We start from the raw sequence: 40427 nt of genomic DNA, 5'->3' as shown, positions 1-40427 counted from the left end.
TCTTTGGATTACGCATGACCGGAGGATTGGCCGCATTGGGTTGGAGACATCAACGCTCCATACCCCAGTTTCTCAGATCAGACGTCGCATTTCGAGGCGTCGCGATCGCGTGAATGGTGGTTTCATACGAAACAACGTGTTGCAGTGCAGCATCAGTCACCAACAAACTGCGATGCATTTGCGGATATCGGTGGTGTCTCATCCGCACAGCAGTAAGTGCTGCAGCGCGACCCGATGAAGGGGCTCCTTCATCACAAACTTGGCGGCCTTTCAGGCCGCCTTTTTGTTTGGCGGCTCTGCGCCTCATATCGGTCGTAGCTGGCCGCGATATCGCGGCCCGAAACCAGGCGCTCGCGACCGTTACAACACCGTGTCAGCAAAGCGCCTAATCTAAGCCGTAGGCTGCTCACCACTGCCAGCGTTGATCCAGTGCTGTGGAATCAGCCAGTCGCTATCGTTGCGCCAAGTCTCAATGCCCTTCACATTGTCGAGATCGCCCCATGCATTTTGGTCGGCATGGTCAAGAACAATAATCTGTAGAGCGCCGTTCAACTTCTTCTGCGCGCGCGCCAGCGCGCGGAATATCTGCTTAGTGCTGTCGAGATCATTGAGTCGCCTACTCCGCCGACCCGTTCCGTCAGCCGCCGATCGCCCTTCTACAACCCGTTCGAACGTGTCACTGGGGAAGTATACTTGGCTTGGCTGGTCGATAACTAGAAAAGTGGGAACTGGGTTTGCACTGCCGCGCCGCAAAAACACGCTTTGTAATGCGAGAAGCGCTGCCAGATGATAAGCCATCCAGTTCTCGCCGCTACCGATCTCCCATAGATAGTCTGGCTTTGCGTCAGGCCCTCGGTTGAACCTTAGGCTCAGCTCTTTCTGATCTAGAACCGGCACACCATCGGCGCCATCGATGCCAAGGTATTTAATGAAGCGCTCGATATAGGTAGTGACGTGCTTGGCGACATCCATTTCCCTGATCGCGCGCTGCGCTGGATTGGACTGGCTTTCAAGGTTGGCGATGCGCTTGGCGAGTTCCGCTGCCTGGGCGGCAAGGCCCCCATCCCCCTCGACATCTGCGAACATGCGTAGCGCTTGCTCCGTGCTTCCGATAAAGCGAAATACCGCCTCAAGACTCTGGCTCACGTGCCGTTCCTTGTCAGCCTCACGTTCAAGTTCGAAGCGCGTCCGGCGACCGGCGATTAGGGCTCGTTCATCCTCAAGGAGAGTCCTCTGAATCTTCGCGATGTCAGCATCGACCATTGGCGCCGCCGTCGCAGCACCGACACCTAGTTCTTCAAGCTCAGTAATTGGTTCCTCGAGTTGTTCCAGTTGGAGGCGTGCCACATCGGTATCTGAGCCACATAACGCACACTGTTCATGACTCAGGTGCGCCTGGAACCAGCCCACGCCATGTACTGCGGCGCGCTGCTCCTCCAGCACCTCATCGAAATCGCCGACGGATTTACGAAGTGCCTTAAGACGCCGAAGACGCCTCTTGTCATCGTTCATTTTACGGTCAAGCTGCTGTTCTTGAGCTTTCAATTCTTCTAGTCGTTGCACCGCTTTCGAAATGCGCCCAGGCACCTGTACGCTGCGCCCGCCAGCTTCGACAACCGTACGTAAGATACCAATCAGATCGGGCAGGCTTGCGGGCGGTTCACCGGCCGGAAGTAAGCTGAGTTCCTGCGCCCGATAAAAGGCGCCGGTCGCATTTGACCGCCATGAATCGAGCCCATTACGCCGTAGCTTCAATTCTCCTTCGATTTTGCGCAACATGTCACGGAGCTGGCTTAGTTCGTGAATGCGAGCGAGATCGCCATTGTTAATTACCCCCATTGCCAGGGGCAACACGTTGCGCAGTTTTTCACGATGTGTGTGCGAGTCCGCTTTGAAGAAAAGCGTGTTTGGATTGGCGACGATATGCTGAGGTAAGAAGTTGAAGCTCGCCAAGTCACGAAAGGACGCGCGTTGATTCCAACCCTTGTCCTGCTGGGGGTCCAATCGCAGGTCGGACAACCCGCTCAGCGTGTCCATCATCAGCTTAAAGCTATCTACGTTGCCAGTGATCATCGGCTGGCGAGGCAACGGTGCCAGTGCATCGTCCCCGCGCTGCACCGACATATCGCGCGATCCTGATCGTCCGTCCGGTTTCCGCCTCGCAACACGCATCGGGCCCGCGTCGGTTTCGATCTCAAGCCCATACCAAGAAGCGAAGTCCCGAATCTCGCCGACTGGTATATGACAGGTTTCAGCGCCGAACACATAGTCTATGATACTAATGATGGAAGATTTTCCAGTACCGCTCCACCCCGTGATTACGCTGATTTTGTCCAGATCGAAGCGAACCGCGCGCGGCTCAAGCTCCACATCTTGTGGCCAGATGACCAATCGCTTGATGTGCAGTTTCATAGCTCAGAACTCGATCATCAAATGTCGTGAGAGCAGCGGGAGTGGATCCGCAGCGAAGAAGGCGCCAAGGCGGCGTGCAGCGCCGTAAATGCGCGACGTTCCACCTTCAGCTTGGCGTATCGGTGAGGGGAGCGCGGCGCCGACAGCGCGGTAGCTTGGAAAACCTGGTCCACCCTCTCGAAGAAGCAATCCGCTCGACGTGCCGAGCTGGAGCGCAGAAAGCGCCAGCGGAGCGTGCGCCTCGAGCCGCTGCTGGAGGCCAGCAATAATATGAGGTTGGTCAGCAACTGCCTTCATGATGCCGCTATCGAATTGCATGCGGTGGAGCTTATCGACCGAAGCGCGATGGTGAAGGATTGCCATCGCGATATAGAAGTGCGGAAGCACCGGTGGCGCTCCTCTCGCATGCTCGCCAAACTGGCCGGAAAAATGCCAGAACGCTGTCGCGCCGAGCGCTGGGTTCCGCAGCACTAGTTCCTCATGGTCCTGCCGCACAGCGCTACTTATCCTTCTTAAAAGCTGGGTCCCACCAGACCAAGTCTTCGTCGGCCAATCGGTGGTAGTGACCGGCGGTCATATAGAGTTCATCACACGCGTGGCCGCCGAGCGGTTCGTGATGGTCAGTTGTCGAGCGAGCGAGGATGTGTTGGCCACGCGCCATGTCGTCTGCTTCCGGTAAGTCGAGCTTCACGCGCCGCACTACTCCGCGCCAACGCGCTGCGAGCCGGTCACTGCGATCTGCCCACTCCCGATCCGGGATCTCGCCTTGGGTGGTCAGCCGATGCTTCTCGATATTGAACTGAAGAAAATGATCGATCGCTTCAAACACGACATCGTCCTCGCTCTTGATGCGACCGAGATGAGCGACAAACGGCCGCGCCTTTACACGCTCGCGGTCTGTATCCTCCAGCATCACTTCGCGCGACGGCCTAGGTAATAAGCGTTGCCGAATTAGCGATTGTTCTGTGCGGCGACACTGTCGAACACAGGCACTCCGCTCGATCATTCCGATCTCACGTGCCTGCCATCGGTCCCGCAGTAAACGAGTCACCCAACCGAGCAAATTATCGACGACCATATCGGCATCGACTCCGGGGTCGATAGCCAGCGCGGTGGCGAGCATTCCCCGGCTCTCCCCCAGTGAACTGCTCTCGATAATCTCGACCTTGGCTAAAAGCGTCGCGAGCATGTCGTCGGACCGAGCAAGTACATCATCAATGATTTTTTGAATCTTAGAGTTCGACTTCGGACCGCTGTCCGAGCGGAGCTTGGCGACCGCCACGGCAGCGTCAATTTCCTTCGCCTGATATTGTTTCAGCGCGGAGACAATGGAGTCGCTCGAGACCGTGTTCGTAACGAGCAGATAACGGACGCAGCTTGGTCCATCGGGTCCTTCGTGAAGGGCTAGCCATAATTGTAAGGTCCGCCAGAGATCCTTGCTGCGATTCCTAAGGATATCTCGTCCAGCCTGGACGCTATTCTTGTCTTGCTCGACGAGCGTCGGCTTGCCGCCGCGAAAAACTGCAACATCGTCAGGATGTTCCACGGCAACTACGGCGCCTTCGCCGGCAGTGGCGAGGTGGAACAGCGCGCGCTCCAGCTGAAAGATATAGCCGGAAAATGCCGGAGCGGCTGTCGCCGAACGTTTTGCGGTCGCCACTATTCCTCCCGATTCCCAAAGCACTTACTACCTAGCCTAAGAGGGCAAGCTGCGGAAAGGAAGGGGATTGATGTCCTGCGCCGGGACACTGCTACTTTGAGTGAGAAGTAGGCGCAAAAAATGTGACACCGCTGCCCAGAAACTATCGGTCAACTAAAGACTGGGACTATATGGTATCTTCTGGCGCGATCCGACGCGCGCGTGCCGATGATCGGTTGCGCGAAACTATAGATGAGATGGATCTGGCCCATCACCAAGAAGCCCTGCTGCAATCACTCCGGTGCTATCATTCAGAACTGATAATTCCCCCCACTGTATCATTCAGAACGGCGCTAAGCGGCCGCCAGTTGAGATTGCCGGTCACTTGTCCCAGTCTTGGCGAGTGGATCCGTAAATGCCACCAGCAGTCTCGATCTATTACAATGCGCTTATAACGTCATAAAATCGATTGCTACGCGAGATGAATTTCCTAGCATTTCCGGCCATCCGACCGCAGATGGAGACGGCGTCGTACGGACTACTGGGGGAAGAGATTTGGCTCGGATTAGGCGGATCATCATCAAGAACTTCCGGAGTATCAGGAAACTGGACTGGGTCCCAACCTCGGGGCTGAACTGCATCGTAGGGCCAGGCGATACCGGCAAGACCACAATTCTGGATGCGATTGATCTGTGTCTCGGTGCCCGCCGCAATGTGCAATTCTCTGACGCTGACTTCCACGCGCTCGACGTGAGTCAGCCGATTGAAATCGTTATATCGATCGGTGAACTTGATGAGCCGTTGAAGATGATGGACGCTTACGGGCAGTATCTTCGCGGCTTCAACCTTACGACAGGACAGATCGAGGATGAGCCAGCGGTGGAGCTGGACACGATCTTGACCGTGGGGTTGACGGTCGCCGACGATCTGGAGCCGGCGTGGTCGCTTTATTCCGATCGCGCCGCTGCGGCAGGTCAGTCTCGAAACCTGATCTGGGCCGACCGACAGCGGCTGGCCCCTAGCCGTATTGGCGAGCTCGCGGTGCAGAATTTGGGGTGGCGTCGCGGAAGCGTGCTAACCAAGCTTTCTGAAGAGAAGCCAGAGTTCGGCGCCTTCATGACAAAGGCTGCTCGCGACGCGCGCGAAGCGTTCGGCGACGAGGTGAAAGATCAGCTCAAGGACGTACTAGAAATCGTGACCCGCACGGCCGGCGAGCTCGGCATATCTGTCGGCTCGGCAGCGAAAGCGATGCTTGAAGCCCAGAGTGTATCCCTAACCGGCGGCGCAATAAGTCTGCACGACGAAGGCGGCGTTCCCTTACGAAGCTTGGGTGTCGGATCCAGTCGCTTGCTCCTCGCCGGCTTGCAACGTGAGGCATCGAAGCAGTCGACGATGCTACTCATCGACGAAATGGAGCATGGACTGGAACCCCATCGTATCGCCCGACTTTTGGAGTCTTTGGAGGTGAAGGCTGATCAGCCTAAGGTACAAACCTTTACCACCACGCATTCGCCGGTTGTCGTCCGCGAAATCTCGGGGGCGCAGCTGTGGATTATGCGCCGTAGCGACGGCGATCACGACATACAGCTCGCGGGAACGGATGGCCCGATCCAAGGTGCGCTGAGGCTGTTTCCCGAAGCGTTTCTCGCTCGCTCCGTCATTGTGTGCGAGGGAGCGAGCGAAGTGGGGCTTCTCCGTGGCCTGAGCCAGTACGGGGCCGCGAACGGCAGTAAGAGCATCGAAACACTTGGTGGCGCTCTCGTGGATTCCGGTGGCGTATCCAAGATATATGGAAGAGCGACAGCGTTTCTGGCACTTGGCTATCGAACGATGGTGCTCCGTGATGACGACGAGCAACCGGATCCGCTCGTCGAAGCTGATTTCCTGATAAAGGGCGGAAAGCTTGTAAAGTGGCGCCCTGGATACGCCCTTGAGGACGAACTGTTTCAAGCCATTCGAGCACCCGACATCGACCGATTGCTCGATTATGCCGTTGATATTCACGGCGACGAACATGTGAGCAGCAAGATCTCGACGATCTCGCAGGGTGCCAAGAATCTGGCCAGTGCACGCGGAGATATATCGACGGAGAACAGGGCGCTGCTTGGGACGGCATCTCGCGCGAAGAAGTCCGGGTGGTTCAAGCAGGTCGGTTGGATGGAGCATGTAGGTAGAGAAATCCTCGGCCCTGGGCTGGCTGAACTGCAGCAACCCTTTCAGGACCAGATCCGAGGAATATACGACTGGCTTGCGGAAGGCCTGTGATGGTTGACCTTTTAACCGTAAATCGTGGCGCTGTGACTGCGCCAGCCGGGTGCGGAAAGACTTACCTCATCGCTGACGCTCTCAAACGCCATCGTGAGCGGAAGCCGATACTTGTCCTGACGCACACTAATGCTGGGGTGGCGGCGTTACGCGCCAGACTGGACGCTTTCGGGGTCCCATTCACGCGCTATCGTCTGGCGACACTTGATGGATGGGCGATGCGCTTAGCGTCAACCTTTCCCTCTAGAAGCTCGATCAATCCAGTTGCACTGTCGCTTGGCAATCCCGGAAACGACTATCCGGCGATCCGAAACGCCGCGGCGTCACTTCTGGCCGCTGGTCACGTCACGGATGTCATACGGGCAAGTTACGCACGCCTGATTGTCGACGAGTATCAGGACTGTTCGGAAAGGCAGCATGCCATGGTCACATGGCTAGCACAGGCGGTTCCGACCTGCGTGCTTGGCGACCCCCTACAGGCGATCTTCGGTTTCGGCGGCGATAATCTTCCTAGTTGGGATACCGAAGTGTGTGCCTATTTCCCCGTCGTGGCCCAGCTCACTGAGCCTTGGCGGTGGATCAACGCCGGGGCTGCTGATCTCGGTAATTGGCTTCTCCAGGCGCGGGACTCGATGGTGGCAGGGCATCAGGTCGATGTACGGTCGGCACCAGCAGGCCGGTTGGACTGGGTACAGCTGACCGGAGCAAATGACCTCGCTTCCAGAGTTGCCGCAGCGTCGGTCCCCGCCTCGTCCGACCAGAAAGTCCTAATCATCGGATTCGCGACATCGCCGGCGCAGCAGCGAGCCATTGCCAGCCGGGTGGCAGGGGCAATCGTAGTCGAAGCTGTCGATCTGAAGGATCTCGTCGCGTTTGGTCAAAACTTCCTGCCAACATCTGCAATGGCGCTCGAACAGATGGCGGCTTTCGCCGACGAGCTTATGTCCGGTGCAGGCGCGGTACAGGTGGCGGCCTCGATTAGAGCAAAGATCGGGCTCGGCTTTCCACCACAGGGCCACTTGGAGTCCGCTGGCTATGCCCTAGTCAACGATCGCAGCTATTCTGCGGCGCTTGATTTTCTGGTTGAACTGGGCCGGCAGGCGACCGGTGGGATTCATCGTGACGCCGTGATGCGCGCTTGCATCCGTGCCTTGCGCAGCTGCCTAGGTCCTAATCCATCATTTCAAGATTCGACCGTCCAAGTGCGGGAGCAGAGCCGCCTGATTGGCCGTCCGCTAGCTGCGAGGTCGGTTGGCAGCACGCTGCTAATGAAGGGGTTGGAAGGCGACGTTGCGGTGATTTTGGACGGCGACGATCTAAATTTCCACCACCTCTACGTCGCAATGACCCGTGGAGCGAAGAAGCTAATCGTTTGTTCGGCCTCACCGACCCTCGGTTGGTGACGGAACAGGCTCAGCATGGCTGAAACGCGAGACGATGTTGGACGGGGCCCCGCTACGGCGCGAGCCTAGTTTTGTACAAATAAATGCTTCGGAGCGCTCAACCTCAGGGGCGTTGGAGAGCCGTTGTTCTTTGCGTACGAGGGACCTCCCAAGCTTTCCAAATGACAGATATGGCGGTTAGTTATCCAGAAGCGGACGGTCAGCAAACGGCCATCGGCGGCCTAAAAGCTGATCGTGACATTGGCCGAGTTATAAAGGGTAGTGCCTCTTGCAGGTGCGTTTGGCGCATCGCGGAGGAAACGGCCCTTGGCGAGCAGAAGACCGTTCCATTCGAGGCGGAGGCGCTTCGGGATGAGCCAGTAGCGGACGCGCGCCTCGATCTGGTGGCCAGCGAAGCGCCCCGAATTGCCGGAAGCGTCTCGAACGCCCGTCGTCGAGAAGCTGTCATAGCGCGACGCGAGCCAAAGCGGACGGTAGGCGGCGAAGGCATCGAGTCGTTTCGACGGGGCCGCTTCGACGCGCAGGCCCGTTGCTATGATGTTTGCACGACCGGCCGCGTTATAAAGACCGGCAGGCGCGAGATCGGCGCGCCGCATGCCGAACAGTGTGTCGAAGCGGGTGAACTTGCCGCCGCGACCATCGCCGCTCGCATAGTCGAACTCGAGCGCGATACGCGGTGACCACGGATGCTTGAAAGTGTACCCCGCCTCAAGATGGGTGAACCAAGCCGAAACATCGAGCCTCGATGCCGCCGGAGCGAGCGAGGCGCTCACCGAACCGGACTGGTAGAAGGTTTCGCTCTCGAAGTCGGCTCGACCGGCAGCGGGGTCCCGATAGAGGCGAAGGCCGAACGTATCGAGCGAACGGTCGCGGGTCGCGAGATGGGGGGAGTCGCGCTCTCCCAGATGAAAGTAGGAGAGCTCAGCGGCGCTGCGCTTGCCAGATAGCTTCTTCGCGGCAAGACCGCCCCACAGGACAAGGTCGAAACTCTCGCGATCGAACTTGACGCGGTTGTCGACGAGGTCGGGGCGATTGTCCGGGAGGCGGACTTGCGGCAGCGTGTAGATCAGCGTCGCCGACAGGTCGTCGGGCAACCCGAGATCGGCGCGGATGCCGGTGTAGCCGTTGGTCGTGTTGCGATAGTCGTCGGCGGCGACGAGGCGGCGCGATCCGAGATTCAGGGTGAAACGGCCTGCCTGCAGGCCGAGCTTCGTGCCCGGCCCGAAAGCGTCCGGCATCTCATAGCCGACGTAAGCCTGCACCAGTTCGAGCGTGTTGACCTCACCCGTGGTGATCGGTGTCCCGGCGTCGCCGCCATAAACCCGGCTGTCGTAGAGCTCGGCGCCGAGCCTCAGCCGTCCGGTGCGATACTCGGCCGTCACGATCGTACGGATGTTGAAGAGATCGTCGGATTCGTTGAAGCCCGCACGGGGCTGCCCCTCGATCGTCTCATAGCGGAGGCGCGTGTTGGCGCTCAGTGTCAGACCGTCCTCGGCATAGGCAGGGGTGGCGACGAGCAGCAGGATCGAAAAAGAAAAGCGCTTCAAACAAACCTCCTCGTCCCCGCGCGCGCAGGGACCAAAAGGCAACGCTTGAGCGCACGCTGCGCTTGTCCGGGAGGTTGCTTCGCCCCGGCGAGTTTGGGTCTAGATCGGACAGAGCGGAGCAGCAAGAAAGATGGGATACTAAGCAAGCAACGGCAGCTTTTATATGGTCGCTTCCTGAAGCGGACCGTCAGCCACCGGCCAGCACTGATTGCTCGGAAGGACGAGGGGACGTAGTTGCTGCGAAGCTTGCACGGGCTGCATCAAGCTACCTTGACGTGGAGGATTTGCCGTTGCTTTCTCATCTCCTGAAGCAGGAGGGAAAGGTGCTGGAACGTCATACAATATATCTGCTGCTGCTTTGGGGAATCGGGGTACCGATGGGACAGGCGGCGACTGCAGCGGAGGCAGAACCCCCATATTGGATGCTTTGCACCATGGAAACGTCAGGCGGGGCGGGGACGCCGGTGGCCATGCTGGTCGTCGAACCGTTTCCGGCGAAACGGGAAAAGGGGCCCGGGCTCGGGACGGGTATCGGATCGTTGTTCGACAAGGCGGTCGGGACCGGCACGATAATTCCGGGATACCGGATGTTCGCCAGCTTCAGTTCGGACACCTGTCGTGCCTTTCTGACAGAGGCCGATGCGCTCGCGAAGCGCGACCAATGGAAAAGCAGTGCGAACTACCGGATCGTCAAGTTTGTTGAATGGCGCCCGGGCGCCGAGTGGACCGGCATTGCGGGTGGCGCCTCAAATATTCGGGTCACCGGGAGCGCCGGTGGCCCCGGAAATCCCGCTGACAAGAGCGGAGCGACGGTCGAGGCTATCAAATCGCCGCTCGATCCTGCCTGGAACGAACAAATCCTCGCGGAGCAGCGCCGACAAGCGGCGAATGCTGCGCGCGCCGCCGCGTTGGCACTTCGCAATCAGGTCAAGGAACAGGCGGAGACCGCGCGGTTGTTCGACGAGATGCGCAAGCGGGGGCGGGCACAATGAAATATTTCGTCCTGCTCGCCGCCGTCATGAGCCTCCCCCTCCCAGCGGCCGCACAGGGATCTGGAGGGGGACCCGCTCCGCGGATGCTACCCGAAGCCTCGCTCATCAATGGCGCCTCGGGCAAGCGCGGAAGCATCGACATCTATTCTTTCGTGACGCTGCCGGGCGAGACAAATCGCACGGTGGTGAACATGAAGAGCAAGACTCCCGTCGAGGTTCGACTGCTTGATCCTGCCGGAAATGTCATCGTGCAGCAAAATGGCGTCGGGACGGTCGCGCTTGAGGCTGTGTCGTCCTGGGGCGATGTATACTCGGTCGCGGTTATCCGTGCCGATAGCACTGCGCCCTACACGATCGAGCGAGAAAGAACGCCCGCTTCGCTCGAGCGTTTCATCGTTGCACACATGGCCGGGTACCGGCGTGACGAGGCGGGTGCGTCGACGAGTTGCTGGATTGTGCCCGGCGAAACGCTGCGCACCGACTATGGAGACCATGTCACCGAACGCTCGATGCGCGAGGATATGGTGAGAATGCGAATTCTGCGGAAGGATCGTCCCGTCTCGATCGTTCCCGTTCGCATGGCGATCGAAGGGGAAGTCGTTGCGATCACCGAAGTCGAGGAAGGCGAAACCTATCGACGGACGTTGAGCCTCGATCCAGCGCGTGTGCGCTTCGATCCCCATTACAAATTCGTCAGCTACACCTGCTGATCTTCAGGCCACTGACCCGGATGCGTTCGCCGGCGGCCATCCGACTGAGACATGGCGTCGGACAGCCGCGCGGCGATACGCTTAGAAGTGCACATGGCGGCGGCAGACCGATCGATCGCCGTTGACATCTGTGCTCATTCCAAATGCCTCTGGCGAGAAATGGTTTCATCCTGCAACAGCCGAGAAAGGGGGGGCGGCCGTTTTGGCCGGCCCCCTTCGGAGCAGGGTTTAGCGCAGAGCTGCCAGAACGGCCTCGGCCAGTGGCAAGCTGGAGGCCGGGTTCTGGCCGGTCAGCAGATTGCCGGCGCGCACGACATGGGCGCCCCAAAGGGTGGCTATGTTATAGATCGGCGGGCGCCTACCCATCGGCGGTTGGTGACCTACGACGGGAAAACCGTCATGAACGAGGCGGGCAGTTGTCGTCTTTACGTCCCTCCCCCGGACGTGTCAGAATGGATGCGACGCGCCAGACCTCCCCAAAATTAGACTTTTTTGACGTTGTGCGCGTTCGCACGAGGATGGTGCAATGTCCGCTTCCTTTGATCCGCGCCCTAAAGCTGTCCGGCCGTAATCGGCCATGAGTCGCCTTCTACCCCTGGCTCTTAAGCGTCGAAACTCCGGATGCTGCGCGGCGCATGCGGCCGGACGTCCATCAAGGGAATCGATGGCGAAGCGAGCGTAAGCAGCCTTACCGCTTCGACCATGGTGCGCACGCCGAGGCGCCGGACGGCGCGCTCGCGATGGACCTCGATCGTTCGGACGCTGAGACCAAGCTCGAACGCAATGCCTTTTGTCATGATCCCATCGGCGACGAGCAGGAGTACCTGCCGTTCGCGGGGAGACAGGGATGCGACCCGGCTAGCGGCATCCAAAGCGCCGGGACTGTCATCGGTCAGGTGGCTTTCGAGTTCGCGAAGTCGATGGCGGCATCGAAGTCGACGCGGAACTGCCGGGCGTGGATGGGCAGAATATCGAGGTGCTGGTCGACAACGATGAACTCGTCATCGCCGGTGAAACGCGCCGCGAAAACCAGGTCGAAAGGGGCGGCTATCGGATCGCCGAACGTCAGGTGGGGCAATTCCGCCGCGTGATCCGGTTGCCGTTCGAACCGGACCCGGAAAGGATCGAAGCCGAGGTAAAGAACGGCATTTTGAACCTGAAGATCGCGCAGCCTGCCGAGACGGATCGCACAAAACGCATCGCGGTGAAGTCGGGCGCTGCCGATACGGCCTCTGCCGGGAAGTCGGAAGACCGGAGCGAAGCGGCTGCTTAGGGAGCGGTCGCGACTCTCGGGGCGGCGGACAATTCCAATGTCATGACCGACCCCGAAGCGTTGCTGCGCTGAACGGAAATATGACCCCCATGGGCTTCTACGATGGTGCGGCAAATCGTCAGTCCGACACCCAGCCCCCCGGCTTTTGTCGAACCGAACGACGTGAACAGGCCTTCGCGGACCTGGCTTGCGAATCCCGGGCCATTGTCTTCGACATCGATCGCGACGCCGTTGCCGCTCTGTCTGGCTGTGATCGTCAATCTTCGCTCGTCCTGCCCCTCCATCGCCTCGACGGCATTGCGGAAGAGGTTGAAGAACACCTGCTGAATCTGAACGGGGTCGGCCATCGCCTCCACATCGCCGAGATCGCGCTCGACACGCACGGCCGCCAACGCTTCGTTGGGGATCGCCAGGGCGAGCGCATCGTCGACAAGGCCTGCCAGCCGAACGGGCTGCAACTGGGCCTTGCCGCGACTTACCATGCGCCGCAAACGTCGGATGATCTCGCCGACATGCTGCGAGGCCGCCCCAGCCTCGTCTATCGCGGCGGCGACTTCGGGTATGGCCGCGGCGCCTCGCTCGCGCAGCATCCGCCGCGCGCCGCCCATATAGTTGGAAATTCCGGTGAGCGGCTGGTTGATTTCATGCGCCAGCGCCGACGCCATGGTGCCCATCGCACTCAGCCGCGACACGTGAATCAACTCGTTTTGCAGTTCGTTCAGCCGTTGCTGCGCCTCGAGCCGCTCGCTGAGATCGGACATCGCGCCGATCATCCGAATGGCCTTTCCGTCGTCGTCGCGAATAACATAGCCGCGATCGAGAACTTGCGCATAGCTGCCATCCACGCGGCGGAAACGATATTCGCATTGCCAGCGATCCCTGCCGTCATCGACGAAGCCGTGAATGTCCTCGACGACCGATTCGCGATCCTGATCGTGAATCCGCTCCTTCCACCAGTCGACATGGGGGCCGGGCAACTCGCCCGCGAGCTGTTCGACCGCCTCGTTCCAGGTAAGCTCGCCGGTGAGAAGATCCCAGTCCCACACCGCATCGTTCGTCGCCCGGGCGGCCAGCCGGTAGCGCTCGTCGCTGCGCCGGATCCGCGTCTCGGTCTCGAGCCGGCGCGTGATGTCGCGCGACATGCCGATCAGACCGCGGAGTTCTCCCTCGACGATCCAAGGCACCTTGATGGTGTGAAAGGTCCGCGGTACGCCGCGGATCGGGACGTTCTCCTCGACGATCGAACTCGTACCCGTCTCCAGGACGTGACGGTCGGCAGCGGCAAAGTCTTCGGCGATTTCGGGCGAAAATACGTCTTCGACCCTGCGACCGAGCAGATTCAGCCCGGATTGCTCGAGCGCGCGATTGACCAGAACGAAACGGCGGTCGAGGTCCTTGACGAAAATGGAGTCCTGGGCGCTGTCGATGATGGCGGCAAGCAACGTCGCCGTCTCGGCCGCCTTTGCGCTCGCCGCCCGCCTCTCGGTTATGTCCTCGGCGACAATGACCGTCGATGGCGCCTCCGCCTCGTGCCGCATGAAGGATATGTTCACCGAGCACCACCGCGCGGTGCCGTCGGCGCGAAGGAAGCGCAGCTCGGCGGCCATCGGTTCGCCCGACCGCCGATGCGTGCGAACGATCGCGTGATAATCGCTCAGATCGTCGGGATGAATCAGTTCGCTGATCGTGAGGGCGGACAGTTCGGTTTCCGACCGGCCCACGATGCGGCAAAAATGGTCGTTGGCGAGCGCCGGTCTCTCCGCCCCGTCGAACTGGCCGATACCGATGAACGCTTGGCGGAACAGCGCATCGAGGGCGCGGCGGCGCGACCGAGCGGCCTCGAGTTCCTCGCGACGCTCGGTGATGTCACGAAAGAACACCGTCAGCTGTGTCCCCGACGGGACGGCATGCACTTCGTACCATGTATTCAGCGGTGCAAAGAAGGTTTCGAACCTTTCGCTCGCCTGATTGGCGACGGCGAACCGATATCGCTCGTCGAAGATCGAGCCGACCGCTTCGGGGAAACACTCCCAGATATTGCGGCCCACCAGCTCGCCCGCACCAAGTTCGCGCACAGCATTTCGGTTACCGAAGACGAAGCGCCAGTCGGGATCAAGGACGAAGACGCAGTCGGTCGTTCGCTCGAAAAAATCTGCGGCGGAGAGGTCCAGCATCGCTGCTCCACAGGTTTCAAACATCATGTGCCTTCCCTTACCGGTCCCGGGGGGCGAGGCCAATGCGGAGCAGCGTCGCAAGACGCGGCTTTGTTCTTTCGCAACTCAAGTCTATGAAATGAAACCAACGACAGGAGATGGGAGACAGGATATGGACTCCACTGCGGACCCAGCCGCCTCCTCGCCGATCGGCACGCGCCGCGTGTATATCGTCGATGACGACCAGATGGTGCGACGTTCAACGTCGTTTCTCCTGAACAGTGCCGGCTATTTGGTGAGAGCCTTTCTCTCGGGCCGGGATTTTCTCGGCGAGCTGGCGGGGCTTCAGCCCGGTATCACGCTGCTCGACGTGCGAATGCCCGATATCGACGGGCTGGCCGTGCTTGAGCATATGCCAAGTGACTTGCGCCAGATTTTCCCGGTCGTCGTCGTTACAGGACATGGCGACCTGCCGACTGCTGTCCGGGCCATGAAGCTCGGCGCCAAGGATTTTCTGGAGAAGCCGTTTTCAGAGGATGCGTTGTTCGAGATACTCGAAACCATCTTTGGCCAGCTTGCCGACGAGGTCGACCATATATCGCGGCGCGACCATGCCCGAGCGTTGATCGGCCGTTTGTCGCCGCGCGAGCTCGACGTACTTCGGGGCCTGATCGGGGGCGAGCCCAACAAACTGGTGGCCCACAATCTTGGTCTCAGCGTCCGGACCGTCGAGATGCATCGCGCGAAGATGCTTGACCGTCTCCAGGTCCGGACGCTGCCTGACGCCATCCGAACGCTGTTCGTCGCCGACCTGAAATTGTAACGCTTATATCGATGTCAAAAATCGGCGCCGGACAAGGCCCTGAGTGACCCGAGATCGGCAACGCTGAGATTCTCGGTAAGCCAGATTCCGGCAACCCCGTCACGCGACCACCGAACAATGCCGCGCCGCTCGAGTTCGCCCGCGAGAAGGATCTTGATCGGCAGGCCGGGGGTGAACCCTCCGCTGTGCACAATTTTCATACCCGACTGAGAAATGTCGCGAAGCCGGACGAACTGGGTGCCATCTTCGCAGGTGATCGCGACGGTCTTGCCGAAAGGGAGGCGCAACGGACGGTAATCTCCGGCATATCGCTCTTGATAGAGCCGCTTCAACGTCTTCGCGCTGTCGATGGGATCGCCCAGCTTGACCCCGCAATAGTCGCCGTCTCGCCAAACGATCGTCCCCTGAAGGCTGCAACCTTCCGCCAATTCGATAACAATTGGCGTACCCGGGCAGGCGGGAAGCGAGAGCGAAAGCATGATGCCTCCATCCGAAAGATTCCGCACCTTGGCGAGCCCTTGGTCGCCGTTCGCCGTCACCCGCGCGACGCGGTACACTGTGCGGAGGCGCTGCTGGTCACGCCGCTCGGGTTGCGAAAGCATGGCAACCGGGAAATCGGTAATTTTCGATTCAGTTGAAACAGGCAGATTGTGCATGCGTAACCCTCCTTGCGGCGGGAATTGCGATGCTTTCCGGGAATGTTATAGATCGGAAAAATACGGGCGGGGCGTTTATCATTTGGTAACCAGGTGCGTCTTTTAGGGCGTGCGAACCCGGTTGTTGCAGTGCACCATAGTGGATGGAGGATATGAGTAATCTCGCCTGCTGGATGTATGTAAGCAGAGCGCATGTTCCTCGCGAATGCGCTGATGAGGTAATCGACGCGATCGTTGCCGTGTCACGGCCCCGCAATGCGGCGCTCCAAGTCACAGGCGCGCTTGTGTTTAGCGGTGACAGCTTCGCCCAGATCATCGAGGGACCGGCCGAGGCGGTGGCCGAGCTGCGCGCGTGCATTTCGCGCGATTCGCGCCACCGGGAGCTGTTGACGCTGGTCGATGGAGAACGAAGCAGCCGGGATTTTGCAGATTGGTCGCTCGCTTATTCCGGCACTGCCCTGTTCGTCGCACGCGAGCTCGAGCGGATACGGGCTGATATGCATTCCGAGCCCCATCAGTCCCAGCGCGATCTTCGGCGGTTGTTGGGAGAGCTTTCGTCTTAGAGAGCGAAACGGCCGTAAATCATTATACTGGCGGCTACCGATATGGTCCCATTCTCCGGTTACGGGAAATTTCGCGCACCAACCGGGTGGGGGCGGCAAGTTTCCCCGCCGCCCCCCGATGATCAGAAGTCCATCGCCGGCATCGGCGCGGCCTTCTCTTCCTTCGGCAGCTCGGCGACGAGCGCCTCCGTGGTGATCAGCAGCGACGCAACCGACGCGGCATCCTGAAGCGCGGTGCGCACGACCTTCGCGGGATCGATCACGCCGGCCTTGACGAGGTCCTGATATTCGCCGGTCGCGGCGTTGAAGCCCCAGCTATACTCCTCGCTTTCGAGCAGCTTGCCGACGATCCATGCGCCGTCCTCGCCGGCATTGTCGGCGATCTGGCGCGCCGGGGCGCGGAGTGCGCGGCGGACGATGTCGATGCCCGACTGCTGGTCGTCGTTTGCGGCCTTGAGGCCTTCGAGCGCCTTCAGCGAGCGCAGCAGCGCGATGCCGCCGCCGGGCAGGATGCCTTCCTCGACCGCCGCGCGGGTCGCGTGGAGCGCGTCGTCGACGCGGTCCTTCTTCTCCTTGACCTCAACCTCGGTGGCGCCGCCGACGTGGATCACCGCGACGCCGCCCGCGAGCTTGGCAAGCCGCTCCTGCAGCTTCTCGCGATCATAATCGCTGGTCGTCGTCTCGATCTGCTGGCGGATCTGCGCGACACGCCCGTCGATGTCGGACTTGGTGCCGACGCCGTCGACGATCGTCGTATTATCCTTGTTGATGACGACCTTTTTGGCGCGTCCGAGCATGTTGATTGTGACGCTCTCGAGCGTGATGCCGAGTTCTTCGCTGACGACATTGCCGCCGGTGAGTACCGCGATATCCTCGAGCATCGCCTTGCGGCGGTCGCCGAAGCCCGGCGCCTTGACCGCCGCGACCTTGAGCCCGCCGCGCAGGCGATTGACGACGAGCGTCGCGAGCGCATCGCCCTCGACATCCTCGGCGATGATCAGCAGCGGCCGGCCCGACTGCACGACGCTCTCGAGCAGCGGCAGCATCGCCTGCAGGTTCGACAGCTTCTTCTCGTGGATGAGGATATAGGGGTCTTCGAGTTCGACCTTCAGCTTCTCGGCATTGGTGATGAAATAGGGGCTGAGGTAGCCGCGATCGAACTGCATCCCCTCGACCGTCTCGAGTTCGGTCGCGAGGCTTTTCGCTTCCTCGACGGTGATCACGCCTTCGTTGCCGACCTTCTCCATCGCTTCCGCGAGGATGCGGCCGACTTCTTCATCGCCATTGGCCGAGATGGTCGCGACCTGCGCGATCTCGCTGTTCGCCTCGACCGACTTCGCATGCGCCTTGAGGTCTTCGACGACCTTGGTCACGGCAAGATCGATGCCGCGCTTGACGTCCATCGGGTTCATCCCGGCGGCGACCGCCTTCGATCCTTCGCGGACGATCGCCTGCGCGAGCACGGTCGCAGTGGTCGTGCCGTCGCCAGCCTTGTCGTTCTGTTTGCTCGCGACTTCGCGCAGCATCTGCGCGCCCATATTCTCGAACTTGTCGGCAAGCTCGATTTCCTTGGCGACGGTGACGCCGTCCTTGGTGATGCGCGGTGCGCCGAAGCTTTTGTCGATCACGACGTTGCGGCCCTTGGGACCCAGCGTGACCTTCACCGCATTCGCAAGCGTATCCACGCCGCGCAGCATGCGATCACGCGCGTCCGATGAAAACTTCACTTCCTTGGCAGCCATTGGTGCAACTCCTTTCCTGTTACTGGCTGAATTTAGAAATGGCGGCCGATCAAGCCGCCTGCTTGAGCGCCTCGGTCTGCTCGATCACGCCGAGGATGTCGCTCTCCTTCATGATGAGCAGTTCCTCGCCGTCGATCTTGACCTCGGTGCCCGACCATTTGCCGAACAGGATCCGGTCACCGGCCTGAACGTCGAGCGCGGCGATGCTGCCGTCCTCGGCGCGGGTGCCCGGGCCGACGGCGACGACTTCGCCTTCCTGCGGCTTTTCCTTGGCGGTGTCGGGAATGATGATGCCGCCCGAGGTCTTCTCCTCGGCTTCGATGCGGCGGACGACCACACGGTCGTGCAAGGGACGGAAATGCATGCATTAACCTCCATGTTGCATAACGATATGATAAGCCGGCGCGCCTGTCCGGGGCGCGTGGCGCCGAAGAGCTAGGAAGCGATTTTTTTGGCTTCAAGAGGGTTGGCAAAAATTTTTTTGACGACGGCTCTGGCCTGAAACAAATGTCCCTTATCAACGGCCTGACCGCTCTTGACTCGACTCGCTTGCTTTCCAAAATATGTCCCTGCGGCGTTTCGCCGCACGACGAGAAAGGATTGGCGACAAGGAAGGAGGCACGATCATGTCCGAGCCATTTTCCCGTTTTCTTCACCCCTTCGACGTGGCGCGTCACCCGAGCCTCGAGCCCGAGGTCAAGCGCGCACTCCTGGCATCCTGGGCGTCGGACCACTCTGCGGTCCGCAACAAGCCTGCCTTGCGCAAGCCGCCGGGCGCACGCCGCGCCGTGCCGGTCGACGATGTGCTCGCGGCGCTCCGCTCGCTCGATGGCGGTGAGGCGCGCGCGCCATGACCGACCGCGCCCTGATTGCGCAGCTGGACGGCTATGGGCTGACGACGGCCGAAATCCACTATTACCGGCCCGATTATCCCTCGCTGCTCCAGCTGTACGTCTGGCAGGATTATGATCTTCCGCCGGACTTTCCGGTGCTGTTCGATTTCCTGGCGATGTGGCGGCGCCAGATCGAGGCGGCGCTCCACTCGTTACGGATCGCGCATGATGCGCTGATCGGCCCTGCCGAGTGGCGCGCGGCCGATATCATCCGCGCAATCGACTAGCGGGAGACGAGGGCGTTTTTGCCTGCCCGGCGGATTAGCCGGACAGCTTCGCTAGAGATAAGAAAGCGGGGCCGCTGTCAAACAGCGGTCCCGCAGCACGTCAGGCGTTTTCGAGCGCCTTTTCCTTCGATGATCCGATCCGGCGCGGTTCGGTGCTGTTGCCGATCTCGATCTTGCGCGGCTTCATTGCCTCGGGGATGACCCGGTTGAGCTCGATCGCGAGCAGACCATCGGCGAAGCTCGCGCTGCCGACCTCGATATAATCGGCGAGCTGGAAGCGCCGTTCGAAGGCACGGCGCGCGATGCCGCGATGCAGATAGGTCCGGTTGGTATCGTCTTCGGCAGGCTTGCCCATGACGGTCAGCTGGTTCTGCTGCGCCACGATCTCGATCTCCTCGGGTTTGAAGCCCGGGACCGCGAGCGTAACGCGGAAGCGGTCGTCGGCCTCGCGCAGGATGTCGAAGGCGGGATAGCCGTCGGACGTCTCGCTGCGCTGCCCTTTCTCGAGCAGGTCGAAGAGATGGTCGAAACCCACCGTCGAGCGGCGGTAGGGGGTGAAGTCAAAATCGGTTCTCATTTCCAAATCCTCCTGATTGAAGCAATTCGGGCATGAGATGCGCCGGTACACGAAGCCGGCGCTCTCCATGTCCTGCAGACCCGGACAATCCGGCATCCGGAGAAAAAATTAGTAAGCCGTTTTCCGGTTTCAAGACATGTCGCCGACGCCGGATTGCAGCTCGTCGCAGATGCGGAAACGGCGACGGTAGCTGAAGACACGGAGCCGCGATGCGCGGCTCCGTGACAGGTCAGGCGAAGCGGCTGCCGCTGATGTCACCGCTCCACGCGGTTATCTGGTCCTTGACCGCCCGCTTCAGCTTCTTGAGCCGCGCGATCAGCACCTCGTCGGGCCGGCGCTGGCGCGCTGCCCGGTCGATTTCGGCTTCGAGGCGGGCATGCTCGCGCCGGAGATATTCGATATGTGTGCTGGACATCTTCTTCTCCATGCCAAGTTGAGGATGTTGCAGCCCGATCGGCTGCGGCGAGGATATAGGAAAGGCGGCGACCTGATTTCAATGGGTTGAGGTTCCATTGGCATTCACGGCGGTGCGCGCAATAACCGCCATGAGAATGACGAGTTTCTAGCTTCTCGGCCCCGCTATCTTGGGTCGGGGTCCGCAAGCAGACCATTTCCTGGCGGCCAGAGCCGGCGGCTCTGAAATCGGTGGCGATACAATTGGGGGAGGGTAGCCGCGAGCTCTTGCATCATCGCACCCGCGATCCATAGTGAAGAAGGGTACGATATCCTTCATTCGGCAACGACAACCTTTGGCGGGGATTTGTGATTGTGGTTCGGCTTTCTTCGACAAATGCCAAGATCCTTGTGGCCGCTTTGGAGCGGGTCGCGTGACCGACGCGCTGCGGCCAAAGGCGCTGGCGTTCGACGTGTTCGGAACCGTGGTTGACTGGCGCACCAGCGTGATCCGCGAAACCACAGCATTTCTGGCACGGGTCGGTCGGGTCGATGTCGATGCAGAGGGCTTCTCGGACGCGTGGCGCTTCCGCTACATTGATGTGATGCGCGCCTTTCGTGAGTCCGGGCGAGGGTTCGTGACGCTCGATGTGTTGCACCGTGAAATGCTCGAGCAGACGCTGCGCGCAGTCGATATCGACCCGGCGGGGCTCGGCGAAGATTTTCTCGGCGACTGGACGCGCGCATGGCACCGGCTCGATCCGTGGCCCGATGCGGTTGCGGGGTTAACGCGGCTAAAGTCGCGCTTTCCGATGGTCACGCTCTCCAACGGAAATATCGAATTGCTGATGACGATGGCGCGGCGCGCCGGCTTGCCGTGGGACGCGCTGCTCGGGGCCGAGGTCACGCGCACCTACAAGCCCGACCCTGAAGCCTATCTCGGTACCGCGAGGATACTCGGCATCGCTCCGGAAGAACTTTGCCTCGTCGCCGCACATCACAGCGATCTTGCCGCCGCGCGGGCCTGCGGGCTGATGACGGCCTATATCGACCGCCCGCAGGAATATGGAGGACGTCCGGCTCCCGATGCCGGCGCGGCGCAGACGTGGAACTGGATGACGGACAGCCTCACCGGTCTCGCGGATTTGCTCGACTGCTGATGCGGCAGCACAGGTCGTGGCGAGGTTCGATTGGCTCAGTTTCTGGCCTCAAGCTCGCGAATGCGCTCACGGAGTCTATCGATTTCCGCGGCGAGTATTTCGGCATCGCTCCGGCTCGCCATGGTTCCTATTTCTTCCAGACGACGCAGCCAATCGACCAAACGCTTGAACACTCTCACCTCCCATTAAAAGCGCGGCATAATCATGTGTTTGATATTGGCGCGCTTGCGAAGTCGGAGCGATTGCGCAGCGCCGGATAGAAGATAAGGGCAGCAAGAAATGTGCCGCCGCAAACGACGAGCGCATAGGCCGCCGCCGTGCCGATCGGCAGCGCGCCGATCAGCGCGGTGCCGAGCGCCGCGCATCCCATTTGCAGGAAGCCAAGCAAGGCCGAGGCGATGCCCGCGCGGTCGCCGAAGGGCTCGAGGGCGAGCGCCGTCGCCACCGGATTGACCAGGCCCATGCCGCCCAGAAACAAGGTCACGGCCGCCATGAACGGGATCTGCGTCGGCGCGCCTCCCTGGAGGAGAAGCCAAAGACCGCCCGTCAGCGCGATCAGGATGCCCGCCATGGCGACGCGCGGTCCGCCCCAGCGCCGGACCAGCCGGGCGGTCATCAATCCGCTGCCGAAGACGACCGCGACGGTCGCGGCGAAAAAGAAGCTGAGCCCGGCGGCGCTGAATCCCAAATTGGCCATGAGGATCGCGGGCGCGGCCCCGAAGAAGCTGTAGAGACAGCCGATAACGAGGCTCACGGCAAGCGCAGGCCGGATAAATCGGGGATCGCGCGCGAGCCCGGCATAGGTCTGCGCAATCGCTGCCGGCCTTGCCGAACGCCGCTGCGCGGCGGGCAAGGTCTCGCCTGCGTTGACCCAGTAACAAACCGCGACCAGCGCGCCCGCGCCGGCGACGAGCAGAAAGACGCTGCGCCAGCCGAGCAGCGATGTCATGGCAGTGCCGAGCGCCGGCGAAAAGCCGGGCGCGGCGGCCATCGCGATCATAACCAGCGCGAGCGCGCGCGTCAGCGCGGGACCATGGTACAGGTCGCGGGCGATGGCGCGGGCGAGCACCGAAGCTGCGCAAGCGCCGAGCGCCTGGATGGCGCGGCCCGCGAGCATGACGGGCAGCGAAGGCGCCAACGCACAAATCAGGCTGCCGACGACGAAGATCGCCAGCCCTCCAAGGACGAACGGCGCGCGTCCGGTGGCATCCGCCATGGGGCCGACGATCAGCTGGCCGAGCGCGAAGACGATGAAGAAGATCGAGAGCGTCCAGGCCAGTTCGTGCGGCAACGCTCCGAGTGCACGCGCCATGTCGGGAAAGGCGGGCAGCATGATGTTGGTGGCAAGCGCGCCGAGCGCGGCCAGGCTCGCCAGCAGAATCAGTCGGCCTGCTGTCAATCCATCGTTGCCACCCTCGGTGGCTAGGGCCCTTGTGTCCGGGGGAATTGTCACCCTGCCGCGGGTTTCAGGATCTGCGGAGGATTTTCAGTGACCGCGATAACCACCTTTCCCCGTGCGCGCCCTGACGCCACGCGCTCTATCGCTTCGGAGGTTTCGGCGAAGGCGAACATGCTGTCGAATATGGGCCGTATGGCGCCAGCCTCGACGAGGGTCGCGATCTCGGCCAGCTGGTTGCCCTCGGCACGCATGAACAGGAAGCTGTAATCCACACCGCGTTTTCGGGCCTTGCGCCGGATCTTGAAGCTGAGGAGGCGCATCACCAGCCGGACGACGACGTTCGCTCCGATGTCGCGCGCGAAGGCCGCGTCGGGCGGGCCGGAGAGCGAGATGAGCTTGCCGCCCGGCTTCAGGACTGCGAGCGACTTTTCGAGAACGTCCGGGCCGAGCGTGTTGAGGACCACGTCATAGTCGCGGAGCTTCTCGGAAAAATCCTCTTTCCGGTAGTCGATGGCGACATCGGCGCCGAGGCTCTTCACCATGGCGATATTGTCGGTGCCCGCGGTCGTTGCCACGGTGGCGCCGAGATGCTTCGCGAGCTGGATCGCGACCGTTCCGACTCCGCCCGAGCCGGCGTGGATCAGCACTTTCTGCCCAGGCGCTAGCCTCGCGCGTTCGACCAGAGCCTGCCACGCGGTCAGCGCGACGAGCGGCAAGGCTGCGGCCTCGGCCATGGTCAGGCTTGGGGGTTTGAGCGCCAGGTCGGCTTCGTCGATCGCGATCCGCTCGGCAAAAGTGCCGATGCGGTCCTTGTTCGGGCAGGCATAGACCTCGTCGCCGATCCGGAAGCGCTGCGCGGCCGCGCCCAGCGCCACCACCGTGCCGGCGAGGTCGCTGCCGAGGATGAAGGGCATCTTGTGCGGGAGGAGCGCCTTGAACTCGCCCTCGCGCAATTTGACGTCGATCGGATTGACGCTCGCGGCGGCGATGGCCACCACAACCTGTCCAGGCCCCGCCACCGGATCGGGAACATCGCGCAGCGACAGCTCGCCCTTATAGGCGTCGATGGCAAAAGCCTTCATCTCATTGTCCTTGTTCGATCGTGCCCTGGCCCGGCACATGCGGCCGCGCGTCGAAGACGAGCAGGGTCGAGGTCGCGGTGGCGCAAAGACGACCCTCGCCGTCGTGAAGCGTGGCTTCGGAAAAACCGACGCGGCTGCCCAGCGATATGACGCGGCCAACCGCTCGCACCGTGCCGCTATTCTCGGTCAGCGCCCGCAGATAGGAGATCTTCAACTCGAGCGTCGTGTGGCCCTTGTCGGGGCCGAGCTGCGAGGCGACGGCAACGCCGCAGGCGCTGTCGAGCAGCGTCGCGGCATAGCCGCCATGGACCGAGCCGAGCGGATTATAGACGCTGCGGTCTGGACGTCCCTCGAACACAGCCTTGCCGCGCTCGACCTCGACCAGTCTGAAACCGAGGGTGGACCCCATTGGCGGTTGTGAGCCGTTTTCGATCCACGCCCTCAGTTGTGCCAGCCCATCGAGGCCGCTTGCGTCGGCAGCGTCCATCATCCTCACCAAGGCTCGTGGAAGGGGCGAACTTCCGCAAGGAATGACCAGGCGTCGCGCGGCTGGTGCGCGAGATGGAAGACTTCGCCGGCGATCGAGGCTGGCGATATGAAGAAATCGTCTGGCTTGTTTGGTTGCATCTCACGCTGCCACGGCACATCGATCGCGGCGTCGATGATCAGATAGGCAACATGGACACCTTTCGGCCCGAGATCGCGCGCGAGCGATTCCGCGAGGATGCGCTGGGCCGCCTTGGTCGGCGCGAATCCGGCGAAAGCGGCGCGTCCGCGCTGCGCCGAGGTATTGCCGGTGACGATCAGCGCGCCTTCGCCTGCAGCGATCATCGCAGGCGTGGTGAGCCGCGCGAGATGAAAAAGCGCCATCGTGTTGATGTTGAAATTACGCTGGAGGACCTCCGCCTCGATCTGCGAAAAGGTGCCGAACGCGCCGCCGACCGCATTATGCACCACGACCTTCGGAGCGCCGACACTGTCGATCGCCTGCTTGAGGGCATCGACATCGCTCACGTCGCAGGGGAGAGCGATGGTATCAGGAATTTCCTTTTCCAGCGCTGCGAGCCGGTCGGCGTCGCGCGCGAGCATCGCGACGCGATAACCGCCTTCGGCAAACCGCCGGACGACCGATGCGCCGGTTCCGGGGCCGACCCCAGTCACAAGGGCGAGAGGTTTGGTGCTGCTCATGCTGCTGTCTCCAGGCGCGCAAGTTCCTCGCGCACGAAATCCAGCCGGTCGTTGCCGAAGAATAACGTGTCGCCGACGAAGACCGAGGGCGAGCCGAACACGCCGCGCTCGACCGCTTCCTCGGTATTGGCGTCAAGCTGCGCGACCACGTCCGGCGCGTCGATGCGCGCTGCAATCGGAGCGGTGTCCAGCCCGGCCGCGCCGATCGCAGCGAGGATGTCGTCGATCGTCGCGAGGGTTTTTCCCTCGCTCCAGCACGCGCGGTACAGTGCGAGGGTGATCGCGTCCGCTTCTTCGGGCGACGCCGCGGCGAGCACCGCGCGCGAACAGGCATCGCCATCATTATCGCGCATGTTCGACGGGTTGAGCATCACACCATAACGGGCCGCCCAGCGGCCGAGATCGGCGCGCGCATAGAGCCCCTTGGCCGCGCAGGTGATCGTCGTCGGGACATTGCCGACCTTGTCCATCACCGTCAGGATCTTCATCGGACGCAGGTTGATGGCGACGTCCATGTCGCGCAGCTGGGTGAAGGCCAGATATCCGTATGGACTGCGAAAGTCGTAAAACAGGTCGATTTGCTGCGTCATTGGGTAGCTCCTGTGCTGGGTTCAAGTAGGCGTCGCACCATGTCGTCGGCGCCGGGGCCGGGACGAAGCTGCACGCGCGCGGTCGGGACCGGTTGGCCGGTCTCGGCATCGACCAGCGCCAGAACGAGCGAGTGTCCGCTCTCGCGATCGACCATCTCCATCGTCGGCTGGCCATATCCGCTGGCATCCCAGCGATCGCCCCATTCGCGAAGCGCGACGCTGACTTTCCACAGGTCGCGGCCTTTCGGTGTGAGGCGATATTCGTCGCGTGGGGGGCGCTCCTGATAGCGCACGCGCTCGACGATGCCCGCTGCGGCGAGATGCTTTAGGCGGGCGGCGAGGGTGGCGTCGGGAATGCCCGTGCTGGCGCGCAGTTCGTCGTATCGGCTGAGGCCCAGTGACAGGTCGCGGATCAGCAGCAGCGCCCAACGATCTCCGATCGCTTCGAGCGCGCCTGCGATCGAGCAGCGCATTCCGGCGAATGATTTTGGTTTCATGGCATCCGACTCTCTTGACTTCAATAATTGAAGTAAGTTCGAAGTCCCAGCGATGCAAGCGAATTCACACGGTACGTGAAAGCCTCCGTTGCAGGAGTTTGGAGCACTCACTAGCGCCACGTTGCGCGCCGCATCAGATTTGGCGTGGAACGAGGGCAGCTCGCTTTGTCATGCAAAAATTCGCAGCAACAATCGGCAGGACATGCGGGGGTCACCTGCCCGAAGTTTGGATGGTTCTATGCCGCGGCTGAGACGCATAAAGCCAAAGTCCGCTTCTTCGGATTCTGGCATGAAAGCGGTCTGACCGCTGTCGGTCAAAAATGGATACCCTCTAGCATTCCTCTCCCACGATCCGGCGTCCGTATCGCTTTGCAGGAGGGGGCGCCACCGGTGCAGGGTTCATTATCCGCCAGATCGCGCCAGCTATGCGCACTTCCTGGAAGTCGTCGCCGTCTCCGCCAGCTGCCATGTCGGCTTCACGGATGTAGCCCTGTGCTCGAAGATATTGAGCGGCCGCAGCGCGGGCCACTTCCAGGGCAGCTTGATTCTCCAAACGTCGATCCTTCCAATTTTCGAGCCGTATTGCACCGCAATGCTGTTAGCGTGGGGAAGCCGAAAACGCGCCGTAATCCTGCTTTGCCGGGGAAAATCAAAAATCGTCAAAAGGCGGTGGGCCGTCCGGCTTTATGTGATTTGCCGTCGCGCTTGCCGGTAGCTGGATCGGGAACGGGCTCGAGAAAATTTGGTCGGCTTTTCGCTCTGTTTCTCCAAAAGCGGCCTGACTGCTAACGGCCAGCACCGCCACGCCGAAGCGCGGCGTTACAGATGTTCAATCAGCCAATTCGGGTTCTCGGGTCGTGACCGCACCGCCTAAATGCTCACTCAGGAAAGGTAGAATCTTTTCCATGGCGATCCCAACCGGTTCGGGTTTGTCGTAGAGATCATAGTGCGACCAGCCCTCGATGACGACGAGTAGCTTCTGCTTCGACGCGGCGCGGCCATATATTTCCATGCCGTCGCGATAGGCGCCGAAGCCGCCCGGCTTATCGCCGATCACGACCATCATTGGCTGGGTCAGCAGCGTGTCGGCAAAGGCGAAGGCGTCCCAGGCCATTGCAGGCGCGGCATGCGAGAAAAGCATCCGTGTCCCCGAGCCCTCGGCCGGGCAGCGGTTGCGGTAATAGTCGGTGGCCTCGAGCACGTCGATGTCGGTGATGCCCGCGGCTTTTCCCTGTTCGACGCTAGCCGGCAGGAACATGTCGATGCGGTCGTCGGCGCCTGCATTCTCGGCCGTGCGCTGTGCCGCCATGTTTTCAAGCGCACCCACGGCATCGAAGTTGCTGAAGCCTTCGCGCATGAGCCGTCCGAAGTTGACGCCGGTGATGCTGACGAGTGCCTTGATCCGCTTGTCGATGATCGCGGCCTTGATCGAATAGCCGCCCCCGCCGCAGATGCCGAGGATGCCGATCCGGTCGGGATCGACATAGGGGAGCGTCTGGAGATAATCGATGACGTCGCGATAATCCCTAACCCGCTGCTCGGGGTCTTCGATCCAGCGCGGTTCGCCGCCGCTGCCGCCCTGAAAGCTGGCATCGGGCACGATGACGACGAAGCCAGCCTTCGCGAGCGCCGCGCCATAGATGTTACCGGCCGTTTGCTCCTTGCAACTGCCGATAGGGTGGTTTGACACCATCGCCGGGTAGCGCTTCGCTGCGTCGAAATCCGGCGGGAAGTGAAGATTTGCGGCGATATCCCAAGTCATGCCGGGATTCCGGATGCTGATTGTTTCCATGGTCCTTCCTCCTGAGCGGGGCCGACCCCACCCGCCGAAGCGTCGGTGGAGCCGGTCGAGTTCATTATTCTATTCGGCGGCCTCGGTTTCGGGGGTGTTTGCAAGGACGAGCCGGTCGGCGAAGAAGGGCGCGAGAACCGACACCGCCTCGTTCACTTCCTTCTCGCCGTCGTAGAGCTGCATATGGTTCGAGCCTTCGACGATGTGGAAATGCTTGTCGCTGCTTGCGGCGCGCTGGAACAGGTCGTCGCTCATCCACTTGCTGCCGGCCTGGCTTCCCGCAACGATCTGAAGCGGCTGGGTCAGGAAGGCCTCGGCCTTGTTATAGGCGTCATAGGGGATGATCTGCGACAGGCTGCGCGCGGTCATATAGCCCGGCGCGGTCGGATATTCAGCGCGCGGCGTATGATAATATTCCCACGCCTGGCGCAGTTCCTCGTTCGGCGCATCCTCTTCCTTCATCGGAGCGAGCGGGAATATTTCGGGGGTTCCACCGGTCACATCCTTGCTGCGGGCGTCGTCGCCCATCGCGATGACCGGGGCAGCGTCGGCGTCCTGGATATTATTCTCCCAGCCGTTGCGGAACATCGAGCCAATGTTGACCGCGCTGACCGTCCCGACGGCCTTGATGCGCTGGTCGTTGATCGCGGCATTGGCGGTGTAGCCAGCGCCGGCGCAAATCCCCATCGCGCCGATCCGGCCGGCGTCGACATAGAGCAGGGTGGTCAGATGATCGATCACCGCGCTGACATCCTCGGTACGGACATAAGGGTTTTCGAGCTGGCGCGGCTCGCCGGTGCTCTCGCCCTGGTAGGACGCATCATAGGCGATGGCGACGAAGCCCTGCCCGGCGAGCTTCTTCGCATAGAGGCCCGATGCCTGTTCCTTCACACCGCCGCCGGGGTGCGACACGACGATAGCGGGGTATTTGCGGTTCTCGTCGAAATCCTCGGGGACTTCGATCACGGCGGCCATGGTGATCGCGCCATTGTTCGAATTGGGGAAGCTGATCTTGCTCATCGGTTCGCTCCTGCTGATCCGCCGGGGGGCGGCGTTGCAGGCAATCTAGCGATTCGCCATTCAGTCGATTAGACGCTAAAAACTGCATGAGCCTAGAAATGAGATGATGAATGCGCCGCGAAGAAATCGCCGACCTTGCCGCCTTTGTCGCAGTTGCCGAGGAGCAGAGCTTCACCAAGGCGGCGGCACGGCTGGGCCTGTCGCAGTCGGCGGTCAGCCAGGTTGTGCGGAGGCTCGAAGAGCGGCTCGGACTTCGTCTCCTATCGCGGACGACGCGCAGTGTTGCCCCGACGGAAGTCGGCGAACGCATTCTGAAGACGCTGTCGCCGATGCTGCGCGATCTCGATGCCAGTATCGACGCGCTCAGCGAATATCGCGACAAGCCCGCTGGGCATATCCGGATCACGACGGTCGAGCATGCTGCAGCGACGATATTGCGGCCCGCGCTTGCGCGGCTGCTTCCCGGACATCCCGACATCCACATAGAAGTCATCATCGACTACGGCCTGACCGACGTCGTGGCCGAGCGTTTAGACGCCGGGGTCCGCCTCGGCGGATCGGTCGACAAGGACATGATCGCGGTTCGGATCGGTCCGGACATCCCGATGGCAGTGGTCGGGTCGCCGAATTACTTCAGCCGCTGTGCTCCTGCGGCGACACCGGACGAGCTGGTTCGCCATCAATGCATCAACTTGCGGCTCCCGACATCGGGAACGCTCTATCGCTGGAACTTTCGCCAGCGCGGGCGAACGCTTCGCGTCCAGGTGGAGGGGCAACTGGTATTCAATGCGCTCGCGCAAATCCGCGATGCAGCTCTCGACGGGCTGGGGCTGGCGTACATGCCGCTTGATCAGGTTGCTGCCGACATCGAGCGCGGTGCGCTCGTCAGGATTTTGGACAAGTGGACCGAAGACCTGCCCGGATATCACCTCTACTATCCCAACCGGCGCTTTGCCTCGCCGGCGTTCAGGCTGCTCGTCGAAACGCTCCGCTATCGATCGCATTGAGCTGGTCCGATCGATCAGCCGTAGAACGGCAGCTCTTGAGTGATCGCGAGGAAAGGCCGACCGTCCGCTGTCGGCCAGTGTCGCCTACTTGAGATGTTGACCGAAGAAAGATTGCATCTTGTCGAACGGGATCAGGTTCATCCGGTCGTACAGATCGACATGGCTGGCGCCTGGAACGATGAGCAGCTCTTTCGGCTCCGCCGCATTCGCATAGGCGGTCTCGCTGAAGTATCGTGAATGGGCCTGTTCTCCGTGGACCAGCAGGATCGGGCGCGGCGAAATCTCCTGAATATAGGTCAAGATCGGCATGTTCATGAACGACAGTGGCGTGGTCTGCGTCCAGGCGTTGCCCGAGTTGACCGCCCGCGCATGATAGCCGCGCGGCGTCATGTAATAGTCGCGGTAGTCGACAAGGAATTGGGCTTCGCCGCCCTTCAGCACATTGTAGGCGGGTTGATAGGCTGCGGCACCTTTCTCCGCGTCCGCCCAGCGCTGCCGGCTTAGTTGTTCCAGCGTCTGCGTGCGCTGCTCGAGTGTCACGCTGTCGTTGTAGCCCTTCGACATCACGCGCGTCATGTCATACATGGTGCTGGCGACAACCGCCTTGATACGCTTGTCCACCGCGGCGGCGCTCAGAGCCATGCCGCCCCAGCCGCAGATACCGATGATTCCGATCCGCTCGCGATCGACCGACAGATGCAGGCCCAGGAAATCGACCGCGGCGCTGAAGTCTTCGGTATTGATGTCGGGTGAGGCGACATTGCGCGGCTCGCCGCCACTCTCGCCGGTGTAGGACGGGTCGAACGCCAAGGTTGCGAAACCGCGTTCGGCCATCGTCTGGGCGTAAAGCCCCGACGACTGCTCCTTGACCGCGCCGAACGGGCCGCTGACGGCGAGCGCGGCGAGGCGCTTGTCCGTGCGGTTCTTCGGCAGATAGAGATCGCCGACCAAGGTGATACCGTAGCGGTTTTTGAACGTGACCTTCTGGTGATCTACGTTGGGGTTTTTCGGGAATGTCTTGTCCCATGCGTTCGTCATGGTCTGGGTCTCTTTCGTCCGCGCCATCGCAGAAGAGGAGGCGAGCAGCGAGCCTGCGGCTGCGAGGGCACCTGCTCCGGTCAGCTTCATGAGCGCGCGGCGCTCGATCGGGCCTGGTTGCGTGGTTGTGTCGATTGTCATTGTCATCTCCTCATTCTGGTTTCAGAAATTTGCGGCCGTTCCCGATCAGCAGCAGCGCTGCGACGGCGAGGGCGATGCTCCCGATGAAGGTCGCCCGGATCGAAAGGCCATCGAGCAACATCCCGCCAACGACCGCGCCTAGCAGGATCGACGTCTGGATCGCCGCGACCATCAGGCTCCCTGCGGCTTCGGGAGCGTCATCGACGTTCTGGGACATCCAAGTCATCCAGATGACTGAGAACAGGGTGTTCATCGCGCCCCAGATCGCCAGGAACAGGCCCGCGGCGACCACTGAAAAGCCGAGCAGCAGCAGGCCGATCGTCGCGCCGCCCATGACGAGCGCGGGCAGTTTAAGAAGCGGTGCTACATCGCCTTTCAGGAAGCGGCCGGCTGCCCAGGTACCGACGAAGCCCGCGCAGCCGAGGATCAACAGCAGCAGCGACAGCGTCGCGACGTCGACATGGGTAACCTGCTCGAGGAAGGGCCGGAGATAGGTGAACATCGTATAGGCCGAGCCCCAAGACAGCATGCAGGCGATGAGCCCGCGCCGAAAATAGGGGCGCTTCAGCAGGCTGGTCATGCTCCGCAAATCCTGTCGGTGCGCGGCGGGCAGGGATGGTAGCGCAGCAACGTGCCAGACGAGGTTGAGCGCGACGATCGGCGTCAATGCCCAGAAAACCTCTCGCCATCCGAATAGGCCGCCGAGATAGCTGCCGATCGGCGCCGCGAACGCGGCGGCAATGGCTTGTCCGCCGTACATCAGCGCGAGAGCCTTCGGCACGTCCGCCGACGGAACCAGACGCATGATGACTGCCGTTGCCAGCGACCAGAAACCGCCGATGCAGACGCCCAGCAACGCTCTCCCGGTCATCAGCACAGCAAAGTTCGGCGCCGCGGCGACGAGGACGAGCGACAGCACCATGAGGGCAGTCATCGCCACTAGCACCCATTTGCGATTAAGCGACCCTGCGGCGGTGGTGATGAGAAGACTGGCCGCGACCGCGAACACTCCGCTGACCGAGATCGCCTGGCCGGTCTGGCCTTCGGTCGCGCCGAGGCCCTTGGCCATCGGGGTCAGCAGGCTCACCGGCATGAACTCCGATGCGATCAGCATCGCCACGCAAAGCGCCATCGAGAGGACGGCGCCCCATGCGGCGGCGGGCCTGGTTTCCTCGATCGCTAGGGTCGCAGCCGTCATTTGTTCGCTCCTGCTTCTTGCCGGAGCCATCTAGCGATTTGCTGATAAAGCGATTACCCGTTGAAATACGCATGAACTAATCGATGTGATCGAATAATCTGCCGGAGAATGTCATGGCCCGAACCGACCTTAATCAGCTCACTTGGTTCCAAGCCGTTGCCGAGGAACGCAGCTTCACCAAGGCCGCCGCAAAGCTCGGCGTTGCGCAATCGACGCTCAGCCACACGATCAAGCAGCTTGAAGCGCGGATGGGCATCCGGTTGCTCACACGGACGACGCGCAATGTCGCGACGACCGCCGCGGGGGAAAGACTGCTGCAGACGCTCGCGCCGCGTGTCGCCGAAATCGAGGAGGAGATCGCGGCGCTTACCGCGCTTCGCGACAAGCCGTCGGGCTCGATCCGGCTGACGCTTTCGGATCATGCGCTCGAAAGCGTGGTCTGGCCGAAGCTGAAACCCGTGTTGAGCGCCTATCCCGACATCAGCGTCGAACTTCTCCTCGACAGCAGCTTCCGCAATATAGTCGAGGAAGGTTATGATGCGGGCGTCCGCCTCGGCGAGAGCGTCGAACAGGATATGATCGCAGTGCGGATCGGACCTGACTGGCGGCTGGTGGCGGTGGCTTCGCCTGACTATTTTGCGGGTCGAGAGAAACCGAAGCACCCGCGCGATCTGGTTGGGCATCGTTGCATAAACATGCGGCATGAGACCTCGGGCGGCCTCTACGCGTGGGAGTTCGAGAAGGACGGCAGGGAATTGCGCGTTCGGGTCGATGGCCAAATCACCTTCAACAACAGCTATGCGATGATCGATGCGGCCGTGAGCGGTTATGGTATCGCCTATGTTCCCGAGAGCATCGTCGAACGGCAGATCGCGTCGGGTGTCCTCGTTCAGGTTCTCGACGACTGGTCACCCTTCTTCGACGGCTATTTCCTTTATTATCCAAGCCGCCGCCAGAATCTTCCGGCGTTCCAGGTCATCGTCGATGCACTGCGCCACCGCAGCTAGGCAATGTCGATTTGCTAAAAGTCCGCTTTCTTGGTGTCGAAGTCGAAAGCGGACTGACTGCAATCGGCCACTCTCGACAGCTGATTTCAATGCGACGGTGTAGAATGGTCTGGGCCGTTCGACCTCAAGTTGTTGTCTGGCGGTACAAATGTCCAGATGACGTCATCAGCCTCGACAGCGGGTCGTCGGTCGCTGGAGAAGATGAGGAGATCGCCTGTCGTCTTGGCGACGGCGAGGCTGTCGCCGCCATTTGCCCTCATGCGCACAACGAAATCCTCATAAGTGAATTTCTCGGTGATGCGCGTGCGCCCGAAGGTCCATCCCGCCTGAAGCCGGTCGAGCAGGTCCTCGATCGGCGTGCCCGCAAGCGTGAAGATGCGGCCACGGCGCAGGCCTTTCAAGCGCGAGTGTCCGCCGGTGCGGCTGACTCGGTCGGCGCCGATCTCGGGTGCGAGTTCACTGCAGACGAGAGCGTTGTAACTGTCGCTGCCAGTGGCCGCGATCAACTGCCGGTACTGGCCGAGCTCGATCTCGTCCTCATGCGCTTCGTCGAGAATATCCCCATGGTAGACGGGAACGTCGGCGCGCCTCGCGCGGCGAAGCGCGAGCTTGTCCTCATCGGCGATTAGCACCTCGCGATCCTGTCCTTTCACGAATTCGGCAAAGGCGATCGTCCAGCTGTTGGCGCCGACGAGGAGGATGCCATCGCCTTTGCCGCGATCGAGGCCGAGAAGGCGGGCAACCGCGCGAGCGGTGAAGCCGTGGGCAAAAATCGTCACGATCACGACACCGAAACCCAAGGGAACGAGTGCCTCGGCGCCAGGCACGCCATAGTCAGTCAGCCTCAGCGCGAACAGGCCGGTCACCGCGACCGCGACGATCCCGCGCGGTGCGATCCACGCAACGAACAGGCGTTCCTTGAGCGGAATGCTCGTGAAGAGGAGTGCCGTCATAATGGTAAGCGGACGGACGACGAAGAGAAGCAGAAGTAGAAACAGGACGAAGCGAAGCTCGAAATTGCGGACGACCTGCCAGTCGAGGGTCGCCGAGAGGATGATAAATACGCCCGACACGAGCAGGATGGTGAGATCCTCCTTGAACCGACGGAGCATGTGGCTCGAGTAGGTCTCGCGGTTCGCCATAACGACGCCCATCACGGTGACGGTGATGAGACCTGTCTCATGCATCACGAGGTCGGAGAGGACGAACACCGCAATGACTGAGGTCAGAAGGATGGGCGCCTTCAGATATTCAGGGATCCAGGCGCGCAGATACGCCGTGGTTAGCGCAAATCCTGCAGCTGCGCCGATGATGATCGCGAGCAGACTGGCGGCGAAGACGTCGAAGACAACCGTCGTGGCGGTCGCGCCGCCACCGTGCGTGATGTAGGCATAGACGCCGACCGCGATCAGCGCCCCGATCGGGTCGTTCACGATCGCTTCCCATTTGAGCATATGCTTGACCCGCGGCGGAATGTTGAGCGAGCGCAGCAGCGGCGCGATAACGGTGGGGCCGGTGACCACCATGACGCCGCCGAACAGTGCTGCGAGTTCAAGCGGAAGCCCTGCGCCATAATAAGCCGCGGCGGTTCCGAGCGCCCAGCCGAGCGGAACGCCGACGAAGACGAGCATCAGTACTGCAGTTCCCGCCTGGCGGAGCTCGCGAAACTTGAGGCTGAGGCCGCCTTCGAACAGGATCACTGCGACGGCAAGCTTGATGATCGGTTCGCGGAGCGCGCCGAAGTCGCGCTCAGGGTCAACGAGCCCGAGGATGGGACCTGCGAATATCCCTGCGATCAGCATCAGGGCGATCGCAGGTCGCCCGGTGCGCCACGCAATCCACTGCGCACCGAGACCTATTATGCCGATAAGAGCAATTTTTACGAGCAGCGAGTCGATTGCGAACATATGAGCAGTTTTATGCGGGAGACGCTTCAAGGTTCCCGCGGCAGCTGTGCTTTGAAGGATTCGGGTCAAGCGGTTTCGAGATTTACCTGAGCTTCAGGAGAACACTGGCAAGGCAGGAAGCATCGGCGGGTGAGGCCGGCGTGTATCGCCCCCCCCTCATTGCCTTGTCTTTGCGCGAAGTTCCCCAGCGCTTCCATCGGCTGATCGCAGCAGCCGGCGATGTCCGCTTCTTCCACGCGGCGGCTGGAAGCTGCCTGTCTCCAACCGGCCAGGTTACGACTTGTAGGGGGCAGTGACTCTTTGTGTTACGGGAATAAGTAAGAGAGCAAAGCCCGCTGCGAACCCGAGACTTGCGTCTCGTGACCAGGAATAACTCGCAGCGCCGAGAATCCCGCCGGAGACAAGGGCAAGCCAAAGTAGCAGATAGGGAATCCAAGCCGTCCGGCTGCCACCCAGTGCCGCATCCGCAAGCCGGTGCCCGAGTTTGACAAGCGTGCCGGTCATATATGTGACGCCGATAGTGACATCGCCGTCGCGGCGGAAAATCGTGTTCGAAGCGCCCATTGCAACGCACAAAAGTCCTGTGGCGGAAACATCGGAGTCGGTCCATTTGCAGCAAGCAGCGCCGAGCAGAAGCGCGGCGACGCCCGACACGGCCACGACCTTGCGATGCGCGATGGTTATCTTTGCCGCCATGATGATGTTGACGAACACGCCTGCAACGAAGAGGCCGATCAGCGCTCCAGCCGCCAAGGCAAGGGTCTTCGCTTCCGTTATACCTATCGCCATCCGGGTCGAGTTGCCGCTCATGAACGAGACGAAGAGGCCGCCAGACCCGAGAAACCCGATGGCATCGACAAAGCCCGCAAGTGCCGCGAGGCAAAATGCCAGTCTTTGAAAACTGCTGTCGTATCGGATCATGAAATCTTCGATAGCATCGGGGTAACAGCGATGTCTCCATGCTATTATCCGTGGCGGGCCTGCATAACGCCTTTGGTCGGCGGCGAGAAACTGTGCTTCGCAAAATCTTGACCTGAAAGCTGACGGGCTGCAATCGACCATTCTCGAGTTTCGGCAAGCCTAATATCACGACATATTGAACCGGCCGAACGGTTTCGGAGGATTGCTGGCCGAATCCGCAGCAAGTAGTGAGCGCAGAGAAAGACCCGGCTTCGATGTCGCCTTTTGGCAAATGCGCAGGCTCAGCGCGTATGGGCGACGCCGCGGGCTGGCCCGCACGGATGGCGGACTAGCTTAATCGCGGAATTCGCAATGCACAGGCGATGAAAAGAAGAGCGTGAAGACGGGCGCACCGTCGTCGCCGCGAACCGCAAGCGATGCTTGATAATCGGCTTCGCCCCCGCCCACTGCCGAGGCGATCAATCCGCTCGCCGCCTGGCGGGCCAGCTCTTGCGCTGCGCCGATGCCGGCGCAATCGACGCCGTCTTCATCGAGGAAGATCTCGGTCCCTTCACGGAGATCGAAAAAATAGCGTGCCACATCATCCTCTCCCACGAACTTCGCCGATCGGGAAAATTTGTCCACAACATGCATCAACATCGCGTGAGATCGCACCAGCCGACGGTTGGGCCCCGCACTCGGAATGCCGTCGCATCTTCTTTCGCTAAACAAGAAGGGGCGGTGGCCCGGCGAACGGAAAGAGAATGACAGCAACCCGCCGTTCGCCGCCGTGCGGCCGATAACCCCGGAGAGCCTAGGCGGTTCGACCCATTGGCCTGCGGCGGCCGCCGACGGGCTTCACCGGGCCGGCCGCGAGAAAGCCCACTTTTTTTGCGGCGAACATAACCCAGGAAATTGACGGGGCCGAGAAATGATGCTGGTCCCGATAGCGAGGCAAGCCTAGGCTGGCATGGTAACGGACTTGAGGGGGGCGCATGGCGCTGGTGAAAAAATCGTCGCTCGGTGCGCGCGCCAAGGCTCCCCGGCGAACGCCGGATGCCGTGGCGGAGCCGGCTCCCCCCGCAGTCGCCGTCAGGCAAAGTGCCGCGAGGGGTCCCCTCCGCACATCCACCGCCGTCGAACGTATCGATGTCGCGACGCAGGAGCTGGCAAGCGGCATCGGACAGGCGGCAGCCGCAGCCGCGGAGCTTCAGCGCGCCACCGACCTCATCGCGAGCGGGGCCGAGGAGGCCGCCGGCGCGGCGCAGGAATCGCTGGGGCTCATATCGGGCCTTCGAACGGGCTTTCGCGAGTCGCGCGAACGTGCCGAGCTGTCGGTCCGTCAAACCGAGGCCGTTCATGCCAGTTTCAGCGAGGTCAGCGCGCATATAGACGGCTCGGTCGCCGCGATCGAACTCAATGCCAAGCGTCAGCTTGCCAGCGTCGAACTGATCGCAGCTCTGGAAAGGGCGGCCAGTGCGATCGAGGGTATTGGTCGCAGCGTCGTGGACGTTTCGGAGCAGACGAGCGTGCTCGCGCTCAACGCCGCGATCGAGGCGGCCAAAGCAGGCGAGACCGGATCGGGATTTGCCGTCGTTGCCGACGAGGTCCGGGTCCTCGCCGAGACATCCGAGGCGAACGCTGCCGAAATGGCGGAGCTTGCGGTCTCGATCGCCTCGGAAGTGCACAAGATCGCCGCGCGCGTTCGCGCAGCGTCCGAGCTCGCGACCAGCGAGGCGGACGCGGGCCGCGGTGTCGCTGCGGAGCTTCGCGATGCCCGTTCTTCGCTCGGACAGCTCGGCGAGGGGGCCCAGGAGATCCATCAGGCGTCGATCGAGGCCGAGACCGCGCTTCGCGAGGCCGAGCGCGGCGCCGAGCAGATCGCAAGCGCCGCCGAAGAACAATCCGCGGCAGCGGCCGAAGCGCAGCAGGCGACCGAACAGCAGAGCGCCTCTCTCGAAGAGAGCCAGCAGACGGCCGAAGCGCTGGGCGCTCTGACCGACAAGCTGGAGAGCGGTGCGGACGGCGCGGCGGCCGAACAGGTCGCGGCTGCTGCCGAGCAGCTCTCGGCAACCGTCCAGGAGCTTTCGGGCGCTTCGGGACAGATATTGGTCGCAATCGAGCAAATCGTTCGCGGTACGCAAGTGCAGGCGTCGGCGACGATGCAGGCCAATCTCGCGATGAGCCAGATCGAGAAAATAGCGTCGATCGCGCAGCAACGATCCGCCGCTGCGAAGGATCGTATCATCTCGATCGAGGACGCGGTGCGGCGCGGACAGTCCACGATCGAGGTTCTGACCCGGGGCGTGAGCGAGGCTCTCTCCGAGATCGACGCAGTCCTCGACCTGCTGGCGGAGCTTCGGACATCCGGACGGCGTATCGAGAAGATCACCGACAATCTGGCGCTGGTGGCGGTGCAAACCAGCATGCTCGCGGTCAGTGGATCGATCGAGGCGACGCGGGCGGGTGAAGCAGGGGCCGGCTTTTCGACCGTCGCGAGCGACATACGCTCGTTGGCCCGCGATGCGGCCGCGAGCGCCGAGCGTGCCAAGGATGCTGCGCGCGACATCCTTGATCAGGTTACCTCCGTGTGCCGGGATTTCGACCAGGTCAGCGCCGCATCGGAGGCCGAGATCGCGCGCAATCGTGCCATGGTCGAGCGTTTCGGCGCGATCGTCCTGGAAGTCGGCGTGATCGGCTCCGCGAATGCGAGCATATTGGCAGGCTCCGACGACATGCTTCGCGCCGCCCGTGAGATCTCCGCCGGCACGTCGCAGATTGCCGAGGCTGCAGAGCTCGCCGCCGGCGCCGCGCGCGAAGCCGGCGTGGCGGCCCGTCAACAAACGCAGGGCGCCGAGGCGCTCGCCGCCGCGATCGAGGATATCGCATCGCTCGCGCTCGCCCTCGGCGCAAAGAGCTGAGTTGGCCGGCGCGCTGGCCTCGATACGCCAAATTCTCGCGTTTCGGGCCGGCGAGTGCGACTTCGCGCTCGCCGCGAGCGACGTCCTGGAGGTCGCGAGACTGCCCGCACTCGCGCAGGTGCCGCACGCGCCCGACGGCTTTCTGGGACTTGCAAGCCTCCGCGGCAGCATAGTCCCCATTTTGTCGGCCGCGAAGATGCTGACGGGCGCTGGCGAGGCGGTGCCGCGGTGGGTGGTCGTCGTCGATGCCGGGGAGAGGATCGGGTTGGCCGTAGACGCGGTGCAAGAGATTGCAGCAGCCTCGGACCGCGAACTTGTCGATGTCGCCGCACTCGCCTCCCGCTTTCTGAAGCCGCGCACCAGGCGGGCACCGGTTCGGCGCACGGCGGCGGAGGCAAGTGACAGAGCCGAGGACCGCGTCGAGCTGATGAGCCTGGAGGTCGCCGGTCAGCTCTTCGCCCTGCCACTCGCGGCGATCGACAAGGTTGCGCGCGTGCCCGACGCGGTCGCACCGCTTCCCCATGCGGACGCGCCGGTAATCGGAAGCATCCAGCTTGGCGACGCGGCGCTTCCCCTCCTTTCGCTGGCGATCCTGCTCGGCTTGCCGCAGGCAACCCAAAGCGCGCGGTCGCGCGTCGTGATCGTGCGCATCGGCCGTCACCGCGTCGGATTGCTGGTAGATGCCCTCCAGACGATCCTCCGCGTTGACGCTGACGCGATCGACCCGCTGCCCCAAGCGCTTAGCCGGGGACACAGCGAGGCGCGGGTGCAGGCGATCTGCCGCATCGGAGGCGGGGGGCTCGTCTCGGTCCTCGCCGCCGACCATCTCCTGCGCCCCGATATCACGGCGCGTCTGACGGACGGCGTAGCCGATCTGCCAGCTACCGGTTCGGAGGGGAGGGCGGATGCCGGGGACCTGTTCCTGCTCTTTTCCGTCGGCGACGATCGATTTGCGCTTCCGGCCGCCGCCATCGAAGAAGTTGCCGCGCCGCCAGCGCAGCTTACGGCCGTGCCCGGCGCGCCCGGATTTCTGGGCGGGTTGATGAACCACCGCGGCCTTGCCGTCCCGGTCGTGGTGCAGTCGCGGCGCTTCGGCCGCGCCGCTTCGGCCGGCGCCGGGCAGCGCCTGATTTTTCTCGGTAGCGGCGAAACTCGCGCTGCTTTTCTGGTCGACACGATTTCCGGCGTCCGGCGGATCGCGGACGACCGCTTCGCCGCGGCCCCTTCGCTCGGCGGCGAGGCGGCGATGTTCGACCGCGTCGTCGATCTGCCTGAGGCGTCCGGCATTCACCTCGTAATCGGCCCCCGGCAG

At 62.0% G+C, this 40427-nt stretch carries 38 protein-coding genes and 1 pseudogene (1 of these 39 only partly in view); 14 read left to right on the top strand and 25 right to left on the bottom strand.

All coding sequences use genetic code 11. The annotated features are described in order from the left end of the window. Positions 1-390: 390 nt before the first annotated feature. From ACSYDV_RS18695 to ACSYDV_RS18685, 3 genes are read right to left on the bottom strand one after another with little or no spacing between them, the layout of a single operon-like run. Positions 391-2412, bottom strand: a complete 2022-nt coding sequence (locus ACSYDV_RS18695; protein WP_438325344.1) for a DUF3732 domain-containing protein — start codon at positions 2410-2412, stop codon at positions 391-393. Positions 2413-2415: 3 nt separating this feature from the next. Next, positions 2416-2907, bottom strand: coding sequence for a three component ABC system middle component (locus ACSYDV_RS18690; protein ID WP_438325343.1), 492 nt, complete (start codon positions 2905-2907; stop codon positions 2416-2418). A gap of 4 nt (positions 2908-2911) precedes the next feature. Beyond that, complete coding sequence (locus tag ACSYDV_RS18685) at positions 2912-4072, bottom strand: ABC-three component system protein (RefSeq protein WP_438325342.1); 1161 nt, start codon at positions 4070-4072, stop codon at positions 2912-2914. Between the two features lie 534 nt (positions 4073-4606). On the opposite strand from ACSYDV_RS18685, the gene ACSYDV_RS18680 reads away from it, so the two are divergent. Further along, positions 4607-6316 (top strand): ATP-dependent nuclease, encoded by a 1710-nt coding sequence (locus ACSYDV_RS18680; RefSeq protein WP_438325340.1) that lies wholly within the window; start codon positions 4607-4609, stop codon positions 6314-6316. After that, entirely contained in the window at positions 6316-7719 is a 1404-nt protein-coding gene (locus tag ACSYDV_RS18675) for a UvrD-helicase domain-containing protein (protein ID WP_438325338.1), read from the top strand. Before ACSYDV_RS18680 ends, ACSYDV_RS18675 begins: the two co-directional genes overlap by 1 nt. A 221-nt stretch (positions 7720-7940) precedes the next feature. Here ACSYDV_RS18675 and ACSYDV_RS18670 read toward each other — a convergent pair whose 3' ends face one another. After that, positions 7941-9266: an alginate export family protein gene (locus ACSYDV_RS18670; protein ID WP_438325336.1), complete on the bottom strand. Its 1326-nt coding sequence runs from the start codon at positions 9264-9266 to the stop codon at positions 7941-7943. Positions 9267-9541: 275 nt separating this feature from the next. On the opposite strand from ACSYDV_RS18670, the gene ACSYDV_RS18665 reads away from it, so the two are divergent. Both ACSYDV_RS18665 and ACSYDV_RS18660 read left to right on the top strand, forming a co-directional pair. Beyond that, positions 9542-10258 carry a hypothetical protein gene (locus tag ACSYDV_RS18665; protein WP_438325335.1) on the top strand — a complete coding sequence of 239 codons (717 nt, stop codon included), beginning with the start codon at positions 9542-9544 and terminating at the stop codon, positions 10256-10258. Then, a complete protein-coding gene (locus ACSYDV_RS18660; RefSeq protein WP_438325333.1) occupies positions 10255-10968 on the top strand; it encodes a hypothetical protein in 714 nt (237 codons plus the stop codon). Before ACSYDV_RS18665 ends, ACSYDV_RS18660 begins: the two co-directional genes overlap by 4 nt. Before the next feature lie 602 nt (positions 10969-11570). Here ACSYDV_RS18660 and ACSYDV_RS18655 read toward each other — a convergent pair. After that, positions 11571-11840: a LuxR C-terminal-related transcriptional regulator gene (locus ACSYDV_RS18655; protein ID WP_438325332.1), complete on the bottom strand. Its 270-nt coding sequence runs from the start codon at positions 11838-11840 to the stop codon at positions 11571-11573. 53 nt (positions 11841-11893) lie between these two features. Here ACSYDV_RS18655 and ACSYDV_RS18650 point away from each other — a divergent pair. Next, positions 11894-12241 (top strand): annotated as a pseudogene (locus ACSYDV_RS18650) (Hsp20/alpha crystallin family protein); the annotation flags it as partial. Here the strand turns inward: ACSYDV_RS18650 and ACSYDV_RS18645 are convergent. Continuing rightward, a complete protein-coding gene (locus tag ACSYDV_RS18645) occupies positions 12238-14442 on the bottom strand; it encodes a PAS domain-containing sensor histidine kinase (RefSeq protein ID WP_438325330.1) in 2205 nt (734 codons plus the stop codon). The pseudogene ACSYDV_RS18650 and the gene ACSYDV_RS18645 overlap by 4 nt on opposite strands. Before the next feature lie 124 nt (positions 14443-14566). Between ACSYDV_RS18645 and ACSYDV_RS18640 the strand changes: the two genes are divergently transcribed. Beyond that, positions 14567-15217: a response regulator transcription factor gene (locus ACSYDV_RS18640; RefSeq protein WP_438325328.1), complete on the top strand. Its 651-nt coding sequence runs from the start codon at positions 14567-14569 to the stop codon at positions 15215-15217. Between the two features lie 14 nt (positions 15218-15231). Here ACSYDV_RS18640 and ACSYDV_RS18635 read toward each other — a convergent pair whose 3' ends face one another. Then, complete coding sequence (locus tag ACSYDV_RS18635) at positions 15232-15873, bottom strand: PilZ domain-containing protein (RefSeq protein ID WP_438325326.1); 642 nt, start codon at positions 15871-15873, stop codon at positions 15232-15234. Positions 15874-16025: 152 nt separating this feature from the next. Here ACSYDV_RS18635 and ACSYDV_RS18630 point away from each other — a divergent pair, with 152 nt between their 5' ends. After that, complete coding sequence (locus ACSYDV_RS18630) at positions 16026-16436, top strand: BLUF domain-containing protein (RefSeq protein ID WP_438325325.1); 411 nt, start codon at positions 16026-16028, stop codon at positions 16434-16436. Between the two features lie 122 nt (positions 16437-16558). Here the strand turns inward: ACSYDV_RS18630 and groL are convergent, their stop codons facing one another. Both groL and groES read right to left on the bottom strand, forming a co-directional pair. After that, positions 16559-18178 carry a chaperonin GroEL gene (gene groL / locus ACSYDV_RS18625; protein WP_438325323.1) on the bottom strand — a complete coding sequence of 540 codons (1620 nt, stop codon included), beginning with the start codon at positions 18176-18178 and terminating at the stop codon, positions 16559-16561. Between the two features lie 49 nt (positions 18179-18227). Further along, the gene (gene groES / locus ACSYDV_RS18620) at positions 18228-18542 is read right to left on the bottom strand and encodes a co-chaperone GroES (RefSeq protein WP_438325321.1); all 315 of its coding nucleotides are present in this window, start codon (positions 18540-18542) and stop codon (positions 18228-18230) included. A 262-nt stretch (positions 18543-18804) separates the two neighbouring features. Here groES and ACSYDV_RS18615 point away from each other — a divergent pair, with 262 nt between their 5' ends. Together ACSYDV_RS18615 and ACSYDV_RS18610 are read left to right on the top strand one after the other, a co-directional pair. Beyond that, positions 18805-19032 (top strand): hypothetical protein, encoded by a 228-nt coding sequence (locus ACSYDV_RS18615; RefSeq protein WP_058538762.1) that lies wholly within the window; start codon positions 18805-18807, stop codon positions 19030-19032. Next, positions 19029-19298 carry an usg protein gene (locus tag ACSYDV_RS18610; RefSeq protein ID WP_438325319.1) on the top strand — a complete coding sequence of 90 codons (270 nt, stop codon included), beginning with the start codon at positions 19029-19031 and terminating at the stop codon, positions 19296-19298. The genes ACSYDV_RS18615 and ACSYDV_RS18610 overlap by 4 nt, the downstream gene beginning before the upstream one ends. A gap of 100 nt (positions 19299-19398) precedes the next feature. Here the strand turns inward: ACSYDV_RS18610 and ACSYDV_RS18605 are convergent, their stop codons facing one another. Further along, complete coding sequence (locus ACSYDV_RS18605; protein WP_438325317.1) at positions 19399-19875, bottom strand: Hsp20 family protein; 477 nt, start codon at positions 19873-19875, stop codon at positions 19399-19401. A gap of 229 nt (positions 19876-20104) precedes the next feature. Continuing rightward, on the bottom strand, positions 20105-20290 hold the full coding sequence (locus ACSYDV_RS18600) for a YdcH family protein (protein ID WP_438325316.1): 186 nt from the start codon (positions 20288-20290) through the stop codon (positions 20105-20107). 412 nt (positions 20291-20702) lie between these two features. On the opposite strand from ACSYDV_RS18600, the gene ACSYDV_RS18595 reads away from it, so the two are divergent. Then, positions 20703-21428, top strand: a complete 726-nt coding sequence (locus ACSYDV_RS18595; RefSeq protein WP_438325315.1) for a haloacid dehalogenase type II — start codon at positions 20703-20705, stop codon at positions 21426-21428. Positions 21429-21463: 35 nt separating this feature from the next. On the opposite strand, the gene ACSYDV_RS18590 is transcribed toward ACSYDV_RS18595, so the two are convergent. The 9 genes from ACSYDV_RS18590 to ACSYDV_RS18550 form a co-directional block, all read right to left on the bottom strand. Next, positions 21464-21601 carry a hypothetical protein gene (locus ACSYDV_RS18590; protein ID WP_438325314.1) on the bottom strand — a complete coding sequence of 46 codons (138 nt, stop codon included), beginning with the start codon at positions 21599-21601 and terminating at the stop codon, positions 21464-21466. Between the two features lie 29 nt (positions 21602-21630). Beyond that, positions 21631-22827 (bottom strand): multidrug effflux MFS transporter, encoded by a 1197-nt coding sequence (locus ACSYDV_RS18585; protein ID WP_438325313.1) that lies wholly within the window; start codon positions 22825-22827, stop codon positions 21631-21633. A gap of 50 nt (positions 22828-22877) precedes the next feature. After that, on the bottom strand, positions 22878-23909 hold the full coding sequence (locus ACSYDV_RS18580; protein WP_438325312.1) for an NADP-dependent oxidoreductase: 1032 nt from the start codon (positions 23907-23909) through the stop codon (positions 22878-22880). Between the two features lies 1 nt (position 23910). Beyond that, positions 23911-24396 (bottom strand): PaaI family thioesterase, encoded by a 486-nt coding sequence (locus tag ACSYDV_RS18575; RefSeq protein ID WP_438325311.1) that lies wholly within the window; start codon positions 24394-24396, stop codon positions 23911-23913. 5 nt (positions 24397-24401) lie between these two features. Continuing rightward, positions 24402-25097 carry an SDR family NAD(P)-dependent oxidoreductase gene (locus tag ACSYDV_RS18570; RefSeq protein WP_438325310.1) on the bottom strand — a complete coding sequence of 232 codons (696 nt, stop codon included), beginning with the start codon at positions 25095-25097 and terminating at the stop codon, positions 24402-24404. Then, positions 25094-25687 (bottom strand): 2-hydroxychromene-2-carboxylate isomerase, encoded by a 594-nt coding sequence (locus tag ACSYDV_RS18565; RefSeq protein WP_438325309.1) that lies wholly within the window; start codon positions 25685-25687, stop codon positions 25094-25096. The genes ACSYDV_RS18570 and ACSYDV_RS18565 overlap by 4 nt, the downstream gene beginning before the upstream one ends. After that, positions 25684-26184 (bottom strand): winged helix-turn-helix transcriptional regulator, encoded by a 501-nt coding sequence (locus tag ACSYDV_RS18560; RefSeq protein WP_438325308.1) that lies wholly within the window; start codon positions 26182-26184, stop codon positions 25684-25686. Before ACSYDV_RS18560 ends, ACSYDV_RS18565 begins: the two co-directional genes overlap by 4 nt. Positions 26185-27013: 829 nt before the next feature. Further along, entirely contained in the window at positions 27014-27976 is a 963-nt protein-coding gene (locus ACSYDV_RS18555; protein WP_438325307.1) for an alpha/beta hydrolase, read from the bottom strand. A 69-nt stretch (positions 27977-28045) separates the two neighbouring features. After that, positions 28046-28996, bottom strand: a complete 951-nt coding sequence (locus ACSYDV_RS18550; RefSeq protein ID WP_438325306.1) for an alpha/beta hydrolase — start codon at positions 28994-28996, stop codon at positions 28046-28048. A gap of 110 nt (positions 28997-29106) precedes the next feature. On the opposite strand from ACSYDV_RS18550, the gene ACSYDV_RS18545 reads away from it, so the two are divergent. Then, a complete protein-coding gene (locus tag ACSYDV_RS18545) occupies positions 29107-30003 on the top strand; it encodes a LysR family transcriptional regulator (protein WP_438325305.1) in 897 nt (298 codons plus the stop codon). A gap of 84 nt (positions 30004-30087) precedes the next feature. Here the strand turns inward: ACSYDV_RS18545 and ACSYDV_RS18540 are convergent, their stop codons facing one another. Further along, the gene (locus ACSYDV_RS18540) at positions 30088-31182 is read right to left on the bottom strand and encodes an alpha/beta hydrolase (protein ID WP_438325304.1); all 1095 of its coding nucleotides are present in this window, start codon (positions 31180-31182) and stop codon (positions 30088-30090) included. Between the two features lie 10 nt (positions 31183-31192). Further along, positions 31193-32380: an MFS transporter gene (locus ACSYDV_RS18535; RefSeq protein ID WP_438325303.1), complete on the bottom strand. Its 1188-nt coding sequence runs from the start codon at positions 32378-32380 to the stop codon at positions 31193-31195. Between the two features lie 113 nt (positions 32381-32493). Here ACSYDV_RS18535 and ACSYDV_RS18530 point away from each other — a divergent pair, with 113 nt between their 5' ends. Then, on the top strand, positions 32494-33387 hold the full coding sequence (locus tag ACSYDV_RS18530) for a LysR family transcriptional regulator (RefSeq protein ID WP_438325302.1): 894 nt from the start codon (positions 32494-32496) through the stop codon (positions 33385-33387). A gap of 86 nt (positions 33388-33473) precedes the next feature. Here the strand turns inward: ACSYDV_RS18530 and ACSYDV_RS18525 are convergent, their stop codons facing one another. The 3 genes from ACSYDV_RS18525 to ACSYDV_RS18515 form a co-directional block, all read right to left on the bottom strand. Continuing rightward, positions 33474-35294 (bottom strand): cation:proton antiporter, encoded by a 1821-nt coding sequence (locus ACSYDV_RS18525; RefSeq protein WP_438325301.1) that lies wholly within the window; start codon positions 35292-35294, stop codon positions 33474-33476. A 273-nt stretch (positions 35295-35567) separates the two neighbouring features. Further along, entirely contained in the window at positions 35568-36215 is a 648-nt protein-coding gene (locus tag ACSYDV_RS18520) for a YoaK family protein (RefSeq protein ID WP_438325300.1), read from the bottom strand. Positions 36216-36548: 333 nt separating this feature from the next. After that, positions 36549-36794, bottom strand: a complete 246-nt coding sequence (locus ACSYDV_RS18515) for a DUF6894 family protein (protein WP_438325299.1) — start codon at positions 36792-36794, stop codon at positions 36549-36551. A gap of 395 nt (positions 36795-37189) precedes the next feature. Here ACSYDV_RS18515 and ACSYDV_RS18510 point away from each other — a divergent pair, with 395 nt between their 5' ends. Together ACSYDV_RS18510 and ACSYDV_RS18505 are read left to right on the top strand one after the other, a co-directional pair. Further along, positions 37190-39115 (top strand): methyl-accepting chemotaxis protein, encoded by a 1926-nt coding sequence (locus ACSYDV_RS18510; RefSeq protein WP_438325298.1) that lies wholly within the window; start codon positions 37190-37192, stop codon positions 39113-39115. 1 nt (position 39116) lies between these two features. Further along, a protein-coding gene (locus ACSYDV_RS18505; RefSeq protein ID WP_438325297.1) for a chemotaxis protein CheW crosses the window boundary here: on the top strand, positions 39117-40427 show its 5' portion. The gene runs 60 nt beyond the window's last position; 1311 of the gene's 1371 nt are visible here — the first part of the coding sequence; the start codon lies at positions 39117-39119; the stop codon falls past the right edge of the window.

The organism is Sphingopyxis selenitireducens (assembly GCF_051550705.1).
GTDB lineage: Bacteria > Pseudomonadota > Alphaproteobacteria > Sphingomonadales > Sphingomonadaceae > Sphingopyxis.
Note: the sequence above shows the minus strand (reverse complement) of the source record. Positions and strands in the feature narration are given on the sequence as shown.

What these genes read in the sequence shown, in the direction of transcription:
- ACSYDV_RS18695 (WP_438325344.1), bottom strand. Translation starts at nt 2,412, where the DNA reads ATGAAACTGCACATCAAGCGATTGGTCATCTGGCCACAAGATGTGGAG.
- ACSYDV_RS18675 (WP_438325338.1), top strand. Translation starts at nt 6,316, where the DNA reads ATGGTTGACCTTTTAACCGTAAATCGTGGCGCTGTGACTGCGCCAGCC.
- ACSYDV_RS18660 (WP_438325333.1), top strand. Translation starts at nt 10,255, where the DNA reads ATGAAATATTTCGTCCTGCTCGCCGCCGTCATGAGCCTCCCCCTCCCA.
- ACSYDV_RS18645 (WP_438325330.1), bottom strand. Translation starts at nt 14,442, where the DNA reads ATGATGTTTGAAACCTGTGGAGCAGCGATGCTGGACCTCTCCGCCGCA.
- ACSYDV_RS18640 (WP_438325328.1), top strand. Translation starts at nt 14,567, where the DNA reads ATGGACTCCACTGCGGACCCAGCCGCCTCCTCGCCGATCGGCACGCGC.
- ACSYDV_RS18635 (WP_438325326.1), bottom strand. Translation starts at nt 15,873, where the DNA reads ATGCACAATCTGCCTGTTTCAACTGAATCGAAAATTACCGATTTCCCG.
- ACSYDV_RS18630 (WP_438325325.1), top strand. Translation starts at nt 16,026, where the DNA reads ATGAGTAATCTCGCCTGCTGGATGTATGTAAGCAGAGCGCATGTTCCT.
- groL (WP_438325323.1), bottom strand. Translation starts at nt 18,178, where the DNA reads ATGGCTGCCAAGGAAGTGAAGTTTTCATCGGACGCGCGTGATCGCATG.
- groES (WP_438325321.1), bottom strand. Translation starts at nt 18,542, where the DNA reads ATGCATTTCCGTCCCTTGCACGACCGTGTGGTCGTCCGCCGCATCGAA.
- ACSYDV_RS18615 (WP_058538762.1), top strand. Translation starts at nt 18,805, where the DNA reads ATGTCCGAGCCATTTTCCCGTTTTCTTCACCCCTTCGACGTGGCGCGT.
- ACSYDV_RS18610 (WP_438325319.1), top strand. Translation starts at nt 19,029, where the DNA reads ATGACCGACCGCGCCCTGATTGCGCAGCTGGACGGCTATGGGCTGACG.
- ACSYDV_RS18605 (WP_438325317.1), bottom strand. Translation starts at nt 19,875, where the DNA reads ATGAGAACCGATTTTGACTTCACCCCCTACCGCCGCTCGACGGTGGGT.
- ACSYDV_RS18600 (WP_438325316.1), bottom strand. Translation starts at nt 20,290, where the DNA reads ATGTCCAGCACACATATCGAATATCTCCGGCGCGAGCATGCCCGCCTC.
- ACSYDV_RS18580 (WP_438325312.1), bottom strand. Translation starts at nt 23,909, where the DNA reads ATGAAGGCTTTTGCCATCGACGCCTATAAGGGCGAGCTGTCGCTGCGC.
- ACSYDV_RS18575 (WP_438325311.1), bottom strand. Translation starts at nt 24,396, where the DNA reads ATGGACGCTGCCGACGCAAGCGGCCTCGATGGGCTGGCACAACTGAGG.
- ACSYDV_RS18570 (WP_438325310.1), bottom strand. Translation starts at nt 25,097, where the DNA reads ATGAGCAGCACCAAACCTCTCGCCCTTGTGACTGGGGTCGGCCCCGGA.
- ACSYDV_RS18565 (WP_438325309.1), bottom strand. Translation starts at nt 25,687, where the DNA reads ATGACGCAGCAAATCGACCTGTTTTACGACTTTCGCAGTCCATACGGA.
- ACSYDV_RS18560 (WP_438325308.1), bottom strand. Translation starts at nt 26,184, where the DNA reads ATGAAACCAAAATCATTCGCCGGAATGCGCTGCTCGATCGCAGGCGCG.
- ACSYDV_RS18555 (WP_438325307.1), bottom strand. Translation starts at nt 27,976, where the DNA reads ATGGAAACAATCAGCATCCGGAATCCCGGCATGACTTGGGATATCGCC.
- ACSYDV_RS18550 (WP_438325306.1), bottom strand. Translation starts at nt 28,996, where the DNA reads ATGAGCAAGATCAGCTTCCCCAATTCGAACAATGGCGCGATCACCATG.
- ACSYDV_RS18545 (WP_438325305.1), top strand. Translation starts at nt 29,107, where the DNA reads ATGCGCCGCGAAGAAATCGCCGACCTTGCCGCCTTTGTCGCAGTTGCC.
- ACSYDV_RS18540 (WP_438325304.1), bottom strand. Translation starts at nt 31,182, where the DNA reads ATGACAATCGACACAACCACGCAACCAGGCCCGATCGAGCGCCGCGCG.
- ACSYDV_RS18535 (WP_438325303.1), bottom strand. Translation starts at nt 32,380, where the DNA reads ATGACGGCTGCGACCCTAGCGATCGAGGAAACCAGGCCCGCCGCCGCA.
- ACSYDV_RS18530 (WP_438325302.1), top strand. Translation starts at nt 32,494, where the DNA reads ATGGCCCGAACCGACCTTAATCAGCTCACTTGGTTCCAAGCCGTTGCC.
- ACSYDV_RS18525 (WP_438325301.1), bottom strand. Translation starts at nt 35,294, where the DNA reads ATGTTCGCAATCGACTCGCTGCTCGTAAAAATTGCTCTTATCGGCATA.
- ACSYDV_RS18520 (WP_438325300.1), bottom strand. Translation starts at nt 36,215, where the DNA reads ATGATCCGATACGACAGCAGTTTTCAAAGACTGGCATTTTGCCTCGCG.
- ACSYDV_RS18510 (WP_438325298.1), top strand. Translation starts at nt 37,190, where the DNA reads ATGGCGCTGGTGAAAAAATCGTCGCTCGGTGCGCGCGCCAAGGCTCCC.